Here is a 57,671-nt window from a genome sequence, read left to right on the forward strand (position 1 = left end):
ACCACGTATTAAGAAAGTAACAGATGAATTAACAAACGAACTTGAGCGCTCACCTTCTATTACAGAAATTGCTGACAGACTTGAAGTGAATGAAGAAGATGTGTTAGAAGCAATGGAAATGGGTCAAAGCTATAATGCGTTAAGCGTTGATCATTCTATTGAAGCGGATAAAGATGGTTCAACAGTCACATTATTAGATATAATGGGACAACAAGATGACAATTATGATTTAACAGAAAAAAGGATGATATTAGAAAAAATATTGCCTATTTTAACGGAAAGAGAAAGACAAATTATTCAATGTACGTTTATCGAAGGTTTGAGTCAAAAAGAAATAGGAGAAAGAATTGGTTTGAGCCAAATGCATGTTTCAAGGTTACAAAGAACCGCGATTAAAAAACTTCAAGAAGCAGCGAATAAATAATAACTAAAAGCAAAAGGCAGAATCTCTAAATATAGAGGACTGCCTTTTTCGTTTGTAGAAATATATTTAAAATAATGTATTAATCAAATATGTTAAAATGTATAAGATAGACAAGAATAAATACATAATTGTGAGTGGAGGATTCTATGGATAGTAATTTAATACAATCTATAAGGGATAAATATAATTTTACGACTAAACAAATCAATGCAGTGTTAGCATTATTGGAAGATAAAAATACTGTACCTTTCATTGCTCGTTATAGAAAAGAACAAACTGGTGGTTTAGATGAAGTTGAAATTAAACAAATTGATGATGAATATCAATATATGGTTAACCTTCAAAAAAGAAAAGAAGAAGTTATACATAATATAGAAAATCAAGGTTTATTAACATTAGATTTAAAGAATGATATCTTGAAACAGACTAAACTTCAGCGTGTTGAAGATTTATATAGACCTTTTAAACAGAAAAAGAAAACAAGAGCTACAGAAGCAAAAAGAAAAGGCTTAGAACCATTCGCTCAATGGCTAAAACAATCGACGGTAGACATGTCGATTGAATTAAAAGCGCAACAATTTATTACAGAAGAGGTTCCGAGTGAAGAAGATGCAATTAAAGGTGCACAGGATATTATTGCAGAGTTAGTGTCAGATGAACCAAAATATAGAAGCAAAATTTTAAAAGACACACTTCAACACGGTAATATTGTTACTCAGAAGAAAAAGAATGCTGAAGATGAGAAAGAAATATTCTCGATGTATTATGATTATGCAGAGCCAGTCAAAAAGATTGCGAACCATCGTGTATTAGCTGTTAATCGCGGAGAGAAAGAAAAAGTACTAAGCGTAAAAGTGGAAATGGATACGCAGGGCATTGAAAACTTTATTTGCAAAAATGAAATAAATGATAAGCATGAAGGTACTTATATAATTGAAGATGCTATAAAAGATAGCTTGAAACGTTTAATCATGCCTTCTATTGAAAGAGAAATAAGAGCAGATTTAACAGAGAAGGCTGAAAATCATGCTATAGATGTGTTTAGTGAAAATTTAAGGAATTTATTGTTGCAGCCTCCAATGAAAGGGAAACAAATATTGGGTGTAGACCCAGCGTTTAGAACTGGGTGTAAACTTGCAGTGATTAACCAATTTGGAACTTTTGTTGCTAAGGGTGTGATGTATCCACATCCACCAGTTAATAAAAAAGATGATGCTGAAAAAATATTTGTACAATTTGTACAAGCATATGATGTTGAATTAATCGCTATAGGGAATGGAACAGCTAGTAGAGAAACGGAACAATTTGTTGCAACAATGATTCAAAAATATAAACTGGATGTACAGTTTATTATTGTAAATGAAGCGGGTGCATCAGTGTATTCTGCATCAGAAGTGGCAAGAAGTGAGTTTCCTAAATTTCAAGTTGAAGAACGAAGCGCAGTTTCAATAGGGAGAAGAGTACAAGATCCACTAAGCGAACTCGTTAAAATAGACCCAAAATCTATTGGCGTTGGGCAGTATCAGCATGATGTAAATCAAAAATCTTTAGAAGGTGCGTTAACATTTGTAGTTGAAACGGCAGTTAACCAAGTAGGAGTCGATGTTAATACTGCTTCTCGTTCATTACTACAATATGTTTCTGGACTTACACCAACTATTGCCCAAAATATAATAGATTATAGAGAAGAAAATGGTGCAATAACGCATAATAAAGATATCGCTAAAGTAAAACGATTAGGTGCTAAGACATTTGAACAAAGTATTGGCTTTATGAGAATAGTGGATGGCAAAGAACCACTAGACAATACATCAATTCATCCTGAGAGTTATAATGTTACTTATCAATTATTAAAAGAAATTGGGATGACTTCAAAAGATTTGGGCTCAGAGCAACTTAAGTTAGCGCTAAATCATGTGGATATTGAAGTGATTGCTGAAAAACTCAATGTTGGACAACCAACATTAGAAGATATAATAAAATCTTTAATTACACCTAATAGAGACCCTAGGGATGAATTTGAAACTCCGATGTTAAAATCAGATGTACTTTCTATTGAAGATTTATCTAAAAATATGAAACTTCATGGTACTGTGAGAAATGTCGTGGATTTTGGAGCGTTTGTAGACATTGGTGTAAAACAAGATAGTTTAGTACATGTATCGAAATTGTCTAAGAAGTTTGTTAAAAACCCAATGGATATTGTAAGTGTGGGAGATATTGTAGATGTATGGATTTTAGATATTGATGAGAAAAAAGGAAAAGTATCATTGACGATGATAGATCCAAATGGATAATAATGATTTACAATATTTAACAGAAAAAATATCATCAACGTATTTTGACCGAGAATTTAAACATAAAGCATATTTTAACAATAGATTAAAAACTACTGGTGGACGTTATTTATTAATTTCGCATAATATTGAAGTAAATGAAAAGCAATTTATAAAATATGGAGAATCTGCAATTATAGATATTATAAAACATGAATTATGCCACTATCATTTACACATTCAAGGTAAGGGTTACAAACACAAGGACTCAGATTTTAAGTGTTTAAGTAAACAAACAGGGGCACCAAGATTTTGTACACCTCTCGAAAAATATGAAGAACGAGCGAATTACATTTATAAATGTAATAAATGCAAAGTTGAGTTTCCGAGAATAAGGAAAGTAAACACAAATAAAATGGTCTGTGGTAAATGTAGAGGCAAATTAATTCAAGTACAGAAATAGAATATTGAGATGAAAGAATGAGTCTTAACCATATGTTAAGACTCATTTTGTACGTAAAAGAGACTAAAAATGCTAATTATCAAAGAAATAAATGAGTATTTTAACAATATAAGTAAATTATAATTGACTAGATTGTTATTTTACTCATTTTAGTTTTTGTTTTATATTGACGTTGGGACATATATGTTATAAGATAATAAACGTTGAAAAATTAATAACTACTTCTGTTAAGAAAACATTAACTTCATTAAATTGAATTTAAAAAGTTGTTGACAAAATGTTAAATACATATTATAATAGTATACGTTACTTAATAGAGATCAAAAGAAAAACCGTTTTGCTAAGCGGCCGTGGCGGAACGGCAGACGCGCTAGGTTGAGGGCCTAGTGGGAGTATTCCCGTGGAGGTTCAAATCCTCTCGGCCGCATCAAATACCTTAATTTAATAAGCGGGTGTAGTTTAATGGCAAAACCTCAGCCTTCCAAGCTGATGTTGTGGGTTCGATTCCCATCACCCGCTCCAAATAGAAATTTAATGAACATTGAAAACTGAATTGCAATATGTCAACGTTAATTCCGAACGCAACATTAGATTGTTGGTTCAAAACAAGTGTTAGAGATAACACAAATTAGTATTTTATGAGCTAATCAAACATCATAATTCATTTATGGAGAGTTTGATCCTGGCTCAGGATGAACGCTGGCGGCGTGCCTAATACATGCAAGTCGAGCGAACAGATAAGGAGCTTGCTCCTTTGAAGTTAGCGGCGGACGGGTGAGTAACACGTGGGTAACCTACCTATAAGACTGGGATAACTTCGGGAAACCGGAGCTAATACCGGATAACATTTAGAACCGCATGGTTCTAAAGTGAAAGATGGTTTTGCTATCACTTATAGATGGACCCGCGCCGTATTAGCTAGTTGGTAAGGTAACGGCTTACCAAGGCGACGATACGTAGCCGACCTGAGAGGGTGATCGGCCACACTGGAACTGAGACACGGTCCAGACTCCTACGGGAGGCAGCAGTAGGGAATCTTCCGCAATGGGCGAAAGCCTGACGGAGCAACGCCGCGTGAGTGATGAAGGGTTTCGGCTCGTAAAACTCTGTTATTAGGGAAGAACAAATGTGTAAGTAACTGTGCACATCTTGACGGTACCTAATCAGAAAGCCACGGCTAACTACGTGCCAGCAGCCGCGGTAATACGTAGGTGGCAAGCGTTATCCGGAATTATTGGGCGTAAAGCGCGCGTAGGCGGTTTCTTAAGTCTGATGTGAAAGCCCACGGCTCAACCGTGGAGGGTCATTGGAAACTGGGAAACTTGAGTGCAGAAGAGGAAAGTGGAATTCCATGTGTAGCGGTGAAATGCGCAGAGATATGGAGGAACACCAGTGGCGAAGGCGACTTTCTGGTCTGTAACTGACGCTGATGTGCGAAAGCGTGGGGATCAAACAGGATTAGATACCCTGGTAGTCCACGCCGTAAACGATGAGTGCTAAGTGTTAGGGGGTTTCCGCCCCTTAGTGCTGCAGCTAACGCATTAAGCACTCCGCCTGGGGAGTACGACCGCAAGGTTGAAACTCAAAGGAATTGACGGGGACCCGCACAAGCGGTGGAGCATGTGGTTTAATTCGAAGCAACGCGAAGAACCTTACCAAATCTTGACATCCTTTGAAAACTCTAGAGATAGAGCCTTCCCCTTCGGGGGACAAAGTGACAGGTGGTGCATGGTTGTCGTCAGCTCGTGTCGTGAGATGTTGGGTTAAGTCCCGCAACGAGCGCAACCCTTAAGCTTAGTTGCCATCATTAAGTTGGGCACTCTAGGTTGACTGCCGGTGACAAACCGGAGGAAGGTGGGGATGACGTCAAATCATCATGCCCCTTATGATTTGGGCTACACACGTGCTACAATGGACAATACAAAGGGCAGCTAAACCGCGAGGTCATGCAAATCCCATAAAGTTGTTCTCAGTTCGGATTGTAGTCTGCAACTCGACTACATGAAGCTGGAATCGCTAGTAATCGTAGATCAGCATGCTACGGTGAATACGTTCCCGGGTCTTGTACACACCGCCCGTCACACCACGAGAGTTTGTAACACCCGAAGCCGGTGGAGTAACCATTTATGGAGCTAGCCGTCGAAGGTGGGACAAATGATTGGGGTGAAGTCGTAACAAGGTAGCCGTATCGGAAGGTGCGGCTGGATCACCTCCTTTCTAAGGATATATTCGGAAACATCTTCTTACGAAGATGAAATAGGAATAACATTGACATATTGTATTCAGTTTTGAGTGCTCATTAGAGTATTCATTGCATTGTTTTGTACATTGAAAACTAGATAAGTAAGTAAAATTTATGATTTTACCAAGCAAAACCGAGTGAATTAGAGTTTTTTAACAAGCTTTGAATTCAAAAAGAAATAATCGCTAGTGTTCGAAAGAACACTCACAGATTAATAACATTTTGGGTTTTCAACCGACTTGTTCGTGTTGAAAGTCAAAAAAGATTAAGTTATTAAGGGCGCACGGTGGATGCCTTGGCACTAGAAGCCGATGAAGGACGTTACTAACGACGATATGCTTTGGGGAGCTGTAAGTAAGCTTTGATCCAGAGATTTCCGAATGGGGAAACCCAGCATGAGTTATGTCATGTTATCGATATGTGAATACATAGCATATCTGAAGGTAGACGCGGAGAACTGAAACATCTTAGTACCCGCAGGAAGAGAAAGAAAAATCGATTCCCTGAGTAGCGGCGAGCGAAACGGGAAGAGCCCAAACCAACGAGCTTGCTTGTTGGGGTTGTAGGACACTCTATACGGAGTTACAAAAGAATAAACTAGACGAATCATCTGGAAAGATGAATCAAAGAAGGTAATAATCCTGTAGTCGAAAGTTTATTCACTCTTGAGTGGATCCTGAGTACGACGGAACACGAGAAATTCCGTCGGAATCCGGGAGGACCATCTCCCAAGGCTAAATACTCTCTAGTGACCGATAGTGAACCAGTACCGTGAGGGAAAGGTGAAAAGTACCCCGGAAGGGGAGTGAAATAGAACTTGAAACCGTGTGCTTACAAGTAGTCAGAGCCCGTTAATGGGTGATGGCGTGCCTTTTGTAGAATGAACCGGCGAGTTACGATTTGATGCAAGGTTAAGCAGTGAATGTGGAGCCGTAGCGAAAGCGAGTCTGAATAGGGCGTTGAGTATTTGGTCGTAGACCCGAAACCAGGTGATCTACCCATGACCAGGTTGAAGTTCAGGTAACACTGAATGGAGGACCGAACCGACTTACGTTGAAAAGTGAGCGGATGAGTTGTGGGTAGCGGAGAAATTCCAATCGAACCTGGAGATAGCTGGTTCTCTCCGAAATAGCTTTAGGGCTAGCCTCAAGTGATGATTATTGGAGGTAGAGCACTGTTTGGACGAGGGGCCCTTATCGGGTTACCGAATTCAGACAAACTCCGAATGCCAATCAATTTAACTTGGGAGTTAGAACGCGGGTGATAAGGTCCGTGTTCGAAAGGGAAACAGCCCAGACCACCAGCTAAGGTCCCAAAATATATGTTAAGTGGAAAAGGATGTGGCGTTGCCCAGACAACTAGGATGTTGGCTTAGAAGCAGCCATCATTTAAAGAGTGCGTAATAGCTCACTAGTCGAGTGACACTGCGCCGAAAATGTACCGGGGCTAAACATATTACCGAAGCTGTGGATTGTCCGTAAGGACAATGGTAGGAGAGCGTTCTAAGGGCGTTGAAGCATGATCGCAAGGACATGTGGAGCGCTTAGAAGTGAGAATGCCGGTGTGAGTAGCGAAAGACGGGTGAGAATCCCGTCCACCGATTGACTAAGGTTTCCAGAGGAAGGCTCGTCCGCTCTGGGTTAGTCGGGTCCTAAGCTGAGGCCGATAGGCGTAGGCGATGGATAACAGGTTGATATTCCTGTACCACCATAATTCGTTTTAAGCGATGGGGGGACGCAGTAGGATAGGCGAAGCGTACTATTGGATTGTACGTCCAAGCAGTAAGACTGAGTGTTAGGCAAATCCGGCACTCTTAAGGTCAAGCTGTGATGGGGAGAGGAATTTGTTTCCTCGAGTCGTTGATTTCACACTGCCAAGAAAAGCCTCTAGCTAGAATTGTGGTGCCCGTACCGCAAACCGACACAGGTAGTCAAGATGAGAATTCTAAGGTGAGCGAGCGAACTCTCGTTAAGGAACTCGGCAAAATGACCCCGTAACTTCGGGAGAAGGGGTGCTCTTTAGGGTTAACGCCCAGGAGAGCCGCAGTGAATAGGCCCAAGCGACTGTTTATCAAAAACACAGGTCTCTGCTAAACCGTAAGGTGATGTATAGGGGCTGACGCCTGCCCGGTGCTGGAAGGTTAAGAGGAGTGGTTAGCTTCTGCGAAGCTACGAATCGAAGCCCCAGTAAACGGCGGCCGTAACTATAACGGTCCTAAGGTAGCGAAATTCCTTGTCGGGTAAGTTCCGACCCGCACGAAAGGCGTAACGATTTGGGCACTGTCTCAACGAGAGACTCGGTGAAATCATAGTACCTGTGAAGATGCAGGTTACCCGCGACAGGACGGAAAGACCCCGTGGAGCTTTACTGTAGTCTGATATTGAAATTCGGCACAGCTTGTACAGGATAGGTAGGAGCCTGAGATGCGTGAGCGCTAGCTTACGTGGAGGCGTTGGTGGGATACTACCCTCGCTGTGTTGGATTTCTAACCCGCACCATTTATCATGGTGGGAGACAGTGTCAGATGGGCAGTTTGACTGGGGCGGTCGCCTCCTAAAGAGTAACGGAGGCGCTCAAAGGTTTCCTCAGAATGGTTGGAAATCATTCATAGAGTGTAAAGGCATAAGGAAGCTTGACTGCGAGACTTACAAGTCGAGCAGGGTCGAAAGACGGACTTAGTGATCCGGTGGTTCCGCATGGAAGGGCCATCGCTCAACGGATAAAAGCTACCCCGGGGATAACAGGCTTATCTCCCCCAAGAGTTCACATCGACGGGGAGGTTTGGCACCTCGATGTCGGCTCATCGCATCCTGGGGCTGTAGTCGGTCCCAAGGGTTGGGCTGTTCGCCCATTAAAGCGGTACGCGAGCTGGGTTCAGAACGTCGTGAGACAGTTCGGTCCCTATCCGTCGTGGGCGTAGGAAATTTGAGAGGAGCTGTCCTTAGTACGAGAGGACCGGGATGGACATACCTCTGGTGTACCAGTTGTCGTGCCAACGGCATCGCTGGGTAGCTATGTATGGACGGGATAAGTGCTGAAAGCATCTAAGCATGAAGCCCCCCTCAAGATGAGATTTCCCAACTTCGGTTATAAGATCCCTCAAAGATGATGAGGTTAATAGGTTCGAGGTGGAAGCATAGCGATATGTGGAGCTGACGAATACTAATCGATCGAAGACTTAATCAAATTTAAAATGTTTTGTTTTGGTTGAATCATATTTTACTTACTATCTAGTTTTGAATGTATAATTTCATACATTTCATTGTCTGGTGACAATGGCAAAGAGGTCACACCTGTTCCCATGCCGAACACAGAAGTTAAGCTCTTTAGCGCCGATGGTAGTCGGACTTACGTTCCGCAAGAGTAGGACGTTGCCAGGCAATTAAAGACCCAATAGGGTCTTTTTTTTATGCGTAAAGAGCTTAACTTCTTCAAAAGTAATTGCCTTGAGAAAGCGTTTGAAGCTGACGAACTAAATGAGCGACGAAACGAGCTTACGAGTGGTAAGTGAGTAAGGAGAGCGTGCAAGTGAGAAAAGATGCGAGCGCTTGACTCACGGCAAGAAAGGTCTTTAGCGCCGAAGGTAGCAGACTTACGTTCCGCAAGAGTAGGAAAAGTGGAATACATGAGCAAAGCTCATGCATAAGTCCCACTAATACAGCGAAACATAATTTGATAAGAGATTTACAAGTCTGGCTTAATAAAATTATGAGTTAAAATTAATAAAGTGGAAGTTAATAAAAAAAGCCAAGACATAGTAAATTTATGTCTTGGCTATAATAAATATATTCATTGTTTAAGAAGGTATAGAAAGAAATCATTCTTAGACAATGATTTTCTTTTAGCATGTATAACTAGATGAGTAAGGAATAAAGCATTTTATTTTCATTAATATAAATATTAGAATTATCAAACTCGTCTACATTCGCTTTTAAGTTATCTATATCTTTGTGATTATTTAATTGGATACCTATAATTACTGTTCCTGTATTTTGAGAAGACTTTTTAAGATACTCAAATTTGGTTATATCATCTTTAGGTCCAAGGACTTCATTAACAAATTCTCTTAACGCGCCAGGACGTTGTGGGAAATTTAAAATAAAATAATGTTTCATTTCTTCAAATAATAATGAACGTTCTTCAATCTCTTTCATTCGATTGATATCATTATTACCACCGCTGACTACACATACCACTGTTTTGCCTTTGATTTCTGATTGATATTGATCAAGTGCTGCGACGCTTAATGCACCAGCAGGTTCTGCGATAATGGCTTGTTTTGAGTACATATCTAAAATCGTTGAACAAACAGCACCTTCATGAACTTGAACATAGTCATCAACTACATTTTTACAAATATCATATGTGATTTGACCTACACGCGCTACAGATGCGCCATCGACAAATTTATCTATATCAGGTAATGTGACAATTTGTTTTTCTAAAACTACTGAAGCATACATACTACTTGCACCAGCAGGTTCTACACCAATAATTGAAGTTTCAGGAGCGTGTTCTTTAAAGTAAGTACCTACACCTGAAATTAAACCACCACCACCGATTGCAGCAAATAAATAATCAAATTGAATATCATCTTCTTTTGATTGCTCAAGTATTTCTTTTGCTAGTGTTCCTTGTCCAGCAATTGTAAAAATATTATTAAAAGGATCAATAAAATTCATTTTATTTTCTTCTGTGTATACTAGAGCTTCTTTTAAGCAATCATCAAATGTATCTCCAGTTAAAACTACTTCAGTATTACTACCACCAAAGAACTTCACTTGATTGATTTTTTGTAATGGCGTAGTTACTGGCATAAAAATCACTGCATTTAAATCTAACTTACTAGCAGTATATGCTACACCCTGAGCGTGATTACCAGCACTAGCACATGTAATGCCGTTTTGGCGATCAATTTCATTCAGCGCGATAATTGCGTTGTATGCACCTCTAAGTTTAAATGATCTCACCCATTGTAAATCTTCACGCTTAAGATAAACATTACAATCATATTTATGAGATAAATAATGATCTTTTTGTAATGGTGTCTCTTTTACGATATCTTTTAATTGTAAATAAGCTTCATCGATATCTTTAGAAGACACAGTAGTTTTTACAGTCATATGATTTCACACCTTTACTTATTAATTTAGTAATTATTTAATACGTTTTTGCTGTCTCATAGTCTTTGATTGCATCTTCGTATTGCAAAGTCAATGCAATGTCATCAAGTCCATTAACGAGTTTATTCTTCCAAGTTTCATCTATTTCAAAATCAAAAGATCTATCTAATGTAGAAACTGTTTGATTTGGTAAATCTACAGTAATTTCACCTGCTTGTGCAAGATGTTTTCTTACATTTTCATCTAAAACTATTGGTAACATAGCGTTTTTAGTACAATTCATATAAAAGATATCACTATAGCTACCAGCGATAATAATATCAAAACCATAATCTTTAAGCGCCCAAGCCGCGTGTTCACGGCTTGAACCACAACCAAAGTTTTCACCAGTAATTAAGATTGAAGCTCCTTCATATTCGGGCTTATTTGGATTAAAGTCTGGATTATCTGATCCATCATCTAGGTAGCGCCACTCATCAAATGCAAAAGGGCCGAAACCAGATTTTGAAATACGTTTTAAATGTACTTTAGGTATAATTTGGTCGGTATCGATATTATCATGGAATAATGGCACTACTTTACCTGTATAAGTAGTAATAGGTTTGATTTCCATATTAAACAACCACCTTTCTTACATCTACAAATTTCCCGTTAATTGCTGCAGCAGCTGCCATAGCAGGGGAAACTAGGTGTGTTCGTGCACCTTTACCTTGGCGACCTTCAAAGTTTCGGTTACTAGTTGATGCACAATGTACGCCGTCAGGTACTTGGTCAGGGTTCATACCTAGACACATTGAACAACCAGGTTCACGCCAATCAAATCCTGCTTCTTTGAAAATTTTATCAAGACCTAATTTTTCTGCTTCAATTTTTACAGTACGTGATCCTGGAACGACAATTGCTGTAATATTTGGATGCACTTTATTTCCTTTTACGATATGACTAGCTTCAACCAAGTCAGAAAGACGAGCATTTGTACATGAACCTAAGAATACATAACCTAGATTAATATCTTCAGCTTTTTGACCAGGTTCAAGACCCATATAATTATAAGCGCGCTCATCATTAACATCTTTTATTTCTGGGAAAGGTGTATGGAAACCAACTCCCATTTCTGGGCTTGTCCCCCATGTTACTTGAGGTTCTAAATCAGATACATCCATTTCAATGACTCTATCAAATTCAGCGTCTTCATCTGTATAAAGTTCACGCCATGAATCAACATCATATTCAAAGTTAGTAGAATATGGGCGACCTTTAACATAATCAAATGTAGTTTCGTCAGGGGCCATCATACCGTATTTTGCACCAGCTTCAATAGCCATGTTACAAATAGTCATTCGTGCTTCCATCGATAAGTTTTGAATTGTATCACCAGAAAATTCCAATGCGTATCCCGTACCAAAATCAACACCATATTGGTTAATTAGATATAGAATGATATCTTTTGCGTAAACACCAGTAGGCAATTGACCAGTGACTTCAATTTTTAGATTCTTAGGTTTGGTTTGCCAGAGCGATTGAGTAGCAAAAACATGTTCCACTTCACTTGTACCAATTCCGAAAGCAATTGCACCAAACGCACCATGTGTTGCAGTATGTGAATCTCCACATACTATAGTTTTTCCTGGTTGTGTTAAACCTGTTTCAGGTCCAACCATGTGGACAATACCTTGTTCGTCTGACCCCATATCAAAAATATGAACACCAAAATCCTTGGCATTATTTTGCAAAGTCGTAATTTGTTTATTTGCAATTTCATCTTTAATATTAAAAATATCTACAGTCGGCACATTATGGTCAAGTGTCGCATAAGTTAAGTCCGGTCTACGTAGTGGTCTATTATTAATTCTTAATCCCTCAAAAGCTTGAGGAGATGTGACTTCATGTATAAGATGCAAATCTATATATAATAACTGTGGGTCACCCTCTTTACCAGTTAAGACATGTTTGTTCCAAACTTTGTCAAATAGTGTTTTACCCATATGACATCTCCTCCTTTTTTAAAGATTTTCTTTGACGTAATTAAAAATATCAGATGTATTATAATCACCGTTGAGGTCTCGTGTTGTTTTACCTTCTTTTATTAATTGATAAATAATTGCTTCTAATTTATCAGCTGCTTTATTTTGGTTTAAACTTTCTCTAAGGCACATCACAACAGATAGTAGCATACCAAATGGATTTGCAATATTTTGATTAGCAATATCTGGTGCAGAGCCATGTATAGGTTCATAAAGTCTAGGTCCATGTTCACTGAAACTTGCAGAAGGTGATAGACCTAGAGAACCTGGAATAACAGACGCCTCATCACTTAAAATATCACCGAATAGATTTTCAGTAACAATGACATCGAATTGTGATGGATTAGTGATTAAGTGCATAGCACAAGCATCAACAAGTAAATGGTTCACTTCCACTTCAGGATACTCAACTGCAACGTCGTTGATCACTTGACGCCACAATTTACTTGATGATAATACATTTTCTTTATCTACTGAAGTTAATTTTTTATGGCGCTTTTGAGCTAATTCAAAAGCAACTCTCGCAATTCTTTCAATTTCACTTCTAGTATAGTTTAATGAGTCTAATGCGTCGTTATCGTTTAATTGTTTTGGTTCACCGAAGTAGATACCACCAGTTAACTCTCTTACTAAAATGAAATCTGTACCTGCAACACGTTCTTCTTTAATAGGGGATAAATGACTAGTGCCATTTGTAACTGTAGTAGGGCGGATATTTGCAAACAGACCTAAAGCTTTACGTATACCTAATAGACCTTGTTCTGGTCTATTATTAGGATCTGTCCAATTAGGTCCCCCCACAGCACCTAATAGAATTGCGTCTGCATTCTTACAAGCACTTAATGTTGATTCTGGAAGAGGTTCACCGTGGTTATCAATAGCAATTCCACCAAAATCATGTGTTTCTAAATCATAATCAAAATTAAAAGATTTACTTAGTTGTTGTAATACTTCTAATGAACCATTCAATATTTCCGGTCCAATTCCATCTCCTGGAAGGGCTACAATCTTATGGCTCATGAGTGAATACCTTCTTTCTCATGAGTATTTGCAACATATTTAGCATGTGCTTCAACATATGATTTACAAGAAGCTAATAAGATATCATGGTCAATACCAACACCAGTAACAATTTGATCATCTATCTTAATTTGTACATGTACTTCTGCTTGAGCGTCTGTACCTTCAGTTACGGAATCTATGCGATACTCGATAAGTTCTGTCTTACGATCAAAAATACGATCAACAGCGTTGTATACGGAAACAATTGATCCTGTACCAATACTTGAATCTTGATAGGTATTACCATCTTTATCTTTAATGACAACAACAGCGCTTTGTAGTCCATTGGATACAAATTGTAACTGTAGAGTTTCTACTTTATAAATAGCATTTTGTTCATGTTCTGTGCCTTGAACCAGTGCATGAATATCACGATCTGTGACTGATTTTTTCTTATCTGCAATTGTTTTAAATTGTTTAAATAAAGTTTTTTGATCTTCTGGCTCTACATCGTAACCTAAAGCTGTTAGTTTTTCTGCAAAGGCATGTTTGCCTGATAGTTTACCAAGAGGTAGTTCAGTTGTTTTTACACCAACTAGTTGTGGCGTCATAATTTCATATGTTTCTGGGTTTTTCAGGACGCCATCTTGATGAATACCAGATTCATGACTGAATGCATTTTGTCCAACAATGGCCTTATTTCTAGGGACTCGAATACCCGCAAATCTTGCAATTAAATCTGAAGTTTGTTTGGTTTCTTCTAGGTTGATTTTTGTCTGATTATTGTAATGATCTTGTCGAACGTAAAGGCCGAGAGCAACTTCCTCGAGAGCTGTATTACCTGCACGTTCCCCAATACCATTTAATGTACCTTCGATGCGTTTCGCACCATTTTCAATTGCTGCCATACTATTGGCTACAGCAAGTCCAAGGTCATCATGACAATGCGCACTATAAATTACTTCATGATCCGTTGTTATTGATTCTTGCAGTGTTTTGAAAATTTGGCCATATTCTTTAGGATAACTGAATCCTACAGTATCAGGTATATTGATAACACTGGCTCCGGCATCTACAGCTGTTTGAACACATTCGATTAAGAAAGAAGGTTCTGTTCTTGTAGCATCTTCAGGTGAAAATTGAACGACATCAAAGTATTGTTTCGCATAAGATACGTGTTCTTTGATTGAAGCTAATACTTCTTCTTTAGACATCATTAATTTTGAATCTCGGTGAATAGGACTAGTTGCTATAAAAACGTGAATTCTCGGTTTTGCAGCTTCTTTTGTAGCTTCATATACAGCATCTATATCTTTCTTTACACAACGTGCTAATCCACAAACTGCAGTTGTAGTTAGTGCTTTAGATATTGCTTCAACAGATTTGAAACTACCAGTACTTGATGCAGGAAAACCAGCTTCTATGATATCGACGCCCCATTTTTCTAATTGTTTTGCTATCTTCAGTCTTTCATCGAATGAAAAGTTTACTCCAGGTGTTTGTTCACCGTCTCTAAGTGTTGTATCAAAAATTTGAATATGGCTACTCATTTTCAACATCTCCTATAACTAAATTTTAGACACAATTATTAAGTCGTAAGTATTAAAGAATCTCAAAGAGGGGACAAACTATTATTTGATTATACCTAATGAGATTCTTCTTACTACGAGTTAACAAATTCAGTGTCTATTTATTTTTCAATACTTTTAGATTTAATGAATGGCATCATTTCACGAAGCTCTTTACCAACTGCTTCGATTTGATGTCCATGTTGTTCTTCACGTAGTTTATGGAATTCTTCAAAGTTATTTTCGTTATCTTTAATAAAGCGATCGCTGAAGTTTCCTTTTTGAATATCTTCAAGTACAGCTTTCATATTGTCTTTTACATCTGGCGTAATAACACGTGGACCAGAAACATAGTCGCCAAACTCTGCTGTATTTGAAATTGAATAACGCATGTTTTCCATTCCACCTTCATACATTAAATCAACGATAAGTTTCATTTCATGTAACACTTCGAAGTAAGCAATTTCAGGTTGATAACCCGCTTCTACTAATGTTTCAAAACCAGATTGAATTAATTTAGTAGTACCACCACATAAAACTGCTTGTTCACCAAATAAATCAGTTTCAGTTTCTTCTTTAAATGAAGTTTCTAATACACCAGCACGTGTTGCGCCGATACCTTTTGCATAACTTAATGCTAAATCAGAAGCCTCGCCACTAGCATCTTGTTCAACGGCGAATAGGGCAGGGACTGCGCTACCTTCAGCGAATGTACGACGTACTAAATGTCCTGGTCCTTTAGGTGCAACTAAGAATACATCAACATCTTCTGGTGGTTGGATAACATTAAAATGAATATTAAATCCATGAGCGAATACTAATGCATTATTAGGTTCTAAATTAGGTGCGATTTCTTCTTTATATACTTGTCCTTGGATTTCATCTGGTAAAAGTACCATGATAACATCAGCTTGTTTTGCTGCTTCATTTACAGGATATACTTCGAAGCCGTCATCTTTTGCTTTATCAAAAGAACGTCCATGTCTAATACCGATAATTACGTCATAACCGTTGTCTTTTAAATTTTGAGCGTGGGCGTGTCCTTGAGATCCATAGCCTAAGACTGCTACTTTTTTACCTTGTAAAGCGTCTTTCGTTACTGATTGGTCATAATAAACTGTTGTCATAATAAAATCCTCCATGTTTTTTTAATTTAGTTATTGTTGTTTTAAAACTATACTAAAGCTGCTGAACCGGTTCTTGAAACTTGTTCAATTTGATATGATGATAGATCATCTAATAAATTATCCATCGTATATTGTGGACCTGAAGCTTGAATATAGGTATACTCATCCTCATTTTTCAATATAGAGACTAGCGCATCATAAGGTTTGATTACTTTTTGTAAGTCTTGTTGATTTATTGGTTTTTTTAATTTCACCAATACCAATTCTCTATTGTAAGTATTGGTTTCAGTAATATCTTCTACGTCTATGATGTTAATTTGCTTTTCTAGTTGTTGTAATAAATTACGTAATACGTCTGTATCTGGTACTTCTGCTACAAATGTTATATCAGATATGCCATCTTCTAATGTAGGTGTTGCAGAGAGAGTAACAATATTAAATTGTCTACGAACGAAAATACTTGTTAATCTATTTAATGTACCAGCCTTATCTCTTACCTTAGTTCTAAATGTCCTTCTCATAATAGTCCCTCCATCTCATGGTTGGCTTTACCACTTGGTACCATAGGAGTTACTGGTTCGATTGGTGAAATACGAACGTCGATTAGTGCTGGTCCATCATGTTGGAAAGCCGCATCAATTTGTTGTTCTAATTGTGCTGGGTCATCAACGATATATCCTTTGACATTATATGCTTCAGCGATTTTTAAAAAGTCTGGTTGACCATTAAACACTGAATGTGAGAAACGCTTGTTGAAAAACTTATCTTGCCATTGTTTAACCATACCTAGCGTACCGTTATTAACAATTACAATTTTTATATCAAGATTGTATTCTTCTAAAATAGCCATTTCTTGGTTTGTCATTTGGAAACCACCATCGCCTACAAAGCAAACAACTGTTTTATCAGGTTCTGCAAGTTTTGCTCCAATAGCAGCAGGGATACCAAATCCCATTGTTCCTAAACCACCACTTGTTACAAGTTGTCCGTGGTCTTTGAATGGGTAGTACTGAGCAACCCACATTTGATGTTGTCCCACATCAGTTGTTACAATCGCATCTCCATTTGTGATTTCGCCTATATACTCAATTGTGCGTTGTGGTTTGGAGAAAACACCTTGCTCATCTTCTTGATAGGCAAAGGGTTGATTCACTTTGTTCTCTTTACAACTTTCTAACCATGCTTCGTGTTTAATTGAGTAGCTGTCAAAATTTAATAGTGCCTCTAATGTAGCTTTACAATCTGCTACAATGCCCAAATCTACTTTGATTATTTTATTAATTTCTGATGGATCGATATCTATATGAACAATTTTGGCGTTTGGAGCAAATTCATCTGGATTACTAGCTAAACGATCATCAAAACGACTACCAAAGTTGATGAGTAAATCACATTCAGTTAATGCCATATTACTTGCATATGATCCATGCATACCTCCCATACCTAGGAAATAGGGGTTCTCATATGGTATTGCACCAAGCCCTAGTAATGTACTAACTACTGGTAATTGATGTCTATTTATGAATTCAGTAAATACATCATTTGCTTTTGCATGGTTGATACCTGCACCAGAAAGAACAACGGGTTTTTTAGAACTTTTTAAATAGTCACGAAGCTTTTGTATATCTTCCTTGGCTGGTTGGTTTGCTACTGTATAACCTGGTAATTCTATTTTGTTGGTGATTTGAGCGTTAGTTGATAAAATCCCCATGTCTTTAGGAAAATCAATAACCACGGGGCCTTTTCGACCACTATTAGCGATATAAAATGCTTCATGGATTATTTTAGGAATATCATTAACATTTTTTACTTGGTAGTTATGTTTTGTTATTGGTGTTGTCATAGAAAGTAAATCTGCTTCTTGGAAGGCATCTTTACCTATGCCTGGTGTTGCTACTTGTCCAGTGATTACTACCAAAGGTAATGAATCACTATAAGCATCAGCGATACCAGTGATGGCATTGGTTGCTCCTGGACCACTTGTTACAACAACTACACCAGTATTGCCTGATACACGTGCGTAACCTTCTGCTGCATGAGTAGCACCTTGTTCATGTCTTGCAAGAATATGCTTGATTTTATCTTCATAAAAAGTGTCATATAGTGGAAGCACCGCGCCACCAGGATAACCAAATATAAAATCTACTTTTTCATTTACAAGAGATTCAACGAGCAATTCTGAACCAGATTTCATTTCATCTATTGTTTCTTGCTCTAATTCAACTTCAGGTTCAACAGTTTCAGCGGCCTCTAAATAATTTAAATTTTCTGACATTTCTTGTTCAAGCGTTTCAGTTTGTCTAGACATAGTGCTCACTCCTTAAATTAGATTTTCTGGTACTTGCATGATGCCACCTGTATTAGCGCTTGTTACTAAAGCAGTGTAACGTGCAAGATAACCTGTTTTTACTTTTGCTTTAAATGGTTTTAAATCTTGTTTTCTAGCTTCTAATGTTTCAGTTGATACTTCAACGTCTAAGGTTCTATTTGTTAAATCAATTGTAATTTCATCACCATCATTGATAAGTGCAATAGGGCCACCTGAAGCTGCTTCTGGAGATACATGACCTACTGCGATACCGCGTGTTGCACCTGAGAAACGACCATCTGTGATTAAAGCTACATCTTTACCTAATCCTCTACCTACAATTGAGGAAGTAGGAGCTAACATTTCTGGCATTCCAGGACCGCCTTTAGGACCTTCGTATCTAATAACGACTACATGACCTTCACGAACAATATGATTATCAATTGCTTCAACTGCTTCATCGTGTGAATTAAAACAAATCGCTTTACCTTTAAATACTTTGATAGATGGGTCAACGCCACCAACTTTTATAACTGCACCTTTTGGCGCTATGTTACCGTATAAAATGGATAAGCCACCTTGTTTATCATAAGGGTTATCAAGATGCCTAATGACATCACTGTTTAAGATTGCCTTGTCTTCATTATTTTCTCGTAATGTTTTACCTGTAGCTGTTATTCTGTCTGGATGAAGTGTACCTTCTTTTTTGAACAATTCATTGATGATTGCCGGAACGCCACCAGCTTCGTGTACATCATGCATTGAATATGAAGAGCTAGGTGCAATTTTTGAAAGATAAGGTGTCTTCTTGGCAATTTCATTGATTCGTGTTAAATCATAGTCAATACCCGCTTCATTAGCGATAGCAAGTGTGTGTAATACAGTATTTGTTGAACCACCCATCGCCATGTCTAATGCGAATGCGTCATCAATTGCTTCTCGTGTTACGATATCTTTTGGTTTTAAATCGTTTTTAATGTTATCTACTAATTTAAATGCTGCTTCTCTAATCATTTCTCTACGTTGGTCACTTACTGCTAATGCTGTACCATTGTATGGTAGGGAAAGGCCTAATACTTCCATTAAACAGTTCATTGAATTGGCTGTGAACATTCCAGAACATGAACCACAAGTAGGGCATGCATTTTGTTCCATATCTAAGAATTCTTCTTTTGAAATTGAACCATCTTTAAAAGCACCCACCGCTTCAAACATAGATGATAAGGTTAAGGCTTTACCTTCAGAAGATAATCCTGCTTTCATCGGTCCACCTGAGCAAAAGATTGCTGGGACGTTCGTTCTTACTGCTGCTAATAACATACCAGGTGTTATTTTATCGCAGTTTGGAATGTAAAATACGCCATCAAACCAGTGTGCATTAATTACAGTTTCTGCAGCGTCTGCGATGATTTCTCTAGAGGGTAGGGAATATCTCATTCCAATATGGCCCATTGCGATACCATCATCTACGCCGATTGTGTCAAATTCAAAGGGAATTGCGCCTGCTTCACGAATTGCTTCTTTGGCAATATCTGCTAATTCTCTTAGATGTACATGTCCTGGGACAATATCGATATACGAATTACAAATTGCCACGAAGGGCTTGTTCATATCTGTTGGTTTTTCTAATGCACCAGTAGCATGCAAAAGACTTCTTGCTGGAGCTTGCTGATCTCCTTTTTTGATCATATCGCTTCTCATATCTAATTCCCCCATAAAATTGAAAATAAAAAAGCGTCCCAATAAATAATTGGGACGCTTTTAAGTCCCATTCAACTAGAATAAGGACTTAAACGTTTAGTAGTTTCTTTACTAAAGTTCCAGTCCTATGAGCATAATAAAATGACTAAAATATTTGAAGTTGTCGGTTGATATTGCATTGTATGTTTGGTCATTTTATTATACTCCTCTCGATAGAATGGTTTATTTGTTTGATTTGTTTGAAATATCTAAAAATTTGATAAATTAAATTTACTACATCATATTGGCGATGTCAACAACTTTTTGCAATTTTCTATCAATTCAAACTATTCTAATTTAGTAAGAACTTGTTTCACTTTGAAGTAATATTGGAAAAAATTTGTTAAACTATAATAGTTAATTTTATGTAGATAAAAAGTTATTAGAATATAGACGCAAGATTTTTGTTTGAGCTTTGTAAACTTTATTGTAAAACAGTGACGGCTAATGAAAAAGCGACACTAATCCAAATAAAATTGGAAGTGTATAGAGGAACGCCTTAGCTTAAAGCCAAAGCATAAGCGACACTAATCCAAATAAAATTGGAAGTGTATAGAGGAACGCCTTAGCTTAAAGCCAAAGCATAAGCGACACTAATCCAAATAAAATTGGAAGTGTATAGAGGAACGCCTTAGCTTAAAGCAAATGCATAAGCGACACTAATTCAAATAAATTAGGAAGTGTATAGAGGAACGCCTTAGCTTAAAGCAAATGCATAAGCGACACAAATCCAAATAAAATTGGAAGTGTATAGAGGGACGCCTTAGCTTAAAGCAAATGCATAAGCGACACAAATCCAAATAAATTAGGAAGTGTATAGAGGAACGCCTTAGCTTAAAGCAAATGCATAAGCGACACAAATCCAAATAAAATTGGAAGTGTATAGAGGAACGCCTTAGCTTAAAGCAAATGCATAAGCGTCACAAATCCAAGTAAATTTGGAAGTGTATAGAGGAACGCCTTAGCTTAAAGCAAATGCATAAGCGACACTAATTCAAATAAATTTGGAAGTGTATAGAGGAACGCCTTAGCTTAAAGCAAATGCATAAGCGACACTAATTCAAATAAAATTGGAAGTGTATAGAGGAACGCCTTAGCTTAAAGCAAATGCATAAGCGACACTAATCCAAATAAATTAGGAAGTGTCGCTAAAAAAGGAGAGGACAATGATAAAAATTAATAATATCAATGACATGTCGCATTTTGGTGAGGTGTTAACAAAATATCTAACTGCTGGTGATTTAATTTTACTAAATGGAGACTTAGGTGCTGGTAAGACAACTTTAAGTCAATTTATCGGAAAATCTTTAGGTGTAAAACGGAATATCAATTCTCCAACGTTTAATATTATAAAGTCATATCAAGGTACAGGTGTAAAATTACATCATATGGATTGTTATAGATTAGAAGACTCAGAAGAAGATTTAGGGTTTGAAGAATATTTTGAAGATGACGCCGTAATTCTGATTGAATGGAGTCAATTTATAGCAGAATTTTTACCTGATTATTATTTATCTATTAATATTAAAACGGAAAATACAACTGAGCGTACGATAACTTTAGATGCTCAAGGTGAGCATTATCTTAGAATTAAGGAGGATGTTGAACGTGAACTATCTGCTAATTGATACATCCAATCAGCCATTATCCGTAGCTATAGCACAAGATAATAAAGTGTTAAACGAGATAAATACTAACGAGAGAACGAACCATTCGGTACAATTGATGCCAGCTATTTCCAAAGTGATTACTGATAGTCAATTAGCAAAGAAAGATATAGATGCCATTGTTGTCGCAGAAGGACCAGGTTCGTATACTGGTCTGAGAATTGGAGTTACTGTAGCGAAAACATTAGCCTATGCTTTAAATGCTGAACTATATGGTGTATCTTCACTGAAAGCACTTGCTGCAACAGCAACTGAAGAAACAGGTTTAATTGTGCCTATATTTGATGCGCGCCGTGAAGCTGTTTATGCCGGTGTTTATAAAAATGAAAATGGACAACTAAAGCAAATTATTGAAGATCAATATATTACAATTAAGAGCCTGCTAGATTTATTACACGAATTAGCTGAACCATATAAATTTATTGGGACAGATAGCGAAAAGTTAGAGTCGTTATTAGATAATCCTTGTATTCCAAATTTACCACAAGCCAAGTACATGCAATCACTCATAGATCAACCAACTGATGTACATCAATTTACACCAAACTATATTAAAGTATCTGAGGCTGAAAGAAATTGGTTAAACCAACAGAACAAGAGTTAAATATTCGGTTAATGGATTTTGGAGATGTCCCTCAAGTATTTGATATTGAAAGAAATAGTTTTAATGATAGTAGTTGGTCAATTGATGCGTTTTATCATGAAATAGAAAAAAATGAATTCGCACATTATTTTATTATAGAATTTAATGAAAAAATAATTGGCTATATAGGTGTTTGGATTGTGATAGATCAAGCACAAATAACTACGGTTGCTATTGATGAATCATATAGAGGCTATGGACTTGGACAATTATTACTCAAGTATGCAATGAGTTATGTCCAAACTAAATGCGAAGTAATGAGTTTAGAAGTACGGGTGGATAATGAGATTGCGCAACATGTTTATACAAATTTAGGCTTTCAATATGGTGGTAAGCGAAAAAATTATTATGGTGAAGGTGAGGATGCAATAGTTATGTGGGTGAATTTAAATGAATGAAACAATAATATTAGCAATTGAATCTAGTTGTGATGAAACAAGTGTCAGTGTTATTAAAAACGGAACAGATATACTAAGTAATATCGTTCTAAGTCAGATTGAAAGCCATAAAAGGTTTGGCGGTGTCGTACCAGAAGTAGCGAGTAGACATCATGTTGAAGGTATCACAACTACTATTGATGAAGCATTGAATACTGCTGATGTAACAATGATGCAGGTTGATGCAGTAGCAGTCACGCAAGGTCCTGGCTTGATAGGGGCTTTGTTAGTCGGTATAAATGCTGCGAAAGCATTAGCATTTGCATATGATAAACCGTTAATTCCAGTACATCATATAGCTGGTCATATATATGCGAATCATTTAGAAAAACCACTCCAGTTTCCAGTCATGTCATTAATCGTTTCAGGTGGACATACAGAATTAATTTATATGAAGGATCATTTGAACTTTGAGGTTATTGGTGAAACTAGGGATGATGCTGTTGGTGAAGCATATGATAAGGTAGCTAGAACCATTGGACTTAGTTATCCAGGTGGACCACAAGTTGATAAATTAGCTGCTCAGGGTCAAGATAGCTATGATTTTCCAAGAGTATGGCTAGACAAAGATAGTTATGATTTTAGCTTTAGTGGATTAAAAAGTGCGGTTATAAACAAACTTCATAACATTCGACAAAAAGGTGAGGAAATTAACAAAGCGAATGTCGCGACAAGTTTCCAAAATAGTGTCGTTGAAGTATTAGTTGGCAAATCTATATCAGCATGTGAAGCATACAGTGTAAACCAACTTATAGTTGCAGGTGGTGTAGCGAGTAATAAAGGTTTAAGGTCTGCCTTATCAGAAGCCTGTGAAAGTCACAATATTACACTCTCAATACCAAGCCCTAAATTATGCACAGATAATGCTGCTATGATTGGTGCAGCGGCCCACTATTTATATAATGCAGGTGTTACAGCAGATATGACATTGAATGGTGTTAATAGTTTAGATATTGAAGCATTTACAGTTAAATAATTAGTGGAAATTACTATGTTAATGTAGGTAGTTACTTTCAAAAAGTCCTAGATATAAATAAATGTCTTGGACTTTTTTGTGTTTAATAGACTTATGGATGTTGGATAAATTGACTACTGTTCTTTAAGTTTTTAACTATTAAAGGTTGTAGTGAAAAAATTAAAAATTCTCCACTTTATAACAACAGAATATGGGTATAAGTAATTTATAGACATTTAAATAATTGATTTAATACGTGTTGATGTTTAACACCACAAGGAGGAAGTTAATTATGAAAGCAGTTCAATATTTTAATTTTCAAAATAGTTTGGCCGCATTAAATTTTTATGAAGAACATTTTGGTGCAACGGATATACAACGTGTAGGTGGGGACCATGAAATGTTCGCAAATATGCCGGAAGAATATCAAGTGGACGCAGATTTTACAATGAACGCCTCATTTAATATACTTGGTGAAACATTCTATTGTAGTGACACGTGGAAGAATAAGAAAATAGATAATAGTGGTGCGATTGTTACCTTCACATTTGATGGTTCGAATGAAGCGGAAAAGGAAAAGGCAAAAGCATTTTTTGATAAAGCAGTAGCAGCGGGCTGTGAAGTGACGATGCCATTAGGTAAAACTGAATGGTCAGATTTTTATGGTATGTTTAATGATCCATTTGGTGTTACGTGGATGGTTAATGCTGAATAAAGCATGAATTTATGGGCGGATTTTATTAAAAATTATGTTTGATTTATACAGATAGAGAGGATGGAATAAATATCCATCCTCTCTATTTGTAGTTATAAGCAATAATAAATGAAGCGAAAAAACAATTTTTGATTAAGTATTACGGTTTGCTGATGACTTTGCACGATTATAAATTTTCTTCGGAAATGACATAATTCTAAGTAATTCTATCGCATTTCGGGTATCAGCTTTACCTTGCTTAATCTTGAAGTCAAATGAAATGTTATCCTCAGTTATAGACTCATTAAAATGATAATTTGAATACACATTGCCTAGTAAAGAAGAGAGCTCAATGTCATGCGTAGCGGCAATGACAGTATAGCCTTCAAGTTGATCGAGATAACTTAGGACAGACTCTGATGCAGCAATACGCTCTGTGGTATTCGTACCTTTAAAAATTTCATCAATAAAGCAATACACTTTGTTAGTTGTTGTGATATCAAATAGACGTTTAATAGATTTGATTTCAGTCATGAAATAACTATCACCTGTTAAGATATCATCTTGGTTGACCATTGAGGTATAAACCATACCAGGCTTATACTCAAATTCTTTAGCTGTAGCAGTGTTAATGGTTTGTGATAATACGATGTTGAGCGCAACAGCTTTCATAAATGTGGACTTACCTGATGCGTTTGAACCAGTTAGTAAAATATGATTGTCTATCGCTAAATCGTTTGGAACTGCACCATTAATCAATGGATGTGTTAACTGTTTAAAATGAATAACATCCTTTTCTGTAACTTGAGGAACTATATAATGATCTAAAGTTTCTCTCCACAAAGCTACAGCATAATGATTATCAATATTAGCGATGTATTCATAGCACGCCATTACTTCATCTTCATACTTTTTAAAACTGTTTTGAATTAAATGAAATAGATGATAATCCATCATAAAGATTAATTTGAATAATAATGAAAACACAGATGTTTCATCGTTTGAGTTCACACGACCTAGCAAGCCACTAAATTTGCGGGCTATAACAAAATGTTTAAAGTCAATATCTAGATTAGGTGCGAGTTCGAGTTGTTGGATGGCATACGCTTTTTTGATAACGGTTGACGTGTAGAACATTGAATTTAAATCTTGTTCATAGGACTTTTTTAAAAATCCACTTAACATCATATTAAAAATTGCAGAAACAATAGTTAAACTAATGCCAATGCTAGGAATGAAAATGGATAGCATTATAAAAATTAATGGTAAGTATGTACAAATAATAAAAAAATTATTGCGTTTAATCGATGAGATTTGATCAGGAAAAGTAGGATAGATTGCTTTTCCAATTTGCGCTAAATACAATGATATTTTATTCCTAAAATCTAAGTTAGTTGTAATATTCGAAAGAAGTTGAGCGTCTGTTACTTTGAACATATTTTTTAAAGTTGCAAAAAGCCTCATTTCGCCAATAGCTGTAAAATTAAAATTCATATTATGAAATACGCTATCAAGATTTAAATCTGACCACGTTTTTTCGTCTATCAAGGTTGCGCTGTTAAATTTATGTTTATATGTATCAAATTGGTAAATATAAGTATGATTCGGTCTAATGAAATTCTCTAATGGGCGTTTATTATCCCATAATGGTTTGATATCGTGCATAAGTTTTTTGTTGGCAACAATGGGTGAGATAATCATTAATGCAGTACCCAAAAAAAGAAAAGCTATAAAGAACCAAAAAATTGCTGGCATAGTGTATTACTCCCTTTATTAATATGTAAGTGGCTATGTGATAATTATGACATTATAGCCAAAATTTAACAAACAGAGATAGTGCCTTATTTAAGAAGGAATAAATTGATGTCAATAGAGAACATGCGTACTTATCAACAAATAGTGTACAAGGTGTGGATAAGTTTGGGTAAAGTGTGTGGATATAAACCGTTATCTGAATTTTATGCGCAAAAAAAGATTACTTTTTACTTGTGGATAACTAGGAAAACTTTGTGGATAGCCTTTGTTATAGGATGGAGGTTGTGAATATTTATTGTGTATTTCAGGGGATGAAAAAGAGCTAAAGTAGACTTTTCTACTTTAGCTCTTGAATTGAATTAGTGTTTATATTAATTTTTCTTGTAATTCTGCCCATTCAGCCATGACTTGTTCTAGTTTTTGTTCGATTTCTGATTTTGAAACCGCTAAGGAGTTTGCTTTTTCAGGATCTGAGTATACGTCTGGCAAGGTAAGCTGATGATTAATATCATTTATTTCTTCTTCGAAGGTTTCAATATTTAGTTCACATGTTTCAATTTGACGTTCTATTTGACGTTGCTCACGCTTTTGTTGTTTTTGATCACTATACGAGTCGTTTTGTTTAATAACTGTATCATTTACTGTTGGATTTTCTAATTCTTCTTTTGCTTTTAATGCTGCACTTTCTTCAGTTTTATCAATATAATATTGATAATTTCCTAAATACATTGTGCCTCCATCGAGATCTAAATCGTAAACTTTATTAGCTAATTCATTAATAAAATAACGATCATGAGATACAAACAAAATGGTACCTTTAAAGTTCGCTAAAGCTTGTTCTAACATTTCTTTTGAATCTATATCTAAATGGTTTGTAGGCTCATCTAAAATGAGTACATTGTTTCGCTCGAGCATTAATAAGGCAAGCTGTAAACGAGCTTTCTCACCACCCGATAAATCATTAATTATTTTTTTAACATCGTCTTGTACAAACAGAAAACGCCCTAAAACAGCCCGAATGTCTTTTTCATTCATAGTAGGGTATTGGTCCCATAAGTAATCAAGTATTGTTTTGTTTGATTTGAATTCGGCTTGTTTTTGATCATAATAACCAATTTTTAAGTTGGCACCGGTAGTAATTGTCCCGTTTAATGGCTTTTGTATGTCGGCGATAGTTTTTATTAAAGTAGATTTTCCAATGCCATTAGGGCCGATAATTGCAATATGATCTCCTTTTGTTACTTCAAAAGTAATTCCTTTAGTAATCGGAGACTCATAGCCAATTTCTAAATTTTTTATATGAAAGACATCATTACCAGTATTACGATCAAATTCAAATTGAATGTTGGCACTTTTAGCATCAATCATAGGTTTATTAATGCGTTCTATTTTTTCCAACATTTTCCTACGGCTCTTAGCCATACCAGTAGTTGAAGCACGGGCAATATTTTTATCGACAAATGTCTCTAATCTCTTAATTTGAGCTTGTTGATTTTCATATTCTTGCATACGTTTTTCATAATATTTATCTCTTTGATCAATAAATTGGGCATAATTGCCTACATAATGTTGGACATCACCGAGTGCAACGTCGTAAATTTGAGTGACAATTTTATCTAAGAAGTATCTATCATGACTGATAATTACGATGGCGCCTTTAAAGTAATTTAAATAACTTTCTAACCATTGGGTTGTTTCCATGTCTAAATGGTTAGTAGGTTCATCCAAAAGTAATAAATCAGGCTCGCTTAATAACATTTGTGCCAAAGATAATCTTGTTTTTTGACCACCGCTAAAGTCATTGATAGGCCTGTCGAAATCCGCTTCACTAAAATTCAGTCCATGTAAGACTGTTTTAATTTTACTTTCATATTGATAGCCATCTTGTTGTTCAAATTGATTGGATAATGATTCATAGCGATCGATATGAGTTTTATAAGTTTCAGAATCGTATTCATCAGCATGTTGTGCTAACCAATCTGTTTCCAATTTCATTTCTTGTTCTAATTTTTTCATTGCCTCAAACGGCTTAGACATTTCTTCAAATACAGTCTGATCTGTATTTAATGTCATTTGCTGTGTTAAATAACCAAGTTTTAAATTTTTACTTTTAGAAATATGACCGCTATCATAATCTTCAACACCAGCAATGATTTTCATTAATGTTGATTTTCCGGCGCCATTACGACCTACAATACCAATGCGTTCACCAGTTTTTACTTCAAAATCTACATTATTAAAAATATCTTCTCCGTCGAATGATTTTGTTAAATCATTGAGTTGTAATAATATCATCTGATTTTGCACCTCTCTATTCAATATCATTCTACAGTATTCAGTGTGTTGTTAAAACTATCATTGTTTATTTTTATTATTCAGTCATGTATAATGTTGTAGTGATTATAAGATTAATGAATAACAGATAATGAAATAGGGGGATAAGATCTTGGCTAATCAAAGCGAAAAGATTCCTCGTGCCACATTGAAACGTTTACCGTTATATTATAGATTCGTCAATACATTAAAATCTAAAGGCATTGATAGAGTTAATTCTAAATCCATCAGCGAAGGATTAAATATTGATTCCGCAACAATTCGAAGAGATTTTTCTTATTTTGGCGAGTTAGGCAAGAAAGGCTATGGCTATAATATTGATAGCTTATTACATTTTTTTAAAAATGAAATTAGCGAAAACGACGAGATTAAAATTGCAATTGTAGGCGTAGGGAATTTAGGTAAAGCATTATTAACATATAACTTTTCAATACATGATGAAATGACTATAACTGAAGCATTCGATATTCGTGAAGAAATTATTGGGACACAAATAGGTAAAGTGACAGTTAGTCCATTTGATAAAATAAAGGAAATATTATCGCAAGAAGATATAGATGTAGTGATACTGACTACGCCTGAGGAAGCGGCTCAAAACGTAGCCGATGTATTAGTGGAGTCAGGTGTTAAAGGAATACTTAACTTTACACCAAGTCGTGTACTAACACCATCAGACGTTCAAGTTCATCATATTGATTTAGGTATTGAATTACAATCTTTATTATTCTTTATGAAAAATTATAGTAATAAATAAGAAATGTTTAGTTAGTTTTTTATAGATACAGTAATACATTCCATGTATTGTGTTTATAAAAAACTATTTTTTTATGGATGTTTAATTTGAATTTCAAAAATACGACTACTATTAATTTAGCAGAAAGTTAAAAATTTATGAGTTGCAAGGTTGAAATTTTATACGATTTCTAATATTATTAATCTTATTGATTTTATCGGGAAAGAGGTTATTAATATGACTTGGTTAATAATCAGCGGCATTATTGTGGGAAGTCTTTTAGGCTTTGTTATGCAAAGAACACGGTTTTGTTTAGCTGGTGGATTTAGAGACATGTATATTCAAAAGAGTAACAAAATGTTTTATGCATTACTTATAGCAATTACAGTTCAAAGTATAGGATTGCTCATTTTAACTTCAACTGGTTTAGTACAAATACCTGATTCAACTTATCCAGTTATTGGGACGGTAATAGGTTCGTTTATATTTGGTTTAGGTATTATATTAGCTGGTGGATGTGCAACTGGTACTTGGTATAGAGCAGGAGAAGGTTTAATTGGTAGTTGGATGGCACTCATTGCCTATGCATTTACTTCGGCAGCTACGAAATATGGTTTGTTATTACCATTAATGGATGGTGTAAACAAACCTACAAATGTTAATACGAGTATGTCACAAACTACAGGGATACCGACATGGATTTGGGTAACATTGCTTACAGTTATTACAGTGTTTTTTGTAGTCAAAACATTACGCAAACCAAAACCTAAATTTGCTGTTCCTAAATTAAAGCAGAAATTTACAGGTGTACGTCATTATTTATTTGAAAAGAAATACCATCCTTTTGTGGCTGCAATAGCAGTAGGACTCATCGCGTTAATTGCATGGCCTGTAAGTGAATCGACAGGAAGAATGTATGGGCTAGGTATTACTACTCCATCTGCCAATCTAGTACAGTTTTTCGTTACTGGTGATTTGAAATTACTAGATTGGGGTGTATTCTTAGTACTTGGGATATTCCTAGGTTCTTATTTGGCGGCTAAAGGTGCAAGAGAGTTTAAATGGAGATTGCCAGATAAAAAAACCATCCGAAACAGTGTTATTGGTGGCGTATTTATGGGATTCGGCGCTTCAGTGGCAGGTGGTTGTTCAATAGGTAATGGACTAGTAGAGACAGCAACGATGTCATGGAAAGGTTGGATTGCACTCGCTTCAATGATCTTAGGGGCTTGGACAATGAGTTATTTTGTATTTATAAGACCTATGAAAAAAGCGCAGAAGCAAACTTCTAATGAGAATGTAACGTCACAAACGCAAACAATATAATTAATATAGGAGGCACAAATTATGGTACACGAGTTAGGTACAGTTGGAATGGTTTGTCCATTCCCTTTAATAGAAGCACAAAAGAAAATGAATACTTTAGATAATGGTGATGAATTAAAAATAGATTTTGATTGTACTCAAGCAACTGAAGCATTACCAAATTGGGCAGCTGAGCAAGGCTATCCAGTTACAAATTATGAGCAGTTAGATGACGCATCATGGACAATCACAATTCAAAAAGTTTAATCAGTTACTATAAATAGCTAACGTTGAGGTAAGAAATGCGCTTCACTTAGTTAATTAGTCAATATAATAATTAAATTAAAAAAGGTCGAATTCATAGCTATGCTTTGAGTTCGACCTTTTTAGTATTTATGATTAAGACGTAACTATTAATTATTATTGGAAAAATACTCAATAAATAAAAAAGATTCAAAGTTATTAGTAGTAAGAGGTAACATTAAAGCAATGAGTAAAAATAAATTTAATAGATTTACCTTTATAGATACAAGAAATAATTAATATCATTAGAGGGAGAAGAGTTAAAAAATGGCTGATTAACTACCATTTTTAACTAAAAATAACAAAAGCAAACAGCGATGCATATTAAGCCATACATTTTCACCTAATTCATGTGATATCCCTTCTTTAAATTGTAGTTTCTACTTCTATATCATACTCGAAAGTCCTCTTATATATTGCTGTTTAGATACAAAGCTGAAAAATTCAATCTTTTGGTAAGAGAAGATTTAAATAGTATTTAAAGCGATTGCATTATGATAAAATGAGTATTGTTTATAATAGTTAATTAATGAGAGTGAGAAAATATGAAGAACATTGCTGATATAGCAAAAATTGCTGGGGTTTCTAAAAGTACAGTCTCGAGATATTTAAATAATGGTTCGGTAAGTTTAAAAACTCAACAAAGATTAGATAAAATTATTCGCGAAAATGACTATCAGCCCAATCAATTTGCACAAAGTTTACGTGCGCGTAGAACTAATATGATAGGGGCAATTATTCCTAGAATGAACTCTTTTGCTGTCGACGAGACAATTAAAGGAGTCAAAACAGTCTGTGATCAATTGAATTATAGTTTACTTCTAAATTACACAAATCTTAATATTCAATTAGAAATTGACGCGCTTGAAACATTTTATAGAAGTAAGGTAGATGGTATTGTCTTTATGGCAACAGAAATCACAGACCAACATTTAGAAGTGATTAATAAAATAAATGTTCCTGTAATTATTGTTGGTCAAGCACATGATGATTTACATTGTATTATCCATAATGATTACCAAGCTGGATACTTAGTTGGTGATATGTTAGGTCAACAAGGTTATAACGATATCAAATTCTTTGGTGTAACAGAAAGTGATATTGCGGTAGGGGTTCAACGCAAAGAAGGTCTGATTGCGGGTTTAGAAGCACATAGCATACAACCTGAAATTTCGCTCACATCATTTAATTATCAAGAGGCGATGGTCGATGTTGTAGAAGCGTTAGAAGCATACCCTCATTATGACGCAATTGTTGGGGCTACTGATTCAATTGCCTTAGCGATACATAAATATAATTCAGAACACACGCCACATGCGCACGAAAAGTATATTGTAGGATTTGGTGGAGATCCAGTCACTGATATTGTGTCACCATCTATCCATACCATAAATTACAATTTTGAATATGCGGGAAGTGTGGCTATGGACAAACTAAATCAGATGATACAACATCAAGAAATTGAACAACGCATTATTATCGATGTTGAACAGTCATTTGAAAATTAAAAGAAAAATGGTATGATAAAAAAGTATATTATGGAACCGGTACCATTTAAATGAGCTTATTTTATAAATAGGAGGATACGCACCATGTCGGAGTGGACAAAAGAGCAACGTTATCAAAAATATGAAGATGTTGATCAAGAAACGATTGAAAAATTAACTGAACAAGTTAATCAGTCTGAATATAGACAAACTTTTCATATACAACCCAAAATAGGATTGTTAAATGATCCTAATGGTCTTATCTATTTCAAGGGGAATTATTATGTATCTCACCAATGGTTTCCTTTAGGACCTGTGCATGGATTGAAATATTGGTATACATATCAAAGTAAGGATCTTGTAGATTTTAAAGCTATTGGTCCAACGATTAAACCAGATACGAAAGATGATAGTCACGGTGTATATAGTGGCAGTGCCTTTGAATATAATGACCACTTATATTATATGTATACAGCGAACCATCGAGATAGTGATTGGAATAGAATTTCTACACAACATATCGCAAAAATGTCTAAGGATGGATCGATTAATAAATTTCCTAAAGCAGTGATATCAGCACCACCGTTTGGCTATACTCAACATTTTAGGGATCCTAAGGTACATGTTCAAGACGGTGTTTATTACGCAATGATAGCTGCTCAAAATATTAAAAAACAAGGGAGAATTCTGCAATATCGTTCCACAGATATCGTCAATTGGGAGTTTCAAGGAGAGGTTCAAACGAATCTAGATGATTTTGGTTATATGTGGGAGTGTCCGGATTATTTTAATTTAAACGGTTATGACATGTTATTATTTTGTCCTCAAGGCATAGCTTCAGAAGGGGAACGCTTTAAGAATATTTATCAATCTGGGTATATTATGGGACAGTATGATATTAATAATTTAACAATGAACCATGCTGATTTTCATGAATTAGATTATGGCTTTGATTTTTATGCTCCTCAGACATTCTTAGACGAAAATGGTCAACGCATATTAATTGGGTGGATGGGCTTGCCTGATATTAACTATCCTTCAGATGCCGATGGTTGGGCGCATTGTTTAACTATCCCACGTGTATTGACAATTGAGTCAGGTAATTTAAAACAACGTCCCATCAAAGCGCTTGAAAAGCTTCGCACAAATGAAGAAACGGCACTAGGTTATGCTAATAAATTCACAAGACAATTACATCCATATGAAGGTAAACAGTTTGAATTAATCATCGATATTTTGGAAAATGAGGCGACAGAAGTTTACTTTGAAGTACGTACATCTAAGACGGAGTCTACATTGATTACGTATAATAAGAGGGAGCAAAAATTAACATTAGATCGCAGTGAAAGTGGTCAATTACCAGAACCTGTTGAAGGAACAACGAGGAGTACTTATTTAGATACACCGTTATCAAAACTGCAGTTATTTGTAGATACTTCTAGTGTTGAAATATTCTGTAATGATGGTGAACGTGTGATGACAACCAGAATATTTACAGATGAAAATGCAACAGGCATTAAAACATCTACTGAATCAGGCCAAACCTATCTAAAATTTACAAAATACGATTTGAAAGGTGACACTATATGAAACGTCTACTAGCAATTGGAGAGGCTTTAATAGATTTTATACCGAATACTACAGATTCTAAATTAAAAGATGTAGAAAAGTTTAGTCGACAAGTCGGGGGTGCACCATGTAATGTGGCTTGTACAGCGACAAAACTAGGTGGCAATGCGGAAATGATTACACAATTAGGACAAGACGCATTTGGTGATTTAATTGTGGAAACGCTAGAAGACATAGGAGTAGGTACTCAATATGTAAGACGTACTGAGGAAGCCAATACGGCCTTAGCATTTGTGAGTTTAACTAAAGAAGGAGAAAGAGACTTTTCCTTTTATAGAAAACCATCGGCTGACATGTTGTACAGTACTGATGCAGTAAGTTCCATCGATGTAACTGAAAATGATATGTTGCATTTCTGCTCAGTTGATCTAGTGGAAAGTCCTATGAAATTTGCACATAAGGAATTGATTGAAAAAGTGACAAATACAGGAGGTACAATTGTATTTGATCCTAATGTGAGGTTGCCATTATGGAAAGATGAAGCGGATTGTAAATCAGCAATTCATGAATTTATTCCATTAGCACATATCGTCAAAATATCTGATGAAGAATTGGAATTTGTTACTGGAATTGCAGATGAAAAACATGCTATACAGTGGTTGTTCCACGGGAATGTAAATGTAGTGATTTATACCAAAGGTGCTGATGGAGCGGTCATATATTTTAAAGATGGAAATGAAATTTCTCAACAAGGTTTTAAAGTTAAAGCCATTGATACTACAGGTGCAGGTGATGCATTTATAGGTGCTTTAATTAGCAGATTATTAACTTCTGATAGAACAGACGTGATATCACTGTTGAAAAGCGAAGGTAAAAGCATACTTGAATTTAGTAATTACGTAGCTGCAATGGTAACTACGAAATACGGAGCGATATCAAGTATTCCAAGTTTAGAAGAAGTAAATAAAGCAATAAAAAGCTGAGCATGTATTTAATTACATGCTCAGCTTTTTATGTATTATATCTTTTTAACATTTCTTACAGAAGCATAACAATGTTCATTGTTTTTAAAATAAACTACACGTGATTTAGAGTCGATGGACTCAATATTGTGTCTATTTACTACAAAACTATTATGACATCTAAAGAAGCGTTTATCTAACTGATCAATTTCTTTAAGGTTTCCATAAAATTCGATTTGACGATTATCGAGATGTGCGATTAAGCGATGGGATTTACTAGATGATTCGAAGAACATCACATCGTCATATTGTACATAAATAGAATTGCTACCACGTTTTAATTCTATTGTTTCGACGCTGCTTTCTTTTGAAAGTAGTTTTAGTCGTGACTCAGATGTTTCTAAGCAATCAATCACTCTTGATTTTAATTCGTCTGGATCATCTTTGAAAATGAAATCCATTGCTGCAACCTTGTAGACAAATGTTAAGTATGTCAGTTCACTATGACTTGTAACAAAAATGATATTGCCAACCGGATCATGTTTACGTATTTCACTTGCAAGCTTGATTCCGTTGATGTCAGCTTCTAGTTGAATATCTAAAAAGTAACATCCTATATCATTAATGTTCTTTGAGCGTTCTAAAATGTCATAAGGATCAGCTGTCGCAACTTCAATTTCCATTGGTTTTTCTTCAATCATAATATAGTTATTTATAATTGAAACCATATGTTCACGTTGTCTTTCATCATCTTCACAAATGAATATTTTCACAGTAACACATCCTTATGAATCAGAATTTAAGATTTCCACTTTTTGAATAAAGTAGTTGTTATCAATAGTTGTATCTAATAAAACATTTGTTGTTGAATCCGTCAATTCTTTTAATGTGGATAATCCAAGTCCACGGTTTTTTCCTTTAGTAGAAAAGTTTTCTTGGAAAAGAGTATGTACTTTAGGCATATTTTGTTCACACTTATTCATAACGATAAATGTTACTGACGTATCTTCATTTTTAATAAAAGCGATACGAATAAGTGGTTCTTCAGTGATTTTTTCAGAAGCTTCAATTGCATTATCAAGTAATATACCGATGACTCTACTTAAATTTATAATAGGCATATCGATTTTTTCAATTGGTTCTGGGACCTCAATACTAATGCGAATGTTTTTTTCTTGGGCTTGAAGTATCTTAGTAGTTAACAAACCTTTAATTTCACGAACTTGCAGGTTTTCAATACCATTGATTTTAATTGCATTCATTTGCATACTATCTTGCATAGGTAATATTTCAGAATGAAAGTAATCACTTAAACCTTCCATATCTTCTTCTCTGATAAAGTCAGAGAGGGTAGAAAGGATATTGACGTAATCATGTCTGAATTTACGCATTTCATGATTGATTTTTTCAATTTGTAACGTATATTTATAATAATTTTCAATTTCTTGCATATTACGCTTATATTGAATTTGGCGAATAATGCTAAAAGAAATTGTAATGATAAGAATAGCAGTGGTAATAATAACGACTGCATATATTATTGATAGAAATTTTGCATCTCCAAAAGATATAATTCTATTAGGTAAATAAAAGTAAATTAAACCTAAAATTATTAATAAAAATAGGCTTACTAGTGTTAGGTAGATTTTATTTAATGATAAATCTGAAAATGATAATTGATTAATGAAAAACCTTGCTATATATGCATAAACTAAAGAAGCAATTGTAAATGTAACTATAAAAATAATAGAAAAAGCATATTTTATTGTTATTATATCTACAATTAAAGTAGTAATCCATACACTTGTGAAATTTGCCATATATAAAATAAAAAAGCAAATTAGTACAGATACTATACCAATAAATTTTCTTTTAATATACATAAATATGATACTAGTGAAAAATAGGAAAAATACTACTTTAGTATCAAAATAGATAAATAAAATAGTAGAAGGGATTATAATCCCAACAATCGAAATATAATCCCTTTTAGTATAATTCATACCATTTATAAGCTTAATATTAAAAAATAGTATTATAGCTTGTAATAGTGATAAAAAAACTGAATTTAAAACTTCCATTTTATACACACTTTCTACATTAAAAACTTTTATTCATAAAGATTTGTTAATTCTTTTGGCACTTCTGGCTCATCTACAAAACCACTACAAGGTTTCATTCCAGAAATAGCTCCAATAACAGCAAAAAATTTAGCGATAAAATTTAAGATAGATTCAAAAATATTCATAATTAATTATCCTCCTTAGGGAAAAATATTGGTAATTGTAATATAGATATAATAATAATACCTAGTAAAATTAATTGTTGATAAGGTTCAGTTAAAAAGAGTGAAATCAACAATAAACATAATGTTACACATATTGCCTTAATTTTCTTACCCTTTCTTAGGCGTTGTGGAATAGGCTGCTTTTTAGTGGCAGAAGGTGCATAAATAATAATTGCGATTAAGCCTAAAAAAGCTAATGGATACATTATTATAAATGACACTTGTATATACCCGACTATCCAAGGTAATAACACAAAATAAACTAGACTTTCTATATAACAAGCTAAAGAATTTTTAGCATGCGCACCATGTGCAAAATACCTAATAATAAAAAATGATAAATGAACAGTTAGTGTGTATAAAAACATATGACAAAGGATTGAAACACCATAAATAACAATTGCTTTAAAAAAGTTACTTACCACAACTTGCATGCCTAAACGCATTTTTAAATATTCTATATGATCTAAATTATTACGTAGTTGAAGACTTTTAGCAAAATTGTCTATTTTAGTATCAATTAATCTACTCATTGGCTTTTATCTCCTCACTCGTATTATACAATTTTAATTAAGTTTTATGCGTCTTATTGCGTAACTGTATATTTTTAATTCCTAACTGTTTAAAATATTTATCTGACTAATTTTATCATATTTATGCTTACATTTAGGAATAAAAACTAACGAGTTAGGGATTTTTTTACATTATTTTTAAAAATAATGGTTAAATGTACTTGTATCACAAAGAAGTGATTACATTTTACAAATCATTTAATCAAAATTTTGTTTGAAATTTTTGTTTGAATGATAAGGTTGATTAGACTTTTGAGCAGGGGTCTGATTAACACACTGATATTGTAACTGTACTTTCTTCGTATAGTTGTTATAGTTACAAGTTAAGTTCTCGTTTTTCAATTAATTGATTACAAACAAGAGGAGGCTGATGTAGTGACAAACCATTTCTCAGCAATGATTAGTGATTTCGTAAAATAATACTTTCAGGTACACAACGCGCTTAATTTTATTAAGCAATCCCGAATTTGAATTCGTAGAACATTCCCAGTCTCGATTCAAATATCATTTTAACATTGCCTATAACAGAGGCGATTTAAAGTATTAACATGTAAGCTATCGTAAACATCATTCAATTTATCATTTTAATCGGTAAATTCACTAAATTTTTTCATAATTAATAACATCCCCAAAAATAGATAGAGAAATAACTGTAAAAAACATTCCCTTAATAATAAGTTACAAAAACCGTGAGTCCCTCCCAAGCTCACGGTTTTTATTTTGGTGTTTATTTATATAAATGAGGGCGAAGATTTTTGAAAACTGGAATGTTTTCTCTTTGGGTAGTAACTTCATCTAAGTCGATATTACATGAAATGTGGTCAGGCTTACCTTCTAGTTGCGCAACTATTTCACCATTCGGATTAATTACGATTGAATGACCAGCGTATTCTGTTTGTCCATCATCCCCACATGAATTACATCCTATTACAAACATATCATTTTCAATGGCACGTGCTTTTAAAAGAGCTATCCAATGACTCACTCTTGCTTGAGGCCATTGTGCTACATAAAAAGCTATTTCTGCATCTTTTCGAGCAGGGTAGCGTAATAATTCGGGGAAACGTAAGTCATAACAAATAATTTGTGTGGCTTTAATGCCATTAGATAAATTAAATGCTTCAGGGACAGCGTTACCAGCAGTTAAAAATGTAGGTTCGTCTAACATAGGAACTAAATGTACTTTGTCATAACTATTGATTAAATAGCCATTTTTTGAAACTGCAAATGCTGTATTATACACATCTTCTTTCATAGTATTTGAAACAGAACCTGCAATTATATCAACATTATATTGAATAGCTAGCTTTGATATAAACTCAAAACTACGTGATAGTTGATTGTCAGCTAGTTCTTTTAACTGAGGTAAAGCATATCCATTATTCCACATTTCTGGTAATACAACGACATCAGTTTCGTGGGTTACAAATCTAGAAAACCAATTAATGATGTTTTCCTCATTTAATGAAACATTTGCCGGTTCGATTTTAAATTGAAAAATTTCTATATTCATTCTTATCGCCCCTTAAATTATTGTTAGCATCAATATACTAAAAATATTCTGATAATTCAAAATTAGTAGCTGTTTTAGATTTATAACTATAGAAAGCAATAAACAGTGGAGGTAGATAGTTTTAATAATTAGTGAAAATGTTTGTTAGTTTTTATTTAGAATTAAGTTGGAGAATGAAATGAAGTTTATAAGCATGTTATTTATGTATGGAAAATTGAATTTATTAGTTTTGGTGGAAATAAGATATAAATTTCATTCGCTTAAATTTATTGAGATAACTCATTGGATATTAGAAGAGGCCGAGCATGTATAAGCTCGACCTCTCATTTTATAATTAAATACTAATGAAGTAAGTAAATATGATTATTTTCTAACTAAAAAGCGTTTGCTTATATCATTGAATTCTTTATCTCCAGCCTCATCACGAACATTACCGAAAGGCATTTGCGCAACAAGTTTCCATGTTTTAGGAATTTCAAAAGCTTCAGAAACGGCAACATCAACAAGTGGATTGTAATGCTGTAATGAAGCACCAACGCCTACAGTACTTAAAGCTGTCCAAATTGCAAATTGGTGCATTGCATTTGTTTGGCTAGACCAGATGGCAAAGTTTTCTGCATAGTTAGGCATTTGATTTTGTAATCCTTCGACAACATCTTGGTCTTCAAAGTAAAGAATTGTACCATGAGAATGTTTGAAGTTATCTACTTTATCAGAAGTTGCTTGGAAATCACGGTCTTCGCCCATAACGTTTTTAAGTTCTTGTTTTGTGATATCCCAGAATTTGTTATGGTTATCATTTAAAAGTAATACAATACGTGTAGATTGTGAGTTAAATGATGATGGAACATGTTTGATTGCATGCTCGATAATATCTTCTACTTCGCTATCAGAGATTGAAATCTCTTGATCTAAACTATAAATAGTACGTCTCGTTTCTATTGCATTTTGAAAAGTTTCTAAAGTTGAGTCTTTTTTACTAAATAATCCCATTGTGAATGCTCCTTTATATCAATTTATTTTATATATCAAGTATAATAATTATATCAGAGTTTGTAAATAGGGTTTTACATAAAATTTCAAAAGGATTAATATTTGTTTTCAATAAATTGGTTTTGATGAAAAATAGGTCTTTTTCTTATATACTATATATGAATATAAAAAATATGAATTTTGGAGGTGAATCTATGAAGTGGTATTTTTCGCATAAATTTGTGATGTCCAGCTTTGCTATAGCTTTAAGTACAACATTAATTTCTAGTCAAACTCACGCTGCTGAACAACAACTTAATGAAAAACTAACAAACGAAAACACAAACCAATCAGATAAAAAGCCAATTCATTCTGATCCTACAAATCATACAGAAAGTTCAAGAGTAGCTGGGGATACAGTACAAAGTGATGATATAACTAACCTATACTCAGATAACGACTTAGGCGATATGCCGAAATCTGAAGAACCAAGCCAAGCACAATCTGAGCAAAGTAGTGACATTGATTCAACTGAACAAAACCAATCGAATCCAGATCAGCCAAGTACTCAAGACAATGCAGATAATCAACCAAATCCAGATGAGCCAGACAATGGAGACAGTGCAGACAATCAACCGAACTCGGATGTGCCAGATAATGGAGACAGTGCAGACAATCAACCAAATCCAGATGAGCCAGACAATGGAGATAATGGAGATAATCAACCATCTCCAGATAAACCAGGTAGTGGAGATGGCTCAAGCAATAACCCACAACCCGACAATCCAGATAATGGAGATAGTGGAGACAATCAACCAAATCCAGATAAACCGGATAGCGGGGATAGTGGAGATAATCAACCAAATCCAGATAAACCAGGTAGTGGAGACGGCTCAAGCAATAACCCGCAACCAGACAATCCAGATAATGGAGATGGTGGAGATAATCAACCGACCCCGGATAAACCGGATAGCGGAGATGGTGGAGACAATCAACCGACCCCGGATAAACCAGGTAGTGGAGATGGCTCAAGCAATAACCCGCAACCAGACAATCCAGATAATGGAGATAATGGAGACAATCAACCAAATCCAGATAAACCGGATAGCGGGGATAGTGGAGATAATCAACCAAATCCAGATAAACCAGGTAGTGGAGACGGCTCAAGCAATAACCCGCAACCAGACAATCCAGATAATGGAGATGGTGGAGATAATCAACCGACCCCGGATAAACCGGATAGCGGAGATGGTGGAGACAATCAACCGACCCCGGATAAACCAGGTAGTGGAGATGGCTCAAGCAATAACCCGCAACCAGACAATCCAGATAATGGAGATAATGGAGACAATCAACCAAATCCAGATAAACCGGATAGCGGGGATAGTGGAGATAATCAACCAAATCCAGATAAACCAGGTAGTGGAGACGGCTCAAGCAATAACCCGCAACCAGACAATCCAGATAATGGAGATGGCTCAAGCAATAATCCGAAGCCAGACAATCCAAGTAATGGTAATGAACCAAACACTCCAAGTGGCGGAGGTTCAGAAGTCCCAGACAATCCTCATGACGAAGGTAATACAAGTACCTCAATTGATGACAGTCATGGAGGTCCAAGTACTCCAAATAATTCCGGGAATGATAATACAAAGCCCTCTAAACCAAATGGTCAAGAAGATGCAAATGTAACTCTAAACCCAGGACCTAACACTGATAATAACGATTCAAATACAACTAACAATTCGATGAATCACGCTAATGATAATGGAAATGAGCCTCAATATAGAAGTTCTAGTCATCATGAAATTGCAAGTGGCGGAGCTTCAGTAAGTTATGGTGATTTAGCCAAAAGCGAAAAATCTCAATCGAATGAAAATCAATTAATAAACAGATTTGATCAAATGTCTGCTGGTTCATTTAAATATAATCCTTTTGTAGTTAATCAAGTTAAACAACTAAGTTCTGGTGCTAAAACAGTATCCGATAAAGAGATTTCGTCGGTTTTAAGACGTCAAACTTTTGCAGATAATGCATTTTTAAACGAATTACAAAAAGGCACAAATTATTTTAAATTCCAATATTTTAATGTTTTGAAATCTAGTGATTATTATAAAAATTTAGATAACCAAGTGTTAGCATTGATTACAGGTGAAATTGGCTCAATGCCTGATTTAAAAAATCCTAAAAGACAACAATCCTCAGGTAAATACGAGTATCATTCAAGTAGTGAGGATGAATTGACACATACAACAGAAGAACAATCTAAAAATGAAATTGATATTAAATTTGAACGTACACTATTTGCTTTAATCACGGCAATGATAATTATCTTTGTTGGTATGGTCTTAGGGTATTTCGTTAATAGAAGAAATAAAAAAGATGGCGAATAGCAATCAAAATATAAAAAAGGGAAGAAGTTATGACATAAACTGATGTCACAGCTTCTTCCCTTTAATGTTTTTATAATGATTAGAATAAAAAGTTGAAAATAAACGAAGCAGATTCCTGTATTTCTTTTATCTTTTCTGGTCCTACTAATACTTGAATAATAACTACAAAACCATTTTGCATGATATGCACTAAAATTGGGACCCAAATACGTTTAGTATAAACATATAATGCTGAGAAAATCATACCCATACCAAAGTAAATAATAAAGAAGGAAGGATCTGAATGGGCAGCGCTAAAAATAATTGAACTCACGATCCCTGCAATTAAAAATTTAATAGTTTTATTTGCTTGAATCATATTATAAATTTCACCGAAAATTACTTTTCTAAAAACAAATTCTTCTAAAATAGGGCCAACTACTGAAATTAATATAATGAATATAGGAATTTCTTGAGCTACTTTCATCAGTCTCTCTGTGTTTGGACTTGATTGAGGTGCGCCTAATAAATAGATATTAATCATATTAGCAATAATTTGATAAATCATTACTATGAAATAGCCAACAAGCGCCCATCCAATAGCGTATCTTTTCTTTTCTTTGGGTTGCTGTTCCAAAGAGGTAGGATTAGCGATAAAATGATTGATTAAAATAATTATGAAAGATGCAATAATAAATAATGTAACTTGTGTATAAATTTGTGCAAAGACAAGTTCTTTGCCACTATAGTTATCAAATAGACCCGACAATTGTAAAATGATTACACCAAATTGTGCCAAGCCATATATAACCAATGTCAATATGGACACCCATAAACGAGACATAATGAACCTCCAAAAATTAAATGATACCTTATTTTATCGTAAAATAAAGTTTTACACAAAATTTAGCTGAATAGTTTTAACTTGAAATATTGACCAACTTTGATTATTATAGAAGTACATTAGCACTCATTCACTTTAAGTGCTAAACAATTTTATTCTTTTTAAGGAGGAACAATCAATGTTAAAGCCATTAGGTAACCGAGTAATTATTCAAAAATCAGAGCAAGAGCAAACAACAAAGAGCGGTATTGTATTAACTGATAGCGCGAAAGAGAAATCCAACGAAGGTACGATAATTGCAGTAGGTGCAGGGCGTATTTTAGAAGATGGTTCTCGAGTTGCTCCTGAAGTAAATGAAGGCGATAATGTAGTATTTCAGCAATTCGCTGGAACAGAAGTAAAACGTGGAGACGAAACTTATTTAATCGTAAATGAAGAAGATATTTTAGCTATTATTGAATCATAAAAAATTATAAACAAATTCTGATAATTTCAAAATAAATCAATAAAACATCATGGAGGTATAAGTAATATGGCGAAAGATTTAAAATTCTCTGAAGACGCACGTCAATCTATGTTAAGAGGTGTAGATAAATTAGCTAACGCCGTTAAAGTTACAATTGGACCAAAAGGGCGTAATGTAGTATTAGATAAAGAATACACATCACCGCTTATCACAAATGATGGTGTGACAATCGCTAAAGAAATTGAACTAGAAGACCCTTATGAAAACATGGGTGCAAAATTAGTTCAAGAAGTTGCTAACAAAACAAATGAAATTGCTGGTGATGGAACAACAACTGCGACTGTTTTAGCTCAAGCTATGATACAAGAAGGATTGAAGAACGTCACAAGCGGTGCAAATCCAGTAGGTTTACGTCAAGGTATTGATAAAGCTGTAGAAGTAGCAATTAATGCATTACATGATATTTCTCAAAATGTAGATAATAAAAATGAAATTGCTCAAGTTGGTTCAATTTCTGCTGCAGATGAAGAAATCGGTAAATATATTTCTGAAGCTATGGAAAAAGTTGGAAACGACGGCGTTATTACCATTGAAGAATCTAGTGGTTTTAACACAGAATTAGAAGTTGTAGAAGGTATGCAATTTGATCGAGGGTATCAATCACCGTATATGGTAACAGATTCAGATAAAATGGTTGCAGAACTTGAAAAACCTTATATTTTAATTACTGATAAAAAGATTTCATCTTTCCAAGACATTTTACCGCTATTAGAACAGGTTGTTCAATCAAATCGTCCAATCTTAATCGTAGCTGACGATGTGGAAGGTGATGCGTTAACAAATATAGTATTAAACCGTATGCGTGGTACATTCACTGCTGTTGCTGTTAAAGCTCCTGGTTTCGGTGATCGTCGTAAAGCAATGTTAGAAGACTTAGCGATTTTAACAGGTGCACAAGTAATTACAGATGATCTAGGATTAGATATTAAAGATGCAACAATTGATATGTTAGGTACATCAAATAAAGCTGAAATTACAAAAGACAATACAACTGTTGTTGATGGTGATGGAGACCAAAACAACATCGATGCACGTGTAAGCCAAATTAAAGCTCAAATTGAAGAAACAGATTCTGAGTTCGATAAAGAAAAATTACAGGAACGTTTAGCTAAATTAGCAGGTGGCGTAGCTGTAATTAAAGTTGGTGCAGCAAGCGAAACAGAATTAAAAGAACGTAAATTACGTATTGAAGATGCGTTAAACTCTACAAGAGCTGCCGTTGAAGAAGGTATCGTAGCTGGTGGAGGAACTGCCTTCATGAATATTTATGATAAAGTTTCTAAAATTGAAGCTGAAGGCGATATAGCAACTGGTATTAATATTGTATTGAAAGCTTTAGAAGCACCTGTACGCCAAATTGCTGAAAATGCTGGTTTAGAAGGTTCAATTATAGTTGAAAGACTTAAAAATGCAGACGTAGGCGTTGGTTTCAATGCGGCTACAAATGAATGGGTAAATATGTTAGAAGCTGGTATTGTTGACCCTACTAAAGTAACACGTTCATCATTACAACATGCTGCAAGTGTTGCTGCAATGTTCCTTACTACAGAAGCAGTTGTTGCTAATATTCCAGAAGAAAGTAGTAACGACGCTCAAGCAGGTATGGGCGGCATGCCAGGAATGATGTAAAGTTCCATATAGATATTTAAGTAAATAGTATGTGACTTTCCTTGATAAAATATATGTAGTGAAAGTTAGAGGCTGGGGCAATTTTTTAATTGTCTCAGCCTTAATCTTTGTGTTGGTAGTAACTCACTCTATTGGAAAAATAAATATACACTGTGTTTCTAACTTATGTGCAAACCATAGCAGTATAATCCATTTTAGTGAAAGGTAATTTATGGATAGTAAGATTGAATGGATATTTAGACAACACTTAGCAGAGTGTAATATAGCTTTAAATTAAAAGTATTGAACTTCTGTACAAATTATATAATGTTAAATTTTTCATTTTCTAAAGCATTTTATTATGTGAATATTTAATTATAGTTTAGGGTAAAGTATGTAAGTATAATTAGAAGCGGTTCTTATACATGATTTTAAGTGTACTTAAAATTTTGAAAGACGAAAGGAAGTTTAATTATGACAAAACCAACAGTTTATGAAGTTATCGATTTAGGTATTAACTATTTAATATCAGGATATGATAATTGGAGTAACGAACAGGTGCTAGATGATAAGATTGCTGCCTTTCCAAATACAATTCATTGGCAATATGGACATGTACTTACGATATTTGAAAGTGCATTATCACTATGTGAACAAAATGAAGTAGATATTGCTAAATATACAAGTTTATTTGGATATGGTTCTTCACCAGAAAAGTGGGGAGATGAAAATATTCCTACCGTTGATGAAATATTTGAACATTTAAAAACATTACCAGACCGTGCGAGAAGTTTAACTGATGAACAGTTAGAGCAAGAATTGACAGAAACTATTGCTGGTTGTAGTACGTTGAATGAATTGTTAGTACTTAACGCGATTCATATTCCATTACATGCTGGTAAAATTGAAGAAATGTCACGTATACTTAAACAACATCAATAGATATAACGAATTTAATAAGCTCATAACATAAAAAGATATTTTGGGCTGTTTTAATACATCGTTGCTCTTGTTCGAGTTGGATAAGCATAGCGAGAGATTTCTTAGCAAAAGTCAGTGTTTCGGCACTCCTGTTGGGGTGGACGCTAGCTAGTAATATTTACTTATATTTACAATGGTTGTAGGACTTTTCAATTATGAAAAAAAGAGGTGCACTGAAAGCTTTAAACTTTCAGTGCACCTCTTTAATATTATTTTAAAGTAATAAATTATTTTTGTAATTCTGAGATTGCCTTTGCAATTGTGTCAAATACATGTGGGATATCGTCTTTTTCAACACAACTAAACGCGATACGTATATCAGTATCATTTAGCGCAATAATACCAATTGAATAAGTTTCTATTAAGTATAAACGCAATTGTTCAGGATCTACACCATGAACTTTTAATGCCATGAAATATCCAGAATTAAAGTCATACACTTGCCAATAAGGCGCATATTGATCGTCATAAACTACTGACTTAGTGATTTCATATCTTGCTTGTAGTGTATCAATATTATGTTGTATTTCATCTTCGAAAGTCTCAGGGTGTTCTAAAACATATTTAACAGCACTTTGAGAAGGCATTGGCCCACTTGAAATGTTACTTCTAATTAATCCTTTTACTTTTTCTTCAAGAACGTGCTTAGTTGTTTCATTTGAGACACCAAAGCTAATGAATCCAACTCGAAGGCCCCAAGCAAAGAATTCTTTTGTAGCACCATCTAAACGGATTGGTAGTACATTATCTAAACGTAAATTAGTTAACGCAGTAAATAGTGATTGTGTATATACGTCTTCATAAAATAAACCATAATAAGCATCATCTACCAAAGCAATAACATTTGTACCACGTTCTGCTAAAGATTTGATAGCAGTAACAATAGTACTAACTTCTTCTTTAGTAGGTGTGTAGCCAGTTGGATTATTTGGATAGTTTAAAATTAAAATCACTTTATCTTTTTGGTAGTTTTCCAAAGTATCAACAAAGTTATCAGTTGTAAAACGACCACCTTCATCAAAGATATCGTATGTCTCGATATCAGCGTTGTGTCTAGCGCTATATACAAGTTTATAATTTCCCCAATTATGAGTTGGCAATAGTAATGTATCACCACTATCTACAAACATGTCTGCTACTAATGATAAACCATGTGTTAAAGCATTAGTAAGAATTGGTCTAGTCATGTCATTTACATCTAAATCTGGGTTTTCTTTTAACATTTTTTGTTGCCATAAATCACGGAGTGATTCAATACCTTGAGGAGGAGCGTATGGAAAGATTTCATCGGGAGTAAGCTCTGTAAAAACATCATTTAATGTATTAGCATACATTTTACTGTCTTTATAAGTAGCCATACCGATTGTTGCATTATACTTTGTAGATTTTGCCTCAGCAGACTGAGATAAAATGCCCTTTGGATAATACATTAATTTTCCAAGATCTGATAGCATATCAGCTATTTCTGGGTTTGATTTAGACAATTTTTCATTTAAATCTAAAGCTAAAGGATTCATATGTTGGTCAACCTCTCTTTACTATTTCAGGATACTATTATATTATCGCGAAACAGCTTTAAATTAAAGCATAGCGCAAAGATTTGACGGAAAAATAAAAAAACTATGCTTTTACGCGAACATACGTTCTGTTTTATGTTAGAATATGGTTAGGCCATCGAAATCCTACATGGTACTTTTTTCTGTGGGAGGTGTAATATGATCACGTGGTGGCAAGAAATGATAACAACTTTGTTAACAGGTAGCTTACTTGTTGTATTCCGTGTTTGGTTAGAAAATAAATGGAAAGACAAATAGGTGGCCTTACACACAAAAAACCCCCAAGTCTGCGTCATCAGACTTGGGGTTGTGTAATATAATCCGTGGATACATTAGTAATTTTACCATCATATTTAAATGACTGCAAACAATATATTCTATTGCTTAGGTTATGGTAGAGGGAAATTAAAATTTAAAAATATTAAATGAATCAGTAGAGATTTAGAAATACTTAACATAATTTGATATAATGAAAATTGTTTTGAGGTGAAATGAATGAAACATTTAACAAAGATATTTGTAATTATTGCTATTGCTTTGTTTGTGGTAGGGTATTACTTGCAAGCTACAGGACATGAAAGTTCTGGCATAAAATTATTAATCGCGGCTATAATGTTTATGGTTTGTGCGTTTATCAACCGCAATAATAATAGACGAAAAAAGAAAAATGACCAAAAGAAGTAATAGTTATTATAAAGACTATATTTATGAAAAAACAAGAATTTGTTTTCTTTCAGAATATAGTCTTTTAATTTTGTATATGAATCTCGAAAATAATATTTAGTGTTCAAAAATCACAAAATTAAAAAGTATGCAATTAATTTCTAATTTTCTATTTACAAGCGTGTATATATTGTATATATTGTGTATATACAGTTGCAAGGGAGGACGTCCGTGAAAATACTTTTAAAAAATAGTAGTGAAAGCCCTATCTATGAACAAATCAAGCAACAAATTAAAGAAAATATTTTAAAAGGCTACGTAGTTCCAGGCGAACATTTACCTTCTATGCGTGAGTTAGCACAAGATTTAAGCGTTAGCGTGATAACTACTAAGCGTGCATACGAAGACTTAGAAAAAGATGGATTTGTCTTTACAATTAGGGGTAAGGGCACGTTTGTAAAAGAACAAGATAGTTCCATTTTGAAAGAAAAACAATTCATCGTGATTGAGTCATTAGCTAAATCAATGAGTAAAGAAGCCAAGACAATTGGTATGTCATTACCTGAGCTACAAGAAATTCTGGAGATGATCTTTGAGGAGGACGAGGAATGAAAGCTATAGAATTAAATGCTGTTAATTATCAGCATAAAGAATTCAAGTTGAATGATATTTCTTTTGAAGTTCCTCAAGGATTTGTCACAGGTTTTATTGGCGCAAACGGTGTTGGCAAAACGACACTCATTAGATTAATTATGGATTTAATTGAACCTGAACAAGGAGAAATCTTAGTTTTTAATAAACAGATGAAAGACAACGCTGAGGAAATCAAAAATAGAATCGGTTTTATTTATTCAGAGCTGTATTTAAATGATAAATGGACTATTAACAAAATTGAAAAATATATCGCTCCTTTTTATAAAAAGTGGGACAGTGCTCGTTTCAATTACTTTCTTGAAAAATTTAATTTAGTTCGGGATAAAAAGTTGAAAACCTTCTCAACAGGGATGAAAATGAAATTATCTATTGCGATTGCTTTTAGCCATCATGCAGAATTATTTATTTTAGACGAACCTACTTCTGGTTTAGACCCAATTGTTCGCAATGAAGTTTTAGATATCATTCAACAAGAACTCATCGATGAAAATAAAACTGTATTTATTTCCACACACATTATTTCAGATTTAGAGAAAATTGCTGATTACTTAGTGTATTTAAAAGATGGTGAAATTGTGTTTAATGATTTTTTGGATGATATTCTGAATAAGTTTCAAATTGTAAAAGGCGATTCAAATCAGATAGACGATGAGTTAGTTTCTTTAGCATATTATATAGAATATAATAAAACCGGTTATACGGTGCTTACAACACATGCAAATGTATTTAAAGAAATATTTGGTAATGAGGTAGCAATAACTAAACCTAAAATTGAAGAACTTATGGTTTTCCTCGAAAAAGGAATACACAAAATTGAATTTGAAAATGATGGCATTTCATAGTGAGGAGGGCCATTAGATGAAAAATTTACTTATTAGAAATATAAAATTACGTAAATGGACTATAATTATTTATTCGATGTTATTGTTGCTTTCGCCATTACAATTAGTGATTGGGAATGATACGTTACTTACTAAATCAATTTATTCAGCCGTTGCGATGATATTATTGTTCATATCTATCGTTGATTCTGGACATGCGTTTAGGTTCAATAGTAAATTAGGGCACAAAATGTCATATGATTTTTTTGCGAGTTTACCAGTTTCAAAAAAGGCTCTACTTAATGCAAACTATGTGACGGTAATTATGTTTACACTAATAGGAGCGGCTATATTATCACTATACAATATACCGGATTCTAACGTTTCTGCGGACCAATTAAATTTGAATGTTATGGTGCCTTATTCTTATATAACAATTAACTTCTTTGCTATACCTATAGCATTTAAAAGGTATACTGAACAAAAATCGGAATATATTTCTTACTTGATATACCTACTAACTATGTTTATTATTATACCGGTTTTTGTCATACTGGTTGCTGTTGGTCTTATCGCAGTATTTAACTTTAATTTAAGACAATTGGATTATTTAGAACCGATGTTTAACTATGGATTTTTAGTAATGAGTATTTTGTTTTTTATTGCAAATTATTTCATTCAGTATAAAAAAGTAAATTAATCTCAAAGGGAGGCGCATTTATGGAATTAAAGAATATTACTAAAACGTATGGTAGTAATAATGTTTTAGACCATATTGATTTTGATTTTGGTCAAAGCCAAATTGTGGGCTTGATAGGTAAAAATGGTGTTGGAAAAACGACACTGATGAAAGTTATGAATGGAAATATTATCAATTATAAAGGTGATGTGAAAACAGGTAATAAAGAAAATATCGGTTACCTCATCGAACATCCGAAATTGTATGATAATAAATCAGGATTATATAATTTAAAACTTTTTGCGAATGTTTTAGGTAAAGGGTTCGACAAAAAATATGCAGATCAAATTATCGATGCATTCGGTATGAGACCTTATGTTAAGAAAAAAGTTAAAAAATATTCTATGGGTATGAAACAAAAGTTAGCAATCGCTGTTTCATTAATGAATAAACCGAAGTATTTAATTCTTGATGAACCTACTAACGGTATGGACCCAGATGGTTCTATTGATGTTTTAAAAACAATCCAATCACTTGTAAAAGAGTTAGAAATGAAAATTTTAATTTCTAGTCATAAGTTGGATGATATTGAATTAATTTGCGATAGAGCAGTATTCTTACGTGATGGAAAATTTGTACAAGATGTAGACATGAAAGAAGGTACACCTTCTGACTCTACAGTACTAATGTTTGAAGAAAATGATTTCGACACTGCTGCAACATTCTTAAATGAGGAGTTTGACGTAATTCAAACACAACAAGCGAGTGGAGAAATTATTATAAAAGCTCAAAATAGCTATAAAAATGTGCTTAAAGGTTTAGCGAACAAAGATATTTATCCTAAATTTATTGAAACACGTAAGAGTTCATTGCGTGATACTTACTTCAATATTAATCAGAAAGGCGGTCAATAATGAATAGTTTACAACTCGTAAAATATGATTTGTTCAGCATTTTTAAAAGTCCGTTAACGTATTTAGCGTTGCTTCTAACATTGTTACCAATGGTTGGCTTCATAATTTTATTTTTACAACAAGCAGATGAAATGAATGGCAATACATTACTTACAATAGGTAGTTGGTTCTTTTCAATTATGGGCTTGCTATTTGTAATTAAAACTATTACACGTGATATTTCACAAGGTACAATTCAACTATACATGAATAAAACTTCTAATCGTATTGGTTACATTATTGCAAAAGTGATTTCGATTATTTTAATTGCAGTATTGATTACAGCTGTATTAGTTGCATTTGTACTTATTGTTCAAGGTTTCGTTGAAGGGGACAACATTAAAACTAAAAAGATTTTTGAACTATTAGGATTCTTTTTAATGTTCCATTTATTCTTTGGATTACTTTTATATTTATTTTCACTTATCGTACCTAAGACAGCACTTATATTTACGCTTGGTGTATTCTTAGTGTTAATTGTTCCATTTGCGGAGCCATTCTTGCCTATGATTCCTAAAATTGGAGACAATATACAAGATTCATTAAAATATATTCCATTTAGCTATTTAACTTCAAAAACAACTTCAGGTGATTATACATTTACGAACTGGCAATGGTTTATAACTTCAGCGTCGATCGTTATCTTATTCGTTGTTAATATATTCTATTCATCTAAGAAAGATATTTAACAGTGGGTAGCTAATAAAAGATATAGATGTAAAAGAAAGACGTATGAATGTGCAGTTAAACAGCATCATTCATACGTCTTTTTATTTTATAATTAACTTATCTAATATGGAATCATAAACATATTTCCATAATTGAGAATCAGTTTTGTAACGATTCATCATGATTGTATGTGCTTCAGCAGACTTGTCTTCAAAAGTTGGATCATCTTTTGCTGGAACGTTTGAACGTGCTTCATCTACAAAGTGTTGCACTTGTCTTGCACGTGGTCCCCAAACAGTTTGTTGTTCATAATCATCATTTAAGAAAACAAAAATAGGTATTGAACGAGCGGTTCCATTTGTTAAATACTGATCTATTAAATCTGTATTTTCATCGCGATGGAATACTCGAACTTCTAAATTTAAAGTTTCACTAATATGTTTTAAAATTGGGACGTTCATCATGGCATCCCCACACCAATCTTCAGTGATGACTAATACTTTTGAATAGTTCAATGATTTAATCTTTTCAATTCGATTATCCTCTTCTGGTAAAGAGAAAGAATTGTAAATCGTCAACAAATTCTCTTTGTTTTCAGTCATAGCTTCGATATATTGATCAAGCGGTTGACTGTTTTTGAAATAAGTTTCTAAACTTGTCATAATATTTCCCCCCTTTAGCGTATTAGTTATTATTATATCAATTTTTAAATATGAAAGAAAATTTTAAATACTTAGAAAAAAAAATTTGATTTTAAGTTAACCTGATAATTAAAAATATCAAATTAGTTTTTGATTATATATATGGAGTGAGGCAACAATATTGAATTTACATAGGTCATTTAAATTATTAATAATTGCGCTTTTTATGGCAATGGGGATAGGGGCTGTCCTAAATGTGGTTTACATTAATCATACGCAATCTACGGATTTATCTCAGTTAACTATTGATAATATGAAGTTAGACACACAAATAGATGGCCATAAATATACAGCATATAATGATATCGTAATGAAAAATCATCGGATTTATACAAAAGATTACGAACCTTATCTAACATTAAAAGTCAGTAAAAAAGACGATTACTTGAAAGGTATCACGCTCGTTAAAGATACTACGATTGAGACTAATTTTAATGCAAGTATAGATGGTGATATACAAAACGTAATTAATCAATTAGGTGATTATTATAAGATTAAGCAGTTACATAAATCATATAAAGTCATTACATATAGAGACAAAGTTAATCAAATAAAGTTATCTATTGTGTGCAAACATGATAAAATAAAGAAAATTGAATTCTATAAGAAATAAAGGATTTAAAAATCTAATGAATGACAATCCTATGCAATAAGTGATTCTTAGATATTACATAAAATATTTTGATTCGAATCTAGAATTAGAATGGCGGTAGATAATTTGGATAAAATCACTTTCTTGAATGAGCTTGAACAAGAATTAAATAGCATACCAAGCGCAGAACGAGATAACGTCATGTATGAGTATGAGCAATACTTCTTTGATCAAGAAAGAGAGGGAAAAAATGAATATCAAATTATAGGTGCATTAGAATCACCTAAAAAAATTGGAAAAGAGATTAAAGCAAAGAATGCAATTGTTTCTGCCGAGTATAAGCCAAATGCTAAATCAATTCTTAGAGCGATTATGGCCTCACTAGGCATGGGTATTTTGTCTTTAATCATTATCTTGATACCAATGATATTTATTGGTAGTTTTATGTTCATATTACTTTTGGTTGCATTGTTTTTAGCAATTAGCCCGATTTTATTAATTATTCATGGCTCATTATATAATATGTTTAGCTTAGCAATTAGTAATTATCTTTTTGCGTTTTCATTTACTGGTTTAGGCATTGTATTATTTGTGATCATTGCGAAATTAGCTCAATTCGTTTATCGTTTGATACTAAAATACTTACGTTGGAATATCAAGACGATTAAAGGAAGTGCAAATGAATGAGGAAATTATTCTTTAGTGGTTTAGCATTATTTATTGTGTGCTTTACCTTAGGCTGTATCACATGGTTTGGTTTTGAAAAGCAAAACAATAAACTTAATGTTATTGATAAAACGTATAATGATGCGGAAGTAAATCATTTAGATATTGACAGCCGTTCTAGTAATGTAACGATAGCAAAGGGAAATAAGTTTGCAATTCATTATAAAGGCCAACAGAAAGTAAATATAAATAAAGGTAAGCAATCATTAAATGTGAAAGAAACGAGTAATCGAGTCGATAATTATGGCTTGAATTATAATCCGTTTAGACAAATTAAGGCTGAAATGAAAATCACGATACCAAATGAAAAATTAAAGGAATTGAAAGTTTCGAGCAAGGCACGCAATATTAAGCTTCAAAATATCAAAGCTGATAAAGTAGGCTTGAATATGAATGACAGAACTGGCAGTCGTGTTTATGTGCAAAATTCAGAAATTGAAAAAATGTTGTATAGAGGTTTGAAATCACCTATACATATTAGTGATAGTAAAATCGTTAATGCTAATATTAAAACCAAAGATGCGAGTATATATGCTCAAAATGCATTGATTAAAAACTCTGTGTTGCTTGCTCAAAGTGGCCATATCCAATTAGATCGTATGGACATTGACTCTGCATTTAAAGCTTCTACTCAAAATGGTGATATTATTATGTCTTATAATAAAAAACCAGATAATACGTTATTAAAATTAAATCCTGATGATGGCGTTGAAAAAGTCAATAATAAGAGTTTTGATAACGATAGAGTTGGAGAAGGGGACAATATTTTAGAATTCTATACTGTACACGGTGATATTCATATTAATTAATAGACTATATATTAAAATAGCTATGGAGAAATCTATATTGATAGATGACTTCATAGCTATTTTTCTAACGTATTATCCTATTTGATATGAATTTTAATAACTGGCAAAGGTCAAATCAGTGTCTATATATCCATAGAAGGAATGAATATCTAGTGGTTGCCCGTTTAGCCATTGTTTAAAATCAATTACTGTAGGTGTATTATTTTCACCTAAAGTCATGTATGCTTTAAGCGATTGTGGTTCATACATAGTCGTATGAATTGTACCAGACCAACTTTTAAATAATTTACTATATATTTCAAATTCTGGATTATTAAATAATTCAAATGCGTGCATTTTATCCAAACCATTTGGTGTTTGTTGTAAAAGCCTATCTAAACGTTCTTTAGATTCTTTGGTATAATTTCTGTTCTCATGAGTTAGTATCTTGAAATGGTTTGTACATGTACGATCATACCTTACATCAAGTGATCTAGGAGAAACTTCGATTATGGCATGATTTAAGTGTTTATCCATGACAATATAGCTAAATGAACTTCTGTGTGGAATTTCTTTCAATAATTGAATTGCCTCTGGCACGTCTTTACAATATTGTAAAATGAGTCTACCAATCATATAGCATACGAAGCCATCGCCTGGATGTTTTCTATGCATGAAGTTATAACCCATAGATAATCCAGCTTCATTCATACCATCCATTCTGCCAGTCACGCGAGATGTTGGACCAATTTGTGCTAATCCTCCATCATTTGGTTGGAAAAGTTGATAACGACCATCATAAGTTGCAGGGTGATAGTCATAATTTCTTACCATGTAGTCTTGTCCCAAGTAAATTGTACAACCACTATTCTTTAGTGGTGTAAAACGATAGTGTGCAAAGTTTAGAATCATTTGATTTGTTGGTAGATTAAGGACTTCTTGTATACCTCTGATTTCTTCCCATATTTGAGGTGCATAGGTTTGAAAGATATCATATGTTTCTTTTATGTGAATATCAAAGCGAGGCATACGTTTTTTCCATTCTTTTTCTCTATTTTTTAATAGTGGCGTTTGTTGCATCCACTGAGCAGTTTGTACACCTAAATCGAAATGCGATCCGCGGTGAGTTAATATATCTGTTTTTACTTTTTGCATAATGTAAAACTCCTGTTTTAGTCGTGTAATCTTACAAATTTGTAACTTTATTGTAACCCCATGTTAATTGTATTATACGATGCTTGTCGTTATTATAAGTATAACAACGACGACTGGTTATTTATTTTTAAATTAAAATGAGGTGATTGCAATGGCAAATTATTATGATGCTGTTAGAGATGCAATGAGTACTTGGTGGGGCAAGTAATTAACTAAGCGGCTGGGACAAATTAATTGTCTCAGCCTTAATTATTATATAAAGTAAGTGAAACATTTGCATGAGCGCCAGCTTAAATAAACAATTTATACGTATTGACTCTAGTGATTTTCGCCGGGGTGGGACTGCGAAATAGTCTTAAATAGATTAGATTTCTTTCCCACTCCTTTTTCTATATGACTAATAAATGTAATATTTTTAAGAGTTCTGTTATTATTAAAGTATTAAAGGTAGTAATTAATATACAGTCTTTAATTATAACTTAAAGCATTACTACAATAATATCATATTATTACTATAATAATATTTAAATTAAAGTAGTGAAAAGCGGGTATATATTTATTGATGCTTTTAAGTATGCTATCATTAATAACGGATATGTTAATAATTTATTGAGGTGAAACAGAATGTGGAATTTTATTAAAGGTTTATTTAAATTTGTATTCGGTACAATCCTTACTGTATCATTAGCAGCAGGAATTGGTGCAGTAGTGTTCGCTTATATTTTCAAAAAAGACTTTGAAGATATTGAAAGTAAAACAAAAGAGATTGTTTCAGATATCGAATCTAATAATTAAATTATTAATAGAACACTTTACAGTGTTCTATTTTTTTATGCATATAAGTACTAGGGAACTGGGTTAAATTACTATTACTAGGCTTTTCATAAATAAACATGAG

50 protein-coding genes, 2 tRNA genes and 3 rRNA genes (1 of these 55 running past the window's edge) are annotated in these 57,671 nt (G+C 34.1%); 34 read left to right on the forward strand and 21 right to left on the reverse strand.

The window, feature by feature from the left end; translation table 11 throughout:
• The 8 genes from sigB to rrf form a co-directional block, all read left to right on the forward strand.
• On the forward strand, nt 1-424 hold the 3' portion of the coding sequence (gene sigB / locus ACM591_RS05435; protein ID WP_419749110.1) for an RNA polymerase sigma factor SigB. Its footprint begins 347 nt before the window's first position; the window shows 424 of its 771 coding nt (coding positions 348-771); its start codon lies off the left edge, out of view; it ends in the stop codon at nt 422-424.
• Between the two features lie 146 nt (nt 425-570).
• Nucleotides 571-2,721 carry a Tex family protein gene (locus ACM591_RS05440; RefSeq protein ID WP_418354443.1) on the forward strand — a complete coding sequence of 717 codons (2,151 nt, stop codon included), beginning with the start codon at nt 571-573 and terminating at the stop codon, nt 2,719-2,721.
• Nucleotides 2,714-3,163 carry a SprT family protein gene (locus ACM591_RS05445; RefSeq protein ID WP_038678875.1) on the forward strand — a complete coding sequence of 150 codons (450 nt, stop codon included), beginning with the start codon at nt 2,714-2,716 and terminating at the stop codon, nt 3,161-3,163. The genes ACM591_RS05440 and ACM591_RS05445 overlap by 8 nt, the downstream gene beginning before the upstream one ends.
• A gap of 344 nt (nt 3,164-3,507) precedes the next feature.
• Nucleotides 3,508-3,590 (forward strand) — tRNA-Leu (locus tag ACM591_RS05450).
• Between the two features lie 21 nt (nt 3,591-3,611).
• Nucleotides 3,612-3,685 (forward strand) — tRNA-Gly (locus ACM591_RS05455).
• A 142-nt stretch (nt 3,686-3,827) separates the two neighbouring features.
• Nucleotides 3,828-5,380 (forward strand): 16S ribosomal RNA (locus ACM591_RS05460).
• 288 nt (nt 5,381-5,668) lie between these two features.
• Nucleotides 5,669-8,591: ribosomal RNA gene (locus tag ACM591_RS05465) — 23S ribosomal RNA — on the forward strand.
• 79 nt (nt 8,592-8,670) lie between these two features.
• A 5S ribosomal RNA gene (rrf, locus tag ACM591_RS05470) occupies nt 8,671-8,785 on the forward strand.
• The 16S, 23S and 5S rRNA genes sit together here with 2 tRNA genes alongside, the layout of an rRNA operon.
• 474 nt (nt 8,786-9,259) lie before the next feature.
• Here the strand turns inward: rrf and ilvA are convergent.
• From ilvA to ilvD, 9 genes are all read right to left on the reverse strand, one after another.
• Nucleotides 9,260-10,528 carry a threonine ammonia-lyase IlvA gene (ilvA, locus tag ACM591_RS05475; protein WP_029378901.1) on the reverse strand — a complete coding sequence of 423 codons (1,269 nt, stop codon included), beginning with the start codon at nt 10,526-10,528 and terminating at the stop codon, nt 9,260-9,262.
• Nucleotides 10,529-10,565: 37 nt separating this feature from the next.
• Complete coding sequence (gene leuD / locus ACM591_RS05480) at nt 10,566-11,141, reverse strand: 3-isopropylmalate dehydratase small subunit (RefSeq protein WP_326026268.1); 576 nt, start codon at nt 11,139-11,141, stop codon at nt 10,566-10,568.
• A gap of 1 nt (nt 11,142) precedes the next feature.
• Nucleotides 11,143-12,513 carry a 3-isopropylmalate dehydratase large subunit gene (gene leuC / locus ACM591_RS05485; RefSeq protein ID WP_029378903.1) on the reverse strand — a complete coding sequence of 457 codons (1,371 nt, stop codon included), beginning with the start codon at nt 12,511-12,513 and terminating at the stop codon, nt 11,143-11,145.
• Nucleotides 12,514-12,531: 18 nt separating this feature from the next.
• A complete protein-coding gene (gene leuB, locus ACM591_RS05490) occupies nt 12,532-13,572 on the reverse strand; it encodes a 3-isopropylmalate dehydrogenase (protein ID WP_326026912.1) in 1,041 nt (346 codons plus the stop codon).
• On the reverse strand, nt 13,569-15,104 hold the full coding sequence (locus ACM591_RS05495) for a 2-isopropylmalate synthase (protein ID WP_029378905.1): 1,536 nt from the start codon (nt 15,102-15,104) through the stop codon (nt 13,569-13,571). Before ACM591_RS05495 ends, leuB begins: the two co-directional genes overlap by 4 nt.
• Nucleotides 15,105-15,244: 140 nt before the next feature.
• The gene (gene ilvC / locus ACM591_RS05500) at nt 15,245-16,249 is read right to left on the reverse strand and encodes a ketol-acid reductoisomerase (protein WP_326026910.1); all 1,005 of its coding nucleotides are present in this window, start codon (nt 16,247-16,249) and stop codon (nt 15,245-15,247) included.
• A gap of 47 nt (nt 16,250-16,296) precedes the next feature.
• A complete protein-coding gene (gene ilvN / locus ACM591_RS05505) occupies nt 16,297-16,770 on the reverse strand; it encodes an acetolactate synthase small subunit (protein WP_029378907.1) in 474 nt (157 codons plus the stop codon).
• Nucleotides 16,767-18,557 (reverse strand): biosynthetic-type acetolactate synthase large subunit, encoded by a 1,791-nt coding sequence (gene ilvB / locus ACM591_RS05510; protein WP_029378908.1) that lies wholly within the window; start codon nt 18,555-18,557, stop codon nt 16,767-16,769. Before ilvB ends, ilvN begins: the two co-directional genes overlap by 4 nt.
• Nucleotides 18,558-18,569: 12 nt before the next feature.
• A complete protein-coding gene (ilvD, locus tag ACM591_RS05515) occupies nt 18,570-20,258 on the reverse strand; it encodes a dihydroxy-acid dehydratase (protein ID WP_029378909.1) in 1,689 nt (562 codons plus the stop codon).
• A 1,205-nt stretch (nt 20,259-21,463) separates the two neighbouring features.
• Between ilvD and tsaE the strand changes: the two genes are divergently transcribed.
• The 5 genes from tsaE to ACM591_RS05540 all read left to right on the forward strand — a co-directional run bounded on the left by tsaE (nt 21,464) and on the right by ACM591_RS05540 (nt 24,714).
• Nucleotides 21,464-21,925 (forward strand): tRNA (adenosine(37)-N6)-threonylcarbamoyltransferase complex ATPase subunit type 1 TsaE, encoded by a 462-nt coding sequence (gene tsaE, locus ACM591_RS05520; RefSeq protein ID WP_029378910.1) that lies wholly within the window; start codon nt 21,464-21,466, stop codon nt 21,923-21,925.
• A complete protein-coding gene (gene tsaB, locus ACM591_RS05525) occupies nt 21,906-22,568 on the forward strand; it encodes a tRNA (adenosine(37)-N6)-threonylcarbamoyltransferase complex dimerization subunit type 1 TsaB (RefSeq protein ID WP_029378911.1) in 663 nt (220 codons plus the stop codon). Before tsaE ends, tsaB begins: the two co-directional genes overlap by 20 nt.
• Nucleotides 22,541-23,005, forward strand: coding sequence for a ribosomal protein S18-alanine N-acetyltransferase (gene rimI / locus ACM591_RS05530; protein ID WP_029378912.1), 465 nt, complete (start codon nt 22,541-22,543; stop codon nt 23,003-23,005). The genes tsaB and rimI overlap by 28 nt, the downstream gene beginning before the upstream one ends.
• Entirely contained in the window at nt 22,998-24,020 is a 1,023-nt protein-coding gene (gene tsaD, locus ACM591_RS05535) for a tRNA (adenosine(37)-N6)-threonylcarbamoyltransferase complex transferase subunit TsaD (RefSeq protein WP_029378913.1), read from the forward strand. The genes rimI and tsaD overlap by 8 nt, the downstream gene beginning before the upstream one ends.
• Nucleotides 24,021-24,291: 271 nt before the next feature.
• Complete coding sequence (locus ACM591_RS05540) at nt 24,292-24,714, forward strand: VOC family protein (RefSeq protein WP_029378914.1); 423 nt, start codon at nt 24,292-24,294, stop codon at nt 24,712-24,714.
• Between the two features lie 132 nt (nt 24,715-24,846).
• Here the strand turns inward: ACM591_RS05540 and ACM591_RS05545 are convergent, their stop codons facing one another.
• A complete protein-coding gene (locus ACM591_RS05545) occupies nt 24,847-26,448 on the reverse strand; it encodes a MutS-related protein (protein ID WP_326026909.1) in 1,602 nt (533 codons plus the stop codon).
• A gap of 366 nt (nt 26,449-26,814) precedes the next feature.
• Nucleotides 26,815-28,743, reverse strand: a complete 1,929-nt coding sequence (locus tag ACM591_RS05550; protein ID WP_029378917.1) for an ABC-F family ATP-binding cassette domain-containing protein — start codon at nt 28,741-28,743, stop codon at nt 26,815-26,817.
• 151 nt (nt 28,744-28,894) lie between these two features.
• Here ACM591_RS05550 and ACM591_RS05555 point away from each other — a divergent pair, with 151 nt between their 5' ends.
• The 6 genes from ACM591_RS05555 to ACM591_RS05580 all read left to right on the forward strand — a co-directional run bounded on the left by ACM591_RS05555 (nt 28,895) and on the right by ACM591_RS05580 (nt 35,162).
• Nucleotides 28,895-29,536, forward strand: coding sequence for a redox-sensing transcriptional repressor Rex (locus ACM591_RS05555; protein WP_029378918.1), 642 nt, complete (start codon nt 28,895-28,897; stop codon nt 29,534-29,536).
• 216 nt (nt 29,537-29,752) lie between these two features.
• Entirely contained in the window at nt 29,753-30,841 is a 1,089-nt protein-coding gene (locus tag ACM591_RS05560) for a YeeE/YedE family protein (RefSeq protein WP_217972609.1), read from the forward strand.
• 21 nt (nt 30,842-30,862) lie between these two features.
• Complete coding sequence (locus ACM591_RS05565) at nt 30,863-31,087, forward strand: sulfurtransferase TusA family protein (protein ID WP_042362355.1); 225 nt, start codon at nt 30,863-30,865, stop codon at nt 31,085-31,087.
• A 581-nt stretch (nt 31,088-31,668) separates the two neighbouring features.
• A complete protein-coding gene (locus tag ACM591_RS05570; protein ID WP_029378921.1) occupies nt 31,669-32,631 on the forward strand; it encodes a LacI family DNA-binding transcriptional regulator in 963 nt (320 codons plus the stop codon).
• Nucleotides 32,632-32,715: 84 nt separating this feature from the next.
• On the forward strand, nt 32,716-34,200 hold the full coding sequence (locus ACM591_RS05575; protein ID WP_081225102.1) for a sucrose-6-phosphate hydrolase: 1,485 nt from the start codon (nt 32,716-32,718) through the stop codon (nt 34,198-34,200).
• A complete protein-coding gene (locus ACM591_RS05580) occupies nt 34,197-35,162 on the forward strand; it encodes a carbohydrate kinase family protein (protein ID WP_225489537.1) in 966 nt (321 codons plus the stop codon). The genes ACM591_RS05575 and ACM591_RS05580 overlap by 4 nt, the downstream gene beginning before the upstream one ends.
• Before the next feature lie 35 nt (nt 35,163-35,197).
• Here ACM591_RS05580 and agrA read toward each other — a convergent pair whose 3' ends face one another.
• The 6 genes from agrA to ACM591_RS05610 form a co-directional block, all read right to left on the reverse strand.
• Entirely contained in the window at nt 35,198-35,914 is a 717-nt protein-coding gene (gene agrA, locus ACM591_RS05585) for a quorum-sensing response regulator AgrA (RefSeq protein WP_029378924.1), read from the reverse strand.
• 12 nt (nt 35,915-35,926) lie between these two features.
• Nucleotides 35,927-37,222, reverse strand: a complete 1,296-nt coding sequence (gene agrC / locus ACM591_RS05590; RefSeq protein ID WP_326026908.1) for a quorum-sensing sensor histidine kinase AgrC — start codon at nt 37,220-37,222, stop codon at nt 35,927-35,929.
• 29 nt (nt 37,223-37,251) lie between these two features.
• On the reverse strand, nt 37,252-37,389 hold the full coding sequence (agrD, locus tag ACM591_RS05595) for a cyclic lactone autoinducer peptide AgrD (protein WP_069795725.1): 138 nt from the start codon (nt 37,387-37,389) through the stop codon (nt 37,252-37,254).
• A gap of 2 nt (nt 37,390-37,391) precedes the next feature.
• Nucleotides 37,392-37,961 carry an accessory gene regulator AgrB gene (locus ACM591_RS05600; RefSeq protein ID WP_326026907.1) on the reverse strand — a complete coding sequence of 190 codons (570 nt, stop codon included), beginning with the start codon at nt 37,959-37,961 and terminating at the stop codon, nt 37,392-37,394.
• A gap of 766 nt (nt 37,962-38,727) precedes the next feature.
• The gene (locus tag ACM591_RS05605) at nt 38,728-39,513 is read right to left on the reverse strand and encodes a carbon-nitrogen family hydrolase (protein ID WP_047172118.1); all 786 of its coding nucleotides are present in this window, start codon (nt 39,511-39,513) and stop codon (nt 38,728-38,730) included.
• A gap of 363 nt (nt 39,514-39,876) precedes the next feature.
• Complete coding sequence (locus tag ACM591_RS05610) at nt 39,877-40,506, reverse strand: nitroreductase family protein (protein ID WP_042362363.1); 630 nt, start codon at nt 40,504-40,506, stop codon at nt 39,877-39,879.
• 194 nt (nt 40,507-40,700) lie between these two features.
• On the opposite strand from ACM591_RS05610, the gene ACM591_RS05615 reads away from it, so the two are divergent.
• Nucleotides 40,701-42,878 (forward strand): SdrH family protein, encoded by a 2,178-nt coding sequence (locus ACM591_RS05615; protein WP_418354308.1) that lies wholly within the window; start codon nt 40,701-40,703, stop codon nt 42,876-42,878.
• Nucleotides 42,879-42,957: 79 nt separating this feature from the next.
• On the opposite strand, the gene mroQ is transcribed toward ACM591_RS05615, so the two are convergent.
• The gene (mroQ, locus tag ACM591_RS05620; RefSeq protein WP_042362365.1) at nt 42,958-43,701 is read right to left on the reverse strand and encodes an intramembrane glutamic endopeptidase MroQ; all 744 of its coding nucleotides are present in this window, start codon (nt 43,699-43,701) and stop codon (nt 42,958-42,960) included.
• A 178-nt stretch (nt 43,702-43,879) separates the two neighbouring features.
• Here mroQ and groES point away from each other — a divergent pair, with 178 nt between their 5' ends.
• From groES to ACM591_RS05635, 3 genes are all read left to right on the forward strand, one after another.
• A complete protein-coding gene (gene groES / locus ACM591_RS05625; protein ID WP_029378932.1) occupies nt 43,880-44,167 on the forward strand; it encodes a co-chaperone GroES in 288 nt (95 codons plus the stop codon).
• Nucleotides 44,168-44,233: 66 nt separating this feature from the next.
• Complete coding sequence (gene groL / locus ACM591_RS05630) at nt 44,234-45,856, forward strand: chaperonin GroEL (protein ID WP_029378933.1); 1,623 nt, start codon at nt 44,234-44,236, stop codon at nt 45,854-45,856.
• Nucleotides 45,857-46,309: 453 nt separating this feature from the next.
• Complete coding sequence (locus tag ACM591_RS05635) at nt 46,310-46,777, forward strand: DinB family protein (RefSeq protein ID WP_042362366.1); 468 nt, start codon at nt 46,310-46,312, stop codon at nt 46,775-46,777.
• A gap of 266 nt (nt 46,778-47,043) precedes the next feature.
• Here the strand turns inward: ACM591_RS05635 and ACM591_RS05640 are convergent, their stop codons facing one another.
• Complete coding sequence (locus ACM591_RS05640) at nt 47,044-48,333, reverse strand: aminotransferase class I/II-fold pyridoxal phosphate-dependent enzyme (RefSeq protein ID WP_047172120.1); 1,290 nt, start codon at nt 48,331-48,333, stop codon at nt 47,044-47,046.
• Between the two features lie 201 nt (nt 48,334-48,534).
• Between ACM591_RS05640 and ACM591_RS05645 the strand changes: the two genes are divergently transcribed.
• The 7 genes from ACM591_RS05645 (at nt 48,535) to pmtD (ending at nt 52,831) form a co-directional block, all read left to right on the forward strand.
• Nucleotides 48,535-48,630 carry a Trp-rich small protein gene (locus ACM591_RS05645; protein WP_099265868.1) on the forward strand — a complete coding sequence of 32 codons (96 nt, stop codon included), beginning with the start codon at nt 48,535-48,537 and terminating at the stop codon, nt 48,628-48,630.
• Nucleotides 48,631-48,867: 237 nt separating this feature from the next.
• On the forward strand, nt 48,868-49,056 hold the full coding sequence (locus ACM591_RS05650) for an SE1626 family protein (RefSeq protein ID WP_042362368.1): 189 nt from the start codon (nt 48,868-48,870) through the stop codon (nt 49,054-49,056).
• 210 nt (nt 49,057-49,266) lie between these two features.
• The gene (gene pmtR, locus ACM591_RS05655) at nt 49,267-49,647 is read left to right on the forward strand and encodes a PSM export ABC transporter transcriptional regulator PmtR (RefSeq protein ID WP_017723446.1); all 381 of its coding nucleotides are present in this window, start codon (nt 49,267-49,269) and stop codon (nt 49,645-49,647) included.
• The gene (gene pmtA, locus ACM591_RS05660) at nt 49,644-50,531 is read left to right on the forward strand and encodes a phenol-soluble modulin export ABC transporter ATP-binding protein PmtA (protein WP_069810218.1); all 888 of its coding nucleotides are present in this window, start codon (nt 49,644-49,646) and stop codon (nt 50,529-50,531) included. The genes pmtR and pmtA overlap by 4 nt, the downstream gene beginning before the upstream one ends.
• Nucleotides 50,532-50,547: 16 nt before the next feature.
• On the forward strand, nt 50,548-51,210 hold the full coding sequence (gene pmtB, locus ACM591_RS05665; RefSeq protein WP_042362370.1) for a phenol-soluble modulin export ABC transporter permease subunit PmtB: 663 nt from the start codon (nt 50,548-50,550) through the stop codon (nt 51,208-51,210).
• A 20-nt stretch (nt 51,211-51,230) separates the two neighbouring features.
• Nucleotides 51,231-52,103 (forward strand): phenol-soluble modulin export ABC transporter ATP-binding protein PmtC, encoded by an 873-nt coding sequence (gene pmtC, locus ACM591_RS05670; RefSeq protein ID WP_069794753.1) that lies wholly within the window; start codon nt 51,231-51,233, stop codon nt 52,101-52,103.
• Entirely contained in the window at nt 52,103-52,831 is a 729-nt protein-coding gene (gene pmtD, locus ACM591_RS05675; protein WP_047172124.1) for a phenol-soluble modulin export ABC transporter permease subunit PmtD, read from the forward strand. Before pmtC ends, pmtD begins: the two co-directional genes overlap by 1 nt.
• A gap of 81 nt (nt 52,832-52,912) precedes the next feature.
• On the opposite strand, the gene ACM591_RS05680 is transcribed toward pmtD, so the two are convergent.
• The gene (locus ACM591_RS05680) at nt 52,913-53,473 is read right to left on the reverse strand and encodes a thioredoxin family protein (protein WP_029378941.1); all 561 of its coding nucleotides are present in this window, start codon (nt 53,471-53,473) and stop codon (nt 52,913-52,915) included.
• 235 nt (nt 53,474-53,708) lie between these two features.
• On the opposite strand from ACM591_RS05680, the gene ACM591_RS05685 reads away from it, so the two are divergent.
• The 3 genes from ACM591_RS05685 to ACM591_RS05695 all read left to right on the forward strand — a co-directional run bounded on the left by ACM591_RS05685 (nt 53,709) and on the right by ACM591_RS05695 (nt 55,639).
• Nucleotides 53,709-54,125: a hypothetical protein gene (locus tag ACM591_RS05685; RefSeq protein WP_225489540.1), complete on the forward strand. Its 417-nt coding sequence runs from the start codon at nt 53,709-53,711 to the stop codon at nt 54,123-54,125.
• A gap of 105 nt (nt 54,126-54,230) precedes the next feature.
• Complete coding sequence (locus ACM591_RS05690) at nt 54,231-54,791, forward strand: HAAS signaling domain-containing protein (RefSeq protein ID WP_029378943.1); 561 nt, start codon at nt 54,231-54,233, stop codon at nt 54,789-54,791.
• Complete coding sequence (locus ACM591_RS05695) at nt 54,788-55,639, forward strand: DUF4097 family beta strand repeat-containing protein (RefSeq protein WP_029378944.1); 852 nt, start codon at nt 54,788-54,790, stop codon at nt 55,637-55,639. The genes ACM591_RS05690 and ACM591_RS05695 overlap by 4 nt, the downstream gene beginning before the upstream one ends.
• Before the next feature lie 93 nt (nt 55,640-55,732).
• Here the strand turns inward: ACM591_RS05695 and ACM591_RS05700 are convergent, their stop codons facing one another.
• Nucleotides 55,733-56,773: a C45 family autoproteolytic acyltransferase/hydolase gene (locus ACM591_RS05700; RefSeq protein WP_029378945.1), complete on the reverse strand. Its 1,041-nt coding sequence runs from the start codon at nt 56,771-56,773 to the stop codon at nt 55,733-55,735.
• Between the two features lie 624 nt (nt 56,774-57,397).
• Here ACM591_RS05700 and ACM591_RS05705 point away from each other — a divergent pair.
• Nucleotides 57,398-57,568 carry a hypothetical protein gene (locus tag ACM591_RS05705; RefSeq protein ID WP_017723456.1) on the forward strand — a complete coding sequence of 57 codons (171 nt, stop codon included), beginning with the start codon at nt 57,398-57,400 and terminating at the stop codon, nt 57,566-57,568.
• Nucleotides 57,569-57,671: the final 103 nt, after the last annotated feature.

This window comes from Staphylococcus sp. Ze2, assembly GCF_048568365.1.
GTDB classification, from domain to species: domain Bacteria; phylum Bacillota; class Bacilli; order Staphylococcales; family Staphylococcaceae; genus Staphylococcus; species Staphylococcus xylosus.

Excerpts from the sequence above, each read along its gene's own strand:
- tsaD (WP_029378913.1), top strand. The coding sequence starts at position 22,998 with ATGAATGAAACAATAATATTAGCAATTGAATCTAGTTGTGATGAAACA.
- ACM591_RS05560 (WP_217972609.1), top strand. The coding sequence starts at position 29,753 with ATGACTTGGTTAATAATCAGCGGCATTATTGTGGGAAGTCTTTTAGGC.
- ilvD (WP_029378909.1), bottom strand. The coding sequence starts at position 20,258 with ATGAGAAGCGATATGATCAAAAAAGGAGATCAGCAAGCTCCAGCAAGA.
- tsaE (WP_029378910.1), top strand. The coding sequence starts at position 21,464 with ATGATAAAAATTAATAATATCAATGACATGTCGCATTTTGGTGAGGTG.
- ACM591_RS05565 (WP_042362355.1), top strand. The coding sequence starts at position 30,863 with ATGGTACACGAGTTAGGTACAGTTGGAATGGTTTGTCCATTCCCTTTA.
- ACM591_RS05545 (WP_326026909.1), bottom strand. The coding sequence starts at position 26,448 with ATGCCAGCAATTTTTTGGTTCTTTATAGCTTTTCTTTTTTTGGGTACT.
- agrD (WP_069795725.1), bottom strand. The coding sequence starts at position 37,389 with ATGAATATTTTTGAATCTATCTTAAATTTTATCGCTAAATTTTTTGCT.
- pmtA (WP_069810218.1), top strand. The coding sequence starts at position 49,644 with ATGAAAGCTATAGAATTAAATGCTGTTAATTATCAGCATAAAGAATTC.
- ACM591_RS05610 (WP_042362363.1), bottom strand. The coding sequence starts at position 40,506 with ATGGGATTATTTAGTAAAAAAGACTCAACTTTAGAAACTTTTCAAAAT.
- ACM591_RS05540 (WP_029378914.1), top strand. The coding sequence starts at position 24,292 with ATGAAAGCAGTTCAATATTTTAATTTTCAAAATAGTTTGGCCGCATTA.
- groES (WP_029378932.1), top strand. The coding sequence starts at position 43,880 with ATGTTAAAGCCATTAGGTAACCGAGTAATTATTCAAAAATCAGAGCAA.
- ACM591_RS05440 (WP_418354443.1), top strand. The coding sequence starts at position 571 with ATGGATAGTAATTTAATACAATCTATAAGGGATAAATATAATTTTACG.
- ilvN (WP_029378907.1), bottom strand. The coding sequence starts at position 16,770 with ATGAGAAGGACATTTAGAACTAAGGTAAGAGATAAGGCTGGTACATTA.
- ACM591_RS05615 (WP_418354308.1), top strand. The coding sequence starts at position 40,701 with ATGAAGTGGTATTTTTCGCATAAATTTGTGATGTCCAGCTTTGCTATA.
- ACM591_RS05700 (WP_029378945.1), bottom strand. The coding sequence starts at position 56,773 with ATGCAAAAAGTAAAAACAGATATATTAACTCACCGCGGATCGCATTTC.
- ACM591_RS05600 (WP_326026907.1), bottom strand. The coding sequence starts at position 37,961 with ATGAGTAGATTAATTGATACTAAAATAGACAATTTTGCTAAAAGTCTT.
- ACM591_RS05705 (WP_017723456.1), top strand. The coding sequence starts at position 57,398 with ATGTGGAATTTTATTAAAGGTTTATTTAAATTTGTATTCGGTACAATC.
- pmtC (WP_069794753.1), top strand. The coding sequence starts at position 51,231 with ATGGAATTAAAGAATATTACTAAAACGTATGGTAGTAATAATGTTTTA.
- ACM591_RS05575 (WP_081225102.1), top strand. The coding sequence starts at position 32,716 with ATGTCGGAGTGGACAAAAGAGCAACGTTATCAAAAATATGAAGATGTT.
- ACM591_RS05495 (WP_029378905.1), bottom strand. The coding sequence starts at position 15,104 with ATGAGTAGCCATATTCAAATTTTTGATACAACACTTAGAGACGGTGAA.
- groL (WP_029378933.1), top strand. The coding sequence starts at position 44,234 with ATGGCGAAAGATTTAAAATTCTCTGAAGACGCACGTCAATCTATGTTA.
- mroQ (WP_042362365.1), bottom strand. The coding sequence starts at position 43,701 with ATGTCTCGTTTATGGGTGTCCATATTGACATTGGTTATATATGGCTTG.
- pmtD (WP_047172124.1), top strand. The coding sequence starts at position 52,103 with ATGAATAGTTTACAACTCGTAAAATATGATTTGTTCAGCATTTTTAAA.
- ACM591_RS05640 (WP_047172120.1), bottom strand. The coding sequence starts at position 48,333 with ATGAATCCTTTAGCTTTAGATTTAAATGAAAAATTGTCTAAATCAAAC.
- ACM591_RS05680 (WP_029378941.1), bottom strand. The coding sequence starts at position 53,473 with ATGACAAGTTTAGAAACTTATTTCAAAAACAGTCAACCGCTTGATCAA.
- ACM591_RS05580 (WP_225489537.1), top strand. The coding sequence starts at position 34,197 with ATGAAACGTCTACTAGCAATTGGAGAGGCTTTAATAGATTTTATACCG.
- leuB (WP_326026912.1), bottom strand. The coding sequence starts at position 13,572 with ATGAGCCATAAGATTGTAGCCCTTCCAGGAGATGGAATTGGACCGGAA.
- ACM591_RS05445 (WP_038678875.1), top strand. The coding sequence starts at position 2,714 with ATGGATAATAATGATTTACAATATTTAACAGAAAAAATATCATCAACG.
- ilvA (WP_029378901.1), bottom strand. The coding sequence starts at position 10,528 with ATGACTGTAAAAACTACTGTGTCTTCTAAAGATATCGATGAAGCTTAT.
- ilvC (WP_326026910.1), bottom strand. The coding sequence starts at position 16,249 with ATGACAACAGTTTATTATGACCAATCAGTAACGAAAGACGCTTTACAA.
- ACM591_RS05695 (WP_029378944.1), top strand. The coding sequence starts at position 54,788 with ATGAGGAAATTATTCTTTAGTGGTTTAGCATTATTTATTGTGTGCTTT.
- ACM591_RS05650 (WP_042362368.1), top strand. The coding sequence starts at position 48,868 with ATGAAACATTTAACAAAGATATTTGTAATTATTGCTATTGCTTTGTTT.
- ACM591_RS05550 (WP_029378917.1), bottom strand. The coding sequence starts at position 28,743 with ATGATATTATTACAACTCAATGATTTAACAAAATCATTCGACGGAGAA.
- ilvB (WP_029378908.1), bottom strand. The coding sequence starts at position 18,557 with ATGTCTAGACAAACTGAAACGCTTGAACAAGAAATGTCAGAAAATTTA.
- ACM591_RS05570 (WP_029378921.1), top strand. The coding sequence starts at position 31,669 with ATGAAGAACATTGCTGATATAGCAAAAATTGCTGGGGTTTCTAAAAGT.
- leuC (WP_029378903.1), bottom strand. The coding sequence starts at position 12,513 with ATGGGTAAAACACTATTTGACAAAGTTTGGAACAAACATGTCTTAACT.
- pmtB (WP_042362370.1), top strand. The coding sequence starts at position 50,548 with ATGAAAAATTTACTTATTAGAAATATAAAATTACGTAAATGGACTATA.
- leuD (WP_326026268.1), bottom strand. The coding sequence starts at position 11,141 with ATGGAAATCAAACCTATTACTACTTATACAGGTAAAGTAGTGCCATTA.
- ACM591_RS05605 (WP_047172118.1), bottom strand. The coding sequence starts at position 39,513 with ATGAATATAGAAATTTTTCAATTTAAAATCGAACCGGCAAATGTTTCA.
- agrC (WP_326026908.1), bottom strand. The coding sequence starts at position 37,222 with ATGGAAGTTTTAAATTCAGTTTTTTTATCACTATTACAAGCTATAATA.
- ACM591_RS05635 (WP_042362366.1), top strand. The coding sequence starts at position 46,310 with ATGACAAAACCAACAGTTTATGAAGTTATCGATTTAGGTATTAACTAT.